Raw genomic sequence first — 57,671 nt, forward strand, 5'->3', positions numbered from 1 at the left:
CGCTCACTGGTTCTTGTCCCTGCAAGATGCTTGCGAAAAGTTGGAGGACTGGCGTAGATACTACAACGAGGAAAGACCTCACAGCGCAATCGGGAATATCCCACCGATTATGTTGGCAATCTCAGCCGGTGACACCAGCCCACCGGACACGAGCAAGGCCAAAGACTCTAGGCCAAAGCGGCCCAACGATGGGTAGCAGTGCACTCGTTCGAGGACTCTGCAAACTTATGGCCGGATTTTAAGGGGCTGGGTCACCCCCAACCGCTATTCCACACGACACCCCTTGCAATCGAAGCCGACTTCGTGTTTGTGCGCGCTGGGCCACCCGCTCCCACCGGCGGGCGCTCATCTGAAAGGATGGGAGTAACATGAACGCAAATACCCAAAAGCCGCATATGCGGCCCGCTGACCCACGGTTTTCTTCGGGTCCCACCAAAAAACGCCCTAATTGGAACCTTGATGCATTGTCAGGGGCTGTCCTTGGGCGTTCTCACCGCTCCAAACCCGGCAAAGCGCGCCTGAAACTGGCGATTGATCTCACCCGTGAGGTGCTCCAAGTCCCCGATGGCTATCGCATTGGCATCGTCGCAGGCTCTGACACCGGGGCAGTTGAAATGGCTATGTGGTCGATGCTAGGGCCAAAGCCCGTGGCGACCTTGGCGTGGGAAAGCTTTGGTGAGGATTGGGTCACCGATGCGGTCAAGCAATTAAAGCTCGCCCCAAAAGTTTTCAAAGCCGATTATGGCCATCTGCCAGATCTCGCCGCTGTCCCCACCAAAACCCATGATGTAATTTTTACGTGGAATGGCACAACATCAGGCACGCGCGTGCCCAATGCCGATTGGATCGCATCGGACCGTGAAGGCATCACCATTTGTGATGCAACTTCTGCCGCCTTTGCCCAAGCTCTTGATTGGGACAAGCTTGATGTCGTCACCTTCTCTTGGCAAAAAGTGCTGGGCGGGGAGGGGGCGCATGGCATGTTGATCCTTGGCCCCCGCGCCATTGAACGCCTGGAGAGCTATAGCCCGCCTTGGCCCATGCCCAAATTGTTCCGAATGACCAAGGGCGGCAAAGTGGTGGAAGGTATCTTTGAAGGCGAAACCATCAATACGCCATCCATGCTCGCCACGGAAGATTATATCGACGCGCTCACTTGGGCCAAAACCGTCGGCGGGCTCGCGGGCCTGCACGGCCGTTCTGACGCTAATTTGGCGGCAATTGCTGATTGGGTTCAAAAGACCAAATGGGTGGACTTTTTGGCGACCACGCCAGAGAGCCGGTCGAACACTTCGGTATGCTTAAAGGTCGTTGATCCCCGGGTGACGGGCTTGTCTGCCGACGGCCAAGCGGAGTTTGCCAAAAAGCTTGCGGGCCTCTTGGACAAAGAAGGCGTTGCCCTTGATGCGGCTGCATACCGCGCCGCGCCTCCGGGCCTGCGGCTGTGGTGTGGAGCAACCATCGATACAGACGATGTGATCGCGTTAACACCCTGGCTCGACTGGGCGTTTGAGACCTTGGTCTCAGAGCTGTAGGCGAGGGCTCGCCGACATGGCCATTAACCTGCGGCCTGCAACATCTGCCGACATCGCGCTGCTTGAAGCATGGGATGAGGATTCGGTCGTTGCAGCTTCCGACCCCAATGACGATTGGGATTGGACGACTGAGGTACTCGGACTTGACGGGCTAGAGCAGCTGATAGCTGAACTGGACGGCCAGCCCATCGGTTTCGTTCAAATCACCGATCCGCTAAACGATGCTACCCGCTACTGGGGTGACCCACAAAGCGGGTTCAAGGCCGTCGACATCTGGATTGGCGTGCCTGAAGCGCGAGGAAAAGGGTATGGGCGGGCCATGATGAAGCTCGCACTGGCACGTTGCTTCGCTGATCCCACAATAGACTTTGTACTGATCGACCCATTGATCACTAACACCCAAGCCATATCCTTCTATCGCAGGCTTGGTTTCACCTTTCTCGAAAAACGCTGGTTTGGCGCTGACCATTGCGCCGTTCATCAGATCACACGTGCTACATTTGAACAAGGACACCTAAATGAAAACACCCAAAGTTTTGATCTCTGATAAGATCAGCCAAGCCGCCATTGATATCTTTAAGAACCGCCATGTTGCCGTGGACTACAAACCTGGCATGACCAAGGCTGAGTTGATTTCCTGCATTGGCGAATATGATGGTTTGGCCATTCGTTCAGCCACCAAAGTTGACGCCGACGTTTTGGCTGCCGCAACTAAGCTGAAAGTGATTGGCCGGGCTGGTATCGGGGTTGATAATGTCGATATTCCCGCAGCGACCGCGCGCGGCGTCATCGTGATGAACACGCCCTTTGGCAATGCGATCACCACGGCAGAGCATGCCATTGCCATGCTGTTTGCGGCCTCCCGCCAGATCGGGGCAGCGGATGCTTCCACCCAAGCGGGCAAGTGGGACAAGAACCGCTTCAATGGGGTGGAGCTTTATGCAAAGATTTTAGGGGTCATTGGTTGTGGTAATATCGGTTCCATTGTCGCGGATCGCGCTTTAGGGCTACGCATGAAAGTGATCGCGTTTGACCCGTTTTTAAGCCCAGAGCGGGCCATTGAAATTGGGGTGGAGAAGGTCGAGCTGGATGAGCTTTTGGCCCGTGCGGACGCCATTACCCTGCATGTGCCCTTAACGCCCGCGACCCGCAATATCTTGTCGGCGGAGAATTTGGCCAAAACCAAAAAGGGCGTGATTATCGTCAATTGCGCACGTGGCGGACTGGTGGATGAAGCGGCTTTGGCCGAGCATTTAAAAACCGGGCGCGTGGGTGCGGCAGCGTTTGATGTGTTTGCCGAAGAACCCGCGACCAGCAATGTCCTTTTTGGTTGCCCCAACTTCACCGCGACACCGCATTTAGGCGCGGCCACGACTGAGGCCCAAGAAAACGTAGCTTTACAAGTTGCTGAACAAATTGCGGACTATGTGTTGACTGGGGCCGTCACCAATGCGCTCAACACTGCGTCTGTTAGCGCCGAAGAAGCGCCGAAATTAAAGCCATTGATCGCTTTATGTGAAAAGCTTGGCACCTTTGCCGGCCAGATTGTTGATGACGGCTTGGAGGCTATTGAGATTGAATATGAGGGCGAGGTCACAGGCCTCAACACCAAGCCATTGACTGCTTCTTTGCTGGCTGGAATCTTGAAGCCCCTGCTAGCCGACATCAATATGATCAGTGCACCGTCGATCTTAAAGGAAAGAGGTACCCCATTCAGCGAAGCCAAGCGCGACCTCTCACCCACTTATGACAGCTTGATCCGTGTTAAGGTTCAAACCGGTGGCAAGTGGCGCACACTTGCCGGGGCTGTGATCGGCGGTAAACCCCGCATTACTGAAGTGAAGGGCATGGCACTGGAGGCGGCTTTTCATCCTCGCATGCTCTTCATCAACAATTCTGACACGCCAGGCTTTATTGGGGCGTTAGGCACCAAGCTTGGCACGGCTGGCATCAATATCGCCACCTTTAACTTAGGCCGTGTCGCCGAAGGCGAGGATGCGATTGCGCTGGTTGGCATCGATCAGGCTGTCCCAGCGAGCCTTCTGGCGGACCTAAAGGCCTTGCCCCAGGTGCGCTATGTCAAAGAATTGGAATTTGTATGATTGAAGTAGCCCTGCATGACCTCGCAAGGGGGGCTCCGCTGCCATCATCGTTAACGATTTATGAATCAAAAGCTTAGTTCAGGTGCAAAATCGCTTTTTGAAGATGAAATTGTCGCTCGATCGTCATGATACAGACATGTTAGTGTCGCCAAATCGCTTTAGGCCCCGGTTCATCGCAACCGGGGTGTTGGCAAATGATCAAAGCTAGAGCATGGAAGCGGTCTTTGGAGGTTCCTATGGCCCTTACACGTCGTGCCGCACTCACATCTGGTGCTTTTGTTGCCGCTGCTTGTACCGCTTCGGCTGCTGCTGCCGAACAGGCGCTGTTTTCTCATGGTGTCGCTAGTGGCGATCCCCTACCCACCCAAGTCATCATCTGGACGCGTGTCACCCCGCGCTTGCCAGGCGGTGATGTGACCGTCACTTGGAAAGTTGCCACCGATTCAAACCTAACCCAGATCGTCAAACGCGGCAGTGTCAAGACACAAGCTAGCCGCGATCACACTGTCAAGGTTGATGTATCAGGCTTAAAGCCCGGCCAAGTCTATTATTTTGGTTTTGCCGTGGGCAACGAGATTTCCACGATTGGGCGTACACAGACGGCACCACAAAGCGGTGGCGATCAGCTCAAAATCGCTTTGGTCAGCTGCTCCAATTTCCCTGCTGGTTGGTTTAACGCCTATCAGGCGATAGCGCGTCGCGGCGACGTTGATCTCGTGCTCCATGTCGGCGATTACATTTATGAATATGGCCCCGGCGAATATGCAACCGAATGGGGCAAAACCGTCGGCCGGGTCCCTGATCCGCCCAAGGAATGTACCACGCTTTCTGACTATCGCTTGCGCTACGCCCAGTATCGCAGTGACCCTGACTTACAGGCCGCTCACGCCTGTGCGCCTTGGCTCGTCACATGGGATGATCATGAAACCTCCAATGATGCGTATAAGGATGGGGCAGAAAACCATAATCCAGCCAAGGAAGGCCCTTGGTCTTTGCGCAAGGCAGCGGCCTTGCAAGCCTATTACGAATGGCTACCTTTACGCGATCCCGCACCGGGCAAAAGCTTTGAAGCGATCAACCGTTCGTTTGATTGGGGCGATCTGGCAACCATCGCGATGTTGGAGACCCGCGTGATCGCACGCTCCTTCCAGCTCGATTATGCCACCGATCTTGACCCGGCCTTGTTTGATGTCACCTCGGGCAAGCCTGTCAAAATCACTGACGCGGCGCGGTTAGCAACACTTGATCCCAAGGCACTTCCCCAAGGCGTGATGGCCTTGCCTGATTTGGACGCATTCAAAGCCAACAAACTCAATGATCCAAGCCGGGAAATGTTGGGCGCAAATCAGCAAGCATGGCTGGCGGAGGTTCTAAAGACGTCTGTGGCGAAGGGTAAGCGCTGGCAAATTCTGGGCAATCAAGTCATCATGGGGCGTGTTACTTCGCCAGACTTCAAAGCCGGTCTGCCTAAGGAAGTGCGTGATGCCATCGCCAAAGTGCGACCTGAAACCTTGGCATTTTTTGAGCTGTCGCAATTCAACGTACCCTTTAATCTCGATGCGTGGGATGGTTATCCCGCGGCGCGGGAGCGTTTGTATGACATCGCCAAACAAGCTGGTGCCCGTTTAGTTGTCTGCACTGGGGACACACATGCGGCATGGGCCAATAATTTATTCGATGCCAAAGGTGAATTGCGTGGGGTTGAGTTTGGCGGAACCTCCGTCACAAGTCCAAGCCTCGCAGATTCTTTTGCTAATTTCGGTATCACTGGCAGTGACCTCAACACTTTGATCAATCAGGCCAATGAAGAAGTGGTTTGGCATGATGAAACCCAACGTGGCTATACGATGGTAACGGTGACCAAAGACGCCGTATGTGGTGAGTTTATGGCGGTTGATACCGTCAAATCCAAAACTTTCTTGGTAACAACGGCTGCACGCTATCAAACCAGATTTGGGCCCAAGCCAGAAGAACTCGTTATTGTTTGAGACTTGTCAATCGGTTCAAACTAGCCCAATGTGGAGGTATGCGTTTTGAAAGGATGTCCGCCACTGTAGTGCAACGCACCCAGAAGATCTGGTTTGAACGACACGAGTTTGACGCGATTCTTCAGCTTTATGGCCGCGGGCAACTGGCGGGTGAATGGCGCGATTATGCCATTGATGATGGCCCTGATGTGGTTATCTTTTCGATCTTTCGCCGCGCCAGCGAAAATCCACTGTACAGAATTGAAAAGCGTCCGGCCTTGAACTCTAAACAAGGTCAATGGGCGGTAATGGGTACGGCCGGCCAAGTCCTCAAACGCGGGCATGAATTGGCCCAGACATTGGACGTGTTGGAGCGGAAATTGATTAAACTAGCAACGCGCTAGCACCAAATGTGTGGCTGATACCCAATCGGATGTACTTATGTTGACAGGCCGCTAGCTCCAATTTTTCTAGCGAAACGCTTCCTGCTTTAGAGGCTGGCGTCCATAAAGTGTGCCAGTTCAACATCTAATTGTGTGATACCAGACACATCGTGGGTCGCTAAAATGACGACCACTTTGGCGTAAACATTGAACCATTCGGGATGATGATCCATCTGCTCGGCCTTAAGGGCCACACGGGTCATCCAGCTAAATGCCTGTTTAAAATCAGCGAATTCAAAGGTTTTTTCAATCGCCTCGCGCCCTGCCACTTCTTTCCAACCATCCAAGGAAGCAATGGCTTCTTTGGGCGTTATCTTGGTCTTATCATGTGCCATACTGCCTCCAAGTCATCATCCGATCTAGGCGGGTGAAGGTTCAGGCCCAGTTGAAGTTGTGCTGCCTGTCTTTTTGCCAATGATTGGCAAAGCAGAAGATGGACCAGCTGGTGGTCTGGTGGTGCTGTCTTCGCGCACGATGGTGCCACCGCTGAGTAGGGTACGGATTTCATCCCCTGTCAAAGTCTCATATTCCAAGAGTCCCTGCGCCAAAACTTCCAAATCTTGACGCCTTTCTGTGAGAATACGCGTGGCTTCGGCATTGCCCCATTCCACCAAGCGACGGACTTCCTTGTCTATCGTCTGGGCTGTTGCTTCAGACACATTTTGTGTGCGTGATACAGAATGGCCTAAGAATACTTCTTCTTGGTTTTCACCATAAGCCACAGTTCCTAATTCATCGGAAAAGCCCCACCTGGTAACCATGGACCGGGCCAAGCGTGTGGCTTGTTCGATATCCGATGACGCCCCTGATGTAATGGCGTCTTTTCCAAACACCAATTCCTCCGCTACCCGACCGCCCATCATAACAGCCAAACGGCTCATCATCTGGCGATAGCTGAAAGATAACTTATCGCGTTCAGGCAATTGCATTACCATGCCAAGCGCACGACCCCGTGGAATGATGGTTGCCTTATGCACAGGGTCGGTATGGGGTACGGTCAAAGCCACCAAAGCATGACCGCCTTCATGATAGGCGGTCAGACGTTTTTCTTCTAGTGTCATGGCCATGGTTTTACGCTCAACTCCCATCAGAATCTTATCCTTGGCATCTTCAAATTCTTGCATGGTGACCAAACGACGCCCACGCCGGGCTGCCAAAAGGGCGGCTTCATTGACCAGATTCATCAAATCGGCACCCGAAAAGCCAGGGCACCCGCGCGCAATGGTTCTGGCATCAACATCTGACGACAATGGCACATTGCGCATGTGGACTTTTAGCACTTTTTCGCGACCCAAAATGTCGGGCAGGCCTACGGTCACTTGGCGATCAAACCGACCCGGACGCAACAAAGCAGGGTCAAGCACATCGGGCCTGTTGGTGGCAGCGATGATAATGATGCCTTCATTGGCTTCAAAACCGTCCATCTCAACCAGCAATTGGTTCAAGGTTTGCTCGCGCTCATCATTGCCCCCGCCAAGGCCAGCACCTCGGTGGCGACCAACGGCATCGATTTCGTCAATAAAGATGATACAAGGTGCATTCTTTTTGGCTTGCTCAAACATGTCGCGCACACGGCTGGCACCGACGCCCACAAACATTTCCACAAAGTCAGAGCCGGAGATCGTGAAGAAGGGAACATTGGCTTCGCCCGCAACAGCACGCGCGGTCAATGTTTTACCGGTTCCTGGTGGTCCAACCAGCAAAGCCCCTTTGGGAATTTTGCCGCCCAAGCGCTGAAATTTCGATGGGTCTTTTAAGAAATCAACGACTTCTTGTAATTCTTCGCGGGCCTCATCGATGCCAGCTACATCTTCAAATGTGACTTTGTTCTTATTTTCAGTCAGAAGTTTTGCCTTGGACTTGCCAAAGCCCATAGCCCCGCCTTTCCCTCCGCCGCCCGACATTTGGCGCATCAAGAAAAACCATAAGCCTACCATGATCAAAAGTGGCAACAAATTGGCGATCAATGCACCCAGGATCGGTGCTCTAGGTGGGTCTTCAGCGCGAAATTCAACTTTGGCTTTTTCTAGCCTTGCTACAAAATCATTTGGTTGAGTGGGGATGGTTGACTGGAAAGTCTTATCATCTTGCAACCGTCCGCTTGCAATATTGCCCACGATTTTCACTTCTTTGACCTGACCATTATCCACTTCGTTTAACAAAGCTGAATATGGCATTTGAGACGAGGAAGCCGATTGGGACGGCCGGTTCATTAAGGAAAACACCGTCACCAGTGCCAAAGCCAAAAATCCCCAGATTGCAAGATCACGCATTTTCATAGGTATCTCTTTCTGACATCGCCGTCTCACAAACAGCGAAAACGACCATCACTCCCACGCCTTATCATGGCGTATACATGTTACATAGTCGTTCACAGGCATGATGTAAGCCCATCACCTGCGCGAATTGCCCCGCCTGTGGTGACAAAAGCGTGTGATTGACGTGAAATCGCGAGAATCCGTCTTTGTGCTTCCCATTTCGAGATAACAAATTGTTGCCCTTGCCCGCGTCGTGGTCTTGCTGGATTGAACACCAAAAGCATATTTGTACGCTCAATGCTGAGGCCAGCTAAAGTTCTACCCCGGAAAGTTGGATCCATCAGGCTATGATGCAAGGACATGAGTTTTGCGCTAGGTACCATGTGTTTGGCTTCACTTAAGCCATAGATGATCCACCCAAGCCCCCGCGTAACCTCATTGCTATGCCCATTTAAGAATGGGCTAGCTTCTAGGCTTGCTCCTGTCTCGGTCAAAACGAAATTGGCGCGCCGCAATAAAGCCCAACAAGCTTGTTCTTGAGCCAGACGAAGTTGATTAGCCAAAGCAGCAATCGTGATGATGCGCTCAAAACTGACGCCTAAAGCAGAAAGCTCAGCCAGCCGATTTCTGATTTTAACACGTGAAAATTGGTGATTATGATTGCTGTCATCTTCCAGCCAAGTTTGACCTTGAGCTTGTAAGTAGCGTCGTAAGTCTTCGCGCTTAGCCCCCAGCATCGGCCGTGCAAGCAGGCATGGGTGGAAGCGGTATGAGCCTGGACATGGGGCGAGTGCTTGCATGCCGGCCAAGCCATCAAGCCCGGTATTGCGGACTAAGCGCCAGATCAGGGTCTCAATCTGATCGTCTAGAGTATGGCCGACCAGAATGATAGGCGCGCCAATCTTATGAGCCGACCGCGCCAAGGCTTGATAGCGGCTTTCCCGCGCCCAAGCCTGCACACCGCCGTTTTTTGGCTTTGTGGGCAGTGTGATAACCTCCCCACTTAGCCCAAATTCCCGCGCCCATGCGATTGCTTGGCTGGCTTCAACACCACTGTTGGGTCTAAGGCCATGATTCACGCATACGGCGTGTAACACGATCCCGCGTGGTTTGGCCCAAACTGCGGCTAATTTCGCCAAAGCGACACTATCGCCCCCACCCGACAGCGCAACCACCATTGGGCCACCAAATTGGCTAGCTATTTCGTCTAGCTGGTCCGTGATCAAGAGCAAAACTTCAAGTTGCGGGGCATGGCTTGCGGGCAATTTCAGCGTCAGCACGGGCTTTGAGTGTAGCGTCTGGTTTAGTGGTTTGGCGCTGATATTGCGCCAAAGCCTGGCAGCGCATTTTCTCATTTCCCAATTGGCCAAATGCCCCAGCCAAGCGGATAAAGGCTTCAGAGGCACGCTGCCCTTGTGGCGCAGCTTTTAAATAAGCCAGATAAGCTTCTACTGCAGGACCCCATGCCGATTGCACAAACAGTACTTCGCCCAAAAGCCAGCGCGCTTCAACGGCTTGTGGGTCTTCGGGAAACCGCAATAGCAGGCTGGTTAGTTTTGTTTCTGCGTTCCCATAATCCCCTCGGGTAAGCTCTTGTTGGGCAGCTTTGAACAGAAAATCGGCCGTTTCTTCCATTTCAGGAGCAGTTTGGGGCGCGATGGTGGTTTTGTCTTGCTCGGCAGGATCGCTGGTAGATGAAGCTTGTGGATGGTCAGCCAAATCCTGGTGGGCACGTTTAGTTTCTTCGTCAAGCTGCTTTTGGGCTTGGATGGCCTTTTGATTAGCTAACTCAGCCTCAAGCAGTTCGATCCGTCCTGTGAGTTCTGTGACTTGGCGCTCCAGTTGATCTAAGCGGATGATGAGCCGCGTTGTAGCAGGCTCGTCGGAATTGAGGACTGGCGAATGTAGGACGGGCGTGCTCGACAGGGATCTCTGTGAGGGTTCAAGAGGTCGAGCCTCGGCCGAATTGGGCGCAGCGACTATGGCCAGCGCCCAAATACCGATTAGAGTAACTGCATAAGCCCGCACAACATACAAAACGCGAGAAGGGGCAGAAGAGATCATTTAGTCCAGCAATGTCGTTTGTGCATTGCGGTTAATAGCCCAGCCATCCGGGTTTGATCTCTCGTCAATCGGGCGCTCTTTGCCATAAGATACAGTCTCAATTCGTGATGGTGCCACGCCAAGGCTGATTAAAAAGTCACGCGCTGCATTAGCACGACGGGCACCTAAGCCCAGATTATACTCACGCGTGCCGCGTTCATCACAATTACCAGCGATGAGGATACGCTTGGTGGAATTGGCTTGCAGCCAGGCCGCCTGCCTTGTTAAGATTGCGCGCGCCTCATCGGTGAGGTCAAAGCGGTCGGTAGGAAATAAAATCAAGTCCCCTGCTTCTGAAAGGCTGGCATAAATCGATGATCCGGCACCCTTACCAGCACCCAATTGCCCACTTGGCGGGGTCAATGGTGCACGTTGCACGTTAGTCTGGGGGATAGGCGTTGCGCTTTCTGTGGTAGTAGCTTCGCCATTATTGGCAAGCGGTGTTGGGGGGGTGGAGTTGGTTGGCGGTGTCGCGGTCTTGGTGCTGGCGCAAGCTGCCAAGGCTAGGCTTGACATTAAGATCAAGGCCACAGAACCAACCCATGGTTTGATAAGTGCTGATTTGGTCATTTGAACGGCTCCTTGGTGTGCACCAATGCGGTTAATGGAAAAAAGAGATGGCTTATCTAACCCAATCATTATGGCAAAGTCGAGGACCAACCCGGATCAGAGCCCGATGCCTTCCAAGGTGATTGACGCAGATTAGTTCCTGATACATCAACGGTCCAGAGTGTGGGTGGGTCGCCTGGGCCGGCTTCGCGCTGAAACATAATCACCCGCCCATTGGGTGACCACGTTGGTCCTTCAACCAAATATGCTTGCGCTAAAATGCGTAAACCTGATCCATCCTTAGCCATCACACCAATCTGAAATTGACCCTCCGCCTGGCGGGTGAAGGCAATTAAATCGCCATTAGGTGACCATACAGCAGTAGAATAGCGCCCTTCGCCAAAGGTAAGGCGACGAACGTTTGACCCATCGCCGTTCATAACATAGATTTGCGAACTGCCACCGCGATCTGACGTAAACACGATTTGATTGCCATCGGGCGACATATCGGGTGATGTGTCTATGTTAGGATTGTTGGTCAATTGTGTCACCACACCAGTGCGCAAGCTTTTAATATAGATGTCGACATCGCCGTCTCTATCAGCACTGAAAACAATCGATTGACCATCAGGGGTAAAGCGTGGGGCAAAGGCCATACTACCAGCAACAGAGACAATTTCCTTTCGCCCGCTATCCATGTCCACAATCCAGATTTTGACGCCACGGTCGCTCATAGCCGAATAGACGATCTGTTGGCCTTGCACATTAAACCTAGGGTTAAGAATCTGCTCCGTGCCATCGGTGAGATAGCTGGGATTAGCGCCGTCTTGATCCATCACTGCTAAGCGCTTGACCCGCTTTTTCTTGCCGCCACTCTCAGCGACAAACACCACGCGACTATCAAAATAACCAACTTCACCAGTTAAACGACGATAAATTGCATCTGAGACCTTATGGGCAATACGGCGCCAATTTTCTTCGGATGAGGAAAATTCTAAGCCAATCAATTGGCTCTCACCATAAACATCCCAAAGACGAAATTCGACTTTTAACCGCCCATTTGCAACCATACCACGGCCAATGACCAAGGCTTCGGTTTTGATGATCCGCCAGTCTGCAAATCGTGGGGCAAGATTGACATCGATATCACGTTGTAAAAAAACCTCAGGATTTTGGACTTGAAACAGGCCCGAGCGATCAAGATTGTCGCGGACAGTTGCTGCGATAGCACTACCGTGAGGTCCATTAAAATCCACAATCGCTAGGGGCATAGGCCGCTTATGCCCTTCAGTAACACTGACACTAATTTGGGCCATAGCTGGTCCAAACAAAGCCACACAAGTCAAAAGTGCGAGCGTCACAAGTTGATAACTAGATTTTATCGATAAGAATTTGTAGAATGACACATTCATGGCTGATCTATGGCTTAAGAAGATGAAGTTTTTAGGGCAGTATCGCGTTCTTGCACCCTGATAGGTCAATAGGCAATTGATCAAGCAGAGCGTCTGTGTTCCAGAAAGCACCGGGGTGCGTCTATGTGTTCACTGCTTGAGCAGGTGTCGGTTAGGAGGTGATTGATTGAGATGCCAAGATGTTCACTCATCACCAGCAGGTAGTTAATGCAATCAAAACGGCGACCCCAAAGGATCGCCGCCGTTAGAAATTGAAATTCAAATTGCCTTAGTCGCGGCGACGACGGGGACGTGCTGAGCGTTCGCTGCGTTCACGTGCGTGTTCGACCTCTTCAGGCTCACCACGTTCTGCACGTTCAGCTTTGAGTTTTTCTTCAATGTCTTCTCCGGTGGCTTGATCAACGACTTTCATGGACAGTCGTGTCTTGCCGCGATCATCAAAACCCATAAGCTTCACCCAAACACTATCGCCTTCTTTGACGATCTCGCCAACAGTTGCAACCTTGCGGTTGGCCAATTGGGAAATATGAACCAGGCCGTCCTTGGCCCCGAAGAAGTTCACAAAGGCACCAAACTCCATGACTTTAACGACCTTGCCTTCATAAACCTTCCCGACCTCGGCTTCATCCGTGATGCTTTTCACCCACTTGACGGCTGCATCGATCTTTTCTTGATCGGAGGCGGCAACCTTGACGCTGCCATCGTCTTCTATGGAGATTTTGGCACCGGTTTTTTCCACGATTTCACGAATGACCTTACCGCCGGTACCGATCACTTCACGGATCTTGTCGGTTGGGATCATGAAGGACACGATTTTAGGGGCAAAGGCATTGAGCTCTCCGCGGGCACCGGTCAAAGATTTCGCCATCTCATTTAAAATGTGCATACGACCAGCGTGGGCACGGGTGAGGGCAACTTTCATGATCTCTTCAGTGATGCCTGCGACCTTAATGTCCATTTGAAGAGATGTGATGCCATTTTGGGTACCGGCTACTTTAAAGTCCATATCGCCTAGATGATCCTCATCACCCAGAATATCGGTTAGAACCTCAAAGCTACCATCGTCTTGAAGGACCAAGCCCATGGCAACGCCAGCAACCGGGGAAGTGATGGGGGCGCCTGCGTCCATCAAAGCCAATGAAGCGCCACATACTGAAGCCATGGATGAAGAACCGTTAGACTCGGTGATTTCCGAGACCAAGCGGATGGTGTAAGGAAAATCTTCCTGACTGGGCAAGACAGCCTGCATCGCCCGCCAAGCAAGCTTGCCATGACCAATTTCGCGGCGCCCTGCCCCCCCCATACGACCGACTTCACCCACCGAGAATGGGGGGAAGTTATAATGCAGCATAAAGCGCTCTTTATAAGTGCCTTCTAAACTATCTATAAATTGCTCATCATCGGCGGTGCCTAAGGTTGCGACCACCAAGGCTTGGGTTTCTCCCCGGGTGAACAATGCAGAGCCATGCGCACGCGGCAAAACGCCTGCTTCAGACACAATCGTGCGCACTTTATCAACCGGGCGACCATCGATGCGACGGCCCTCCTTCACGATAGCACTGCGCACGATATCACTTTCAACTTCTTTACAAACCGTCTTGAACACCGCTCCGTCCATGCCGTCTGGCTTGGATTCAGAAGCAACCAAAGCCTCTTCAGCGCGCTTTTTGGCGGCACCAACAGCGTCTTGGCGGGCACCCTTGTCGGCGATACGATAGGCGGCATCGATTTCTGCCCCAATCATGTCTTTAACGAGCTTATAGTCTATTGAATGATCTTCGCCATGGAATTCCCAAGGATCTTTGGCTGCCTGTTCGGCCAGAGAGATGATGAGATCGATCACGGGCTGCATCTGCTTATGGGCAAAGGAGACCCCGCCCAAAACAACTTCTTCAGATAACTCATAAATCTCGGATTCAACCATCATAACGGCATCAGCGGTACCAGCTACAACAAGGTCCATCTCGCTATCTTTAAGTTGATCGAGGGTTGGATTTAGAATATATTCGCCATCCATATAGCCTACGCGCGCGGCCGAGATTGGACCCATGAAAGGCAAGCCCGACAGTACCAAAGCGGCCGAAGAAGCCACCAGCGCCACAATATCGGGATCATTTTCTTGATCATGCGACAGCGTGGTGACGACGACTTGGGTTTCGTTTTTGAAACCTTTGGCAAAGAGCGGGCGGATCGGGCGGTCAATTAGGCGAGAAACCAGCGTTTCTTTTTCGGTTGGGCGACCTTCGCGCTTAAAATAGCCACCTGGGATGCGCCCGGCGGCATAGAATTTTTCTTGATAATTCACGGTGAGTGGGAAAAAATCGATCCCAGGCTTTTCAGAGCGCGCACCAACTGCGGTGGCGAGAACTTGGGTATTCCCATAAGTGGCTAAAACAGCGCCATCGGCCTGACGGGCCATGCGGCCGGTTTCCAAGGTTAAAGTGCGGCCACCCCATTCGAGCGAAACAGTCTTAATGTCAAACATCTTCTTTCCTTCTGGCAGATCATGAGGCCTTCCCCATGCTGCCGCGTACAAACTTGGAACAGGCCTTCCTGAACCAAGGGGTCCGGCGTCCTTGCCGGAGATGGCCCCGCCCTATGCGAGAACCGTCTTTGGTCTTTCGCTATTCGCTGTGTTGCGGACTGGCGCAAATAGCAAAAAGGGCGGCGCTTACCGCACCGCCCTGATGGATCGAGTAGTCCTGCCCTAACGACGCAGACCGTGCTTAGCAATAAGGGCCTGATAGCGTGCGTTATCGCGTGACTTTACATAGTCCAACAAACGGCGGCGCAACGATACCATGGCCAACAAGCCGCGGCGGGAATGATTATCCTTTTTGTGCAGTTTAAAATGCTCAGTCAGGTTCGCAATACGCTCGGTGAGGATCGCGATTTGGACTTCTGGGCTGCCCGTATCATTGGGGGCGAGGCCATGTTCTTTCATAATTTCGAGCTTGCGCTCTGGTGCTATCGACATCGAGGTTCCCTTGGGTTGGCGGCGGGTTCAATCGCGCGCACTGAGTTGAAACACGCGGATCGGTTTAAACCGTCCCGCGCGTGCATCGCCTATGGCAACGGCTTGACCTTGGAGTGTCGCCAATGCTGCCCGGCTCATGTCTTCGCCAGATACAACACGGAGTTTGCGCTTGGAGCGCAACTCTTCAACCTGGTGGGGGAGAAGAACAATTCCGCGGCCTTGCCGCAGCCTGTGAGCCTCTTCCGCAGTTACGGCCAGCGCCGGGATGTCGTCCAGCGCGGTCTCAACTGGCAAAAGGCTGTCGGACGCGGATGCGTTATCGCACACTTCTTGGAGTTTTTCCAGTGTGATTGCTGCGCTCTCATGAAATGGGCCAACCCCGGTTCGTCGTAACGCGCTAACATGGCCTTCAGCACCCAGTGCCATAGCCAAATCGCGGGCAAGTGCCCGAACATAAAAGCCCTTGCCGCATTGGCATTCAATGGTCGCATGGTCAGCGTCTGGCACGTCAACCAAACGGGCTTCAATCAAATGAACCGGTCGGGCTTTAAGCTCAGGAACCTCGCCGTCGCGGGCAAGATCATAAGAGCGCTCACCGTCCACTTTTATGGCACTATAAATGGGTGGGACTTGTTCGATCTCGCCAATAAACGTCGCCAGCGCCGCTTCAATCGCTTGCCGGGTCGGGCGGAGGTCTGAGGTTGAGACGATTTTGCCTTCACGGTCTTGGGTATTGGTGGACACGCCCCACTCCACAGTAAAACGATAGGATTTATTGGCCTCGATCAGCCAAGCCACCGTCTTGGTCGCCTCACCCAAGGCAATCGGCAAAATGCCAGTCGCCAAAGGATCCAAGGTGCCCGCATGGCCTGCTTTCTTCGCGTCAAACAGGCGACGGACACGTGAAACCGCGTCAGTAGAGGTTAGATGAAGCCCTTTATCAAGGACGATCCAGCCATCCACGTCTTGACCCTTTTTGCGCCGCGCCATCAATCCTCATCCTTGGGTTTAATGAGGTCGGCACGCACTTTTGGATGATTAAAAAGCTCATTCATTTTGAACGCGGAGTCATAGGATGTATCGGCTAAAAACTTGAGGTCGGGGGTAAATTTGCTCTCGAGTACGCGCCCACATACACCGCGCAAAAAGCGCGACGCCCGGTTAAGCGCTGCTGCAATCTCATGGGCGTCCTCGAGCCCAAGAGCTGCCACAAAGACATTGGCGTGCTTGAGATCAGGGCTCATGCGCACTTCGCCCACCGTGATGCTTTTATCGACCAAGGCCGGGTCACGAACATCGCCGCGGCGCAAAATTTCCACCAGCACATGGCGTATGTTTTCGCCGGCCCGCAATTGGCGCTGGGTCGGGCCTGTTGAATGATCGAAGCGTTTTGCCATGATTTAACTTTCAAAGCCCGTGCTGGGATCGACCAGTCAGGAGCGGTTTATGTCAATTGCCCGCACTTCCAAAACAGGGCGGGTCGCTGCAGTAGCGGCTTGGCGTGCGCGAGGCAAGGGAAAGGCTGAGCGAGCGGGGCTAGTGACCCTATATGAACATATCCCCGGGCCCCTTTACGTCGCCAGGGAGCAATCTGTAAGTCTTGCCACCATCTTCCTTGCTCCAGCCAATGAACAAAGCCTCTGTCAATCTAATGGCCCAGCCCACAAGCGCAAACGTGTTTTGCGCGGATATAAAGGTGCGATGCTCGCCATCGGGTAACTCGATGATCACTTCGCCAGTCTCTTCGATGATTGTGACGCCTTCAGAAATGCTGGTCTCCCGTGGACCAAGGAAGTTGAAGCGAACGGGCGTTTCCTCGATTGCGCCATCGGGAAATTGATGCCGAACGATGTGTGGGCCTAAGCTTTGCATGTTAGCCTCTTATCGAACACGCGAATGGGTTCACCGAAACATATCGGTCGGCACCTTTATATCACCTGGAATATGCCGATAAACAGTCAAATTTTGAACGTCGCATTGCCTCATGATATAGCTTTCAGCAAACATCATTAAAGTGCCGACTAGTTGAATATTGTTTTCGCATGATACCTTCATGCGCCGCTCATGTTGCGCGAAAGTCAACATAACTTCGCCATAATAGGCCAAGCCATCTTCGTGATCGGGAGTGCCTTCTTCTTTAGGTGGATGCACGAAAATGGAGACTTCAAACGCTTCTGACTGGCCGTCGGTGGTTTGAAAGTGCAGCGTCTGAGGTCCTAGTTCGATCATTGCTTTTTTCCTTCGCCTCAACTCGATTGAGAATCGTCAACGAAACATTCGCCCTGCGCCTTCACAGTCTCCAACCAAATGGCGGTAAACGCTGCCTCCTTCGCGCAAGCAAACCCCACGGATATAGGCCTCACCGATCATGATGCCAACTCCAACAAGGGCAAGCGTGTTGTCCGCCGATATAGGGAGACGCCGTTCACCATCCTCAAACTGGACAACGACCTCGCCAACCTCACTGGCATAGTTGACCCCTTCGCCAAGATCGCGAGGTACCTGCCCTAAGAAATTGAGGGTTACGTGAATTTCTTGTTCTTCACCGTCATCGGAAACATACGTAATTGTGTGTGGGCCTAAGGACTCCATTCTCAACCTCCTCGATGATAGCGGCCGTTATATAGCGGCGTTCTGATTGCATGAATGCCGCCTCCATTTAAGCACTCTGAATAGCGATCCATGGCGGTAGCTTCGCATATCTTGAATATTTTCGACTCTTCGCCATTTCGACGCCCAAATTGCTTCGCTGTCCGAGAACAAGTTTTCAAGTCATTGTTCAGGTTAATGTCGCACTGGCGATTTACCCCGTCACTCTCACTCGCTCTTAAATTCACAGAAGGACTTGACCGGCGCCGCGTAACCGCCCCGCCTCTGCGCGCTGGCAGCGAACCAACCGTCGGCTTTTGGTACGGAATGTGCAAAAAGGGCGTCTTGGATTGGCCTGATACTTCTGCCGCATAGGTTCCTGCGGCGCGCTGTATCCCAACGGCTCCAGCAATCAACGGCAATGAAACGCGCGACGCGGCACGCGGTATATTCCCCAAAGTTTGGGGCGGTCGCGCTTTTGGCGGCGGCGGCGCAGGTGGCGGTGGCGGCTTTCGAGCGCGGGCGCTTTGGCCAGACCCGCCGCCCGTATTCGTCCATTGACCCCCGGTTGGTGTGCCTTGAGGCGCACGGGGTTGGTTGGGGTCAAACTTGACCTCGGTTGCGCTTAGGCGTTGCCTAAGCGCCATCTTAACCTCGGCGATGGCGCAGCGAGCGTCCTGCAAATCGTCGCGCATTTGTTTTAGTTTGTCGAAAGTCATGTCCACTGGCCTCTCAAGCCCGCTTTGGCGGTTGAGAAGCTAGGTTAAGCGTGAATGAAAGAGCCGAGGATAATGCGAGGCTTATTCACACTCTCAATCAAGCCCTTGCTGCTAGGCGGGGCTTACCGAAATGACATGAGGTCTAGGTATCCTGTTCTACGACAACAGGAAAGCGACCCTATAAACTGCGTTTGATAATCTGGACGTCAAAGCACTCAATCAAATCGCCTTCGCGCAGATCTTGATAGCCTTCAAACGCCATACCGCACTCTTGGCCTGCCGTCACTTCGGCGACTTCGTCTTTAAAGCGCTTCAGGGTTGAGAGCTTGCCTTCGTGAATGACCACATCATCGCGCAACAAGCGCACGCCACAGCCGCGCTTGATATTGCCTTCATTGATCTTACAGCCTGCTATCTTGCCGACTTTGGTGATGTTGAACACTTGTAGGATCTGGGCATAGCCCAAGAAGGATTCCTTGCGCTCTGGTTCCAACATGCCCGATAGAATGTCTTTCACATCATCGAGCAAATTATAGATGATCGAATAATAGCGGATTTCAACGCCTTCATGCTCAGCCAAATCGCGCACTTGCTTGGGCGCACGTGTGTTAAAGGCCAAAATTGGCGCACCAGAGGATTTTGCCAATAGAACGTCACTTTCGGTGATCCCGCCAACGGCTTGATGGATCACTTTGGCGCGCACTTCATCGGTGGCTAGTCTCTCAAGCGCCGCGGTAATGGCTTCTGCAGAGCCGCCAACATCGGCTTTAACGATCAGTGGGAATTCCTTGACTTCGGCGTCTTTAATCCGCGCCAACATGGCTTCAAGGCCAGAGCGCGCGGTTTGGCGCACGACGATTTTTTCCCGCTTCATACGAATGCGGTAATCGGTCACTTCTCGCGCGCGCGCTTCGTTTTCAACCACAACCATAATGTCGCCAGGCTCAGGCGTGCCGTCGAGACCTAAAATCTCAACCGGCTGGCTTGGGCCTGCTGATTGCAGCGATTGCCCGCGTTCATCGGTCAAGGCGCGTACACGACCCCATTGCGAGCCCGCAACCACTAAATCGCCGCGCTTTAACGTGCCGCGCTGAACCAGAACGGTGGCGACGGAGCCACGACCCCTGTCCAATTTAGCTTCAATCACAGTACCTTCGGCGGCACGGTCAGGATTGGCGCGCAGGTCCAACACTTCTGATTGCAGCAAAATGCTTTCCAGCAGAGTATTCAAATTTGTACCCTCTTTTGCCGAAACAGGCACCCATAAAGTGTCGCCACCGACCGCTTCGGTCAGAACTTCATATTGGAGGAGCTCATTGAGCACTTTTTGTGGATTGGCTTCAGGCTTATCAATTTTATTGACCGCCACGATGAGGGGAACTCCCGCCGCCTTGGCGTGGCTGATGGCTTCCACCGTTTGGGGCATAACCCCGTCATCTGCGGCGACTACAAGCACAACAACATCGGTAATGCCAGCGCCTCGAGCCCGCATGCTGGAGAAAGCGGCGTGGCCTGGAGTATCCAAGAAGGTCACACGGTCGCCGCCCTCAAGACGCACTTGATAAGCACCAATATGCTGCGTGATGCCCCCGGCTTCACCCTTGACGGTATCGGCCGAACGAATGGCGTCCAAAAGTGAGGTTTTTCCATGGTCAACGTGGCCCATAATGGTGACAACCGGTGGACGTGGTACTTGGTTGGTATCGGTATCGGCTTCGCCTTCGAGGCCAATTTCAACGTCCGATTCTGCTACCCGCTTCACGGTATGGCCAAAGTCGGTGACAATCAATTCAGCCGTATCGGCGTCAAGATTATCAGCGCCCTTCATCATCTGACCTTGTTTCATCAGATATTTAATGACGTCTGTCAGGCGCTCTGCCATCCGGTTGGCCAATTCCGCCACGGTGATAACTTCAGGAACAATTACTTCGCGCACTTGCTTGGTTTGTTCTTGGCCTTTAAGCATCCTTAACCGGCGATCACGTTCTTTTTCGCGGGCACGACGCACGGAAGCCAAAGATCTTTGGCGGTCAGAATCATCTCCTAAAGCCGAAGTGATGGTCAATTTACCCGACCGGCGTTGCTGGGCCCCTTTGGCCCTTGATACCGGAGCCGGACGAACCACCGCCACTTTTTGCCGTTTTACCCGCCCACCAAGCTCAGACAATAGATCACCGTCTTCACCCTCTTCGCCTGGTGCGGTTTCGCCATCCCCAACTTCAACAACATCAGATCTCAAAGAGATTCGTTCATCAGGTTCAAAATCAGGAGCGTTATCGCCAAGAGATTCCACCGTTTCACCAAGGGCTTGGGATCTGCTAGCGCTGACTTCTTGTTGCTCTTGCTCGATTAGGCGTTTGCGTTGGGCTTCGGCTTCTGCCGCTAGGCGCTCTTCCTCTAAACGACGTCGATCGCCCTCTTCACGGCGCTTGCGCGCTTCGGTTTCGGCCAATTGTTGTTGGCGACGCGCTTGTTCTTGCTCACGGGCACGCTCCAAAGCAGCTAAGCGAGCTTTCATCTCACTCTCAGACAAACCAAGCGTTTTGGTTGAACGAGTGGAAGCCTCACGCGGCTCGACTAAATCGCCTTGGGTCACGGCACGGGCTGGATCATCACTCGAAGACGGGGCCGTTGGTCGTATCGGGGGGGCATAAGCAGGTTTACGGGCAGTACTTGCCCCAGCCGATACAAGCGCTTCACCTGCACCGATTGTGCGTTTTTTCTTGACTTCAACCACCACTTGATTGGTGCGCCCATGCGAAAAGCTCTGGCGAACCGTGCCAGCGCCCACATTGCGGGAAAGTGTTAAAGGCTTACGCCCGCCTGAATTGTCGTTGTCTTTACCGTCGCTCATGCTCATCCTTGCGCACGCAGTGGCGCGTCGTAAAAAAATTCAACCGTCCTTAGGTCCGAAACTTGGACCTTTAATCACAAAATCCGCCGAGCGGGCGGGGTTACCGCCCGGGCGTTCTGTGCCGGTTAGGATCGGCTTTGTCCAAGTCCAAACGTACATGCACCCAACATTTAGGGGCAGTCTTTTGGCCAATCATCGGGTACTAATGGAACAAATCCCGCTAGCCTCCTGATGTCTGCCGTCCAGCTATCGGCTAAACGACCTGGCAACAAAACAGCATGTACCACAACATCGCGCCCTAACGCCATGCCCATTTCCACCCCAGTGAAACAGCCTACAGTTGGCACCCCACCCCAAGCTAAACAAAGGCCGTCCAATTTCTTGCGCCCGTCGGCTGCACCATCGCTGGCTTCGAGGCGCCAAGCAGGTTTTTGGGTCACTAAACTAGCACGCACCATGTCATTGCCCAAGACTATGGAGCCAGCCTTGCGCGCAAACGACAAATGATCAAGACAGCGCCTACGTAGGCCAAGGACGATTGTTTCAATCAAATCCTCAGCGATTTTAACCTCACGCTTAAAGCCGCGAGCAAATGCTTTTTTCTTTATCGCCTGCTCAACCGCAGCCAAAGAAGCGCCAACCCAAACGCCACGCCCGGGTGCCTTCGCAGCTGGATCGGGCAAGACCCAGCCACCAGGACAGGCAACAAATCGCAACAGCTCTATCTCTGGCAGTGTTTGCCCGCTTGCTATACAGCGCCGGACACGTCCAGCGCCTTCACGACGCTCACTCTTGTCCATCGGCGGCTACTTCCGCCTCTTCTAGAACGTCAGCCACGGGTGGCGCTTCAACCCATCCCATTTTGACACGAGCCGCCATAACCAAAGCGTCAGCATCTTCGACACTCATGCTCATGCCTTCTAAAAGGCCAGGAAAGCGGACCTTCTCGCCGTTTTTGACTTCAAACCATCCGCGTAGATCGTCTGAAACCAGACCTGCGACATCTTCAACAGTCTTGACCCCGCCTTCACCCAGCTTGATTGCGATTTCTAAAGTTACACCAGGCAAATCCAAGACCGCATCTTCCACGCCTAAATCAGCGCGCTTTGTGTTCAGCTCAGTTTGAGCACGTTCAATATAATCGCGCGCACGAGCCTGCAACTCGGCCGACACATCTTCATCAAAGCCTTCAATTTGCAGGAGTTCACCAAGCTCAACATAAGCAAGCTCTTCAATAGTTTCAAATCCTTCTGAGACTAAAAGGCGTGCCATCATCTCATCGACGTCAATCGCACCCATGAATAAATCAGTGCGGCTATTGGCTTCTTTTTCGCGGCGCGAACGCTCTTCTTCCTCGGTCAAAATATCAATCGACCAACCGGTGAGCTGGCTGGCCAGACGAACATTTTGCCCGCGCCGACCAATGGCCAAGCTCAATTGCTCATCTGGCACCACAACTTCAACCCGGTTTTCATCTTCATCGAGCACAACCTTGGTGACTTCGGCAGGTTGGAGTGCATTCACAATGAAAGTCGCGGGATCAGGTGACCATGGGATAATGTCGATTTTTTCGCCGCCCAATTCGTTAACGACTGCTTGAACGCGTGATCCGCGCATCCCAACACACGCCCCCACTGGATCTATGGAATTATCGTGGCTTAAAACCGCGATTTTAGCCCGCGACGATGGGTCACGCGCCACTGCTTTGATCTCAATCACGCCGTCATATACTTCAGGAACTTCAGCCTCAAACAGCTTCGCCATAAAGCCTGGATGGGCGCGCGATAGAAAGATTTGCGGGCCTTTGGGCTCGCGACGTACGTCATAAATATAGCAACGTACCCTGTCACCCATGTTGAGATTTTCGCGTGGCAAGGTTTGATCGCGACGGATAACGCCTTCGCCCCGACCAAGATCGACGATGACATTGCCGTATTCGACGCGCTTTACGATGCCATTGATGATATCACCAACACGGTCCTTATATTCTTCAAATTGCTTATCACGCTCGGCTTCGCGTACACGCTGGGTGATCACCTGTTTGCCGGTCAAGGACATGACCCGGCCAAAGTCAAACAGGGGCAAATCCTCTTCAAATACGTGGCCAACCTTAACACTGGGGTCGATGCGTATGGCGACAGAGAGGGGAATTTGCTGATTAGGATTTTCCACCTCATCTTGGGTCGCAACCACACGCTGCTTGCGTTTTAACGTCAGTTCACCGGATTTGAGATTGATGCGCGCATCAATTTGATGGTCAGCGCCATATCGCGCGCGCGCAGCCTTGCTGATGGCCTCTTCAATTGCCTCAACGACAATGGATTCTTCGATATTTTTTTCGTAGGCAACTGACCGGGCGATGGTCAAAAGTTCAAGCCGGTTGGCAGAGATGGCCATGGGTATGTTCCTTCTGAAGCGAATAAATCACTTTTATGTTTGATCAGGGTAGGGTTGATCTGGGTCGACATCGGGTAAAGCGTTTAAGGAGACAAATTCCACCTGATCATCGTCTAAAGCCTTTTCGAGTTGTTCAAGTTCTCTCTCATCTGCCCCGCGGCGGCTTAGCGATTCACGGATTAGATCATCTGTCAGCACCAAACGGGCGCTTGCTATCCAATCAAATGGTATCAAAGCAGTATCTTCTTCGCCCTCCAGATTGATGCATACATTGGCGTCTTCAATGCCGGCGAGTTCGCCTGAAAAGCGCTTGCGCCCATCAATATCGCGATCAAGCTCTAGCTTGGCTTCCCAACCAACCCAACGTTCAAAATCAAGAAACCGCGTCAAAGGCCGGTCAATACCAGGAGAGGATACTTCGAGTGTATATTCCCCATCTATTGGATCTTCAGCGTCTAGAAGCGGACTCAATCCACGTGACAATTTCTCACAATCCCGCGAGGACATCCGCCCGTCGGGGCGTTCAGCCATGATTTGAAATGTTTTGCGCCGCGCACCCATCAAACGAATGCGCACGATTTCATAACCCAAATCATGGGCAGCAGGCTCAATCAGGGCCAACAGCTTATCTTCATGCGGCGAAGTCGTTCGCACAATCACCTCTTTAAGTTATGCCGAGCCAAGTTATGCCGAGCCAAGCCAAGGTCCGGGAGGATTTTAGACAAACAAAAAGCGGCCCCGGGAACCCGGAGCCGCTTTGACTGCAACTGCAATCAAAGTCGATCTAATCAGCTTTATAAGCCCTCGAAGACCGTTTGTCATTAGCGAATGCTGCGCTATTTCGCACCTGGTCCGCTGACGATTTTTTCGAGGCGCATGCGGAAAATCAATAAGGAATTGGGAGGGATAGGGCCACCACCTTGCGCACCATAACCAATCGCGGGTGGAACCCAAATAGTCCATTCATCACCCGGCCGCATCATTTGCAGGGCTTCAACCCAAGCTGGAATCAATTGACCCACTGGAAATTCTGCCGCTTCACCGCGTTTAAATGAACTGTCAAACACTTCCCCATTCAAAAGCGTACCTTCATAATTGACTTGAACAATGGAGTCTGCGGTCGGTTTGAGGCCGGTTGCGGGCCCCGAGGCTATCACCGCATATTGAAGGCCTGAAGCGGTGGTTATCACCCCAGGTACCAATTTATTCTTGGCCAAAAAAGCCTCAGCGGCAAACGCATTGGCGTCTTGTAGGGCGCTAGAAGAGTCTTGCGATGGCAGCCCCACCATGACGGATTTTTCCTTCGCGGTATCGGCCGGTTTGCATCCAATGATTGCCAAGGATGAGAGAACCGCAAGGGTTAACTGGAACTTTTTCAACATGGTAGGGGTTTCCTTAGGTTGAGGCTTGTCTCAAAGAAATGGGGCTAACACACACAAAACTTATGGCCAAGCCCCTGGTTGATAGGCCGCGCTTGATAAGTTGATGATTGGATAGAAACCACCAAAATCAGGTAGCTTATGATCGTGAGTAACTGCCCGAACAACATTGGATCAATCCATGACTGGCCAGTTGATCCACAAAACCTCTATGGGCTGCAAGCGCGGCCCATACGATGCGCCACGATAGTCATTTCGTCATGGGCTGGTTTTATCCTCACAGCCCTCATGAGCCTAAAAAAATCATTATCCCCAAATTGAAGGCATTTTTCACCCCTAACTATTCCCAATCCCTATCTGCGCATTTTAGCATGTACCGCTTAGGCGGTGCTGGGACTTTGACGAAGATGGCAGGCTGCCACTGAATTCTGCCAAGCGTGACTGGGCGTTTTGTATCGTCAAGTCCAGCTTTCCTTTGGACAGCTGCCGCCCTAGGTCCACTTCATTTTTACCTAAAAGACGCGGACTTAATTTCTTGATTTGAACGCACAACTTGGTTCTAAAGAACCAAACGTGCGTCAATGGCTCGAAACGGACATGACCCTTAAAAATCGCGCAACAATAATGAATTGAGGCCTTTGGGGTAGGGAGGGTCTGCACCACAAGCCGTCCCAGACCTATTCATCTTTAGGTGGAGCCATCCCCGGGCAATCATCGGGCGCGCCCCCTAACCCTCATCCAACGGAACCCCATAAAGCTCAAGGCGATGATCGACGAGGCGATAACCCAATCGGCGCGCGATTTCTTGTTGCAGACGCTCGATTTGTGGATCGACAAATTCTAAAACTTGACCGGTCTTCATATCGATCAAGTGGTCATGGTGATCGGCACCCGCCTCTTCATAGCGCGAGCGCCCATCGCGGAAGTCATGGCGCTCTAAAATGCCGCTCTCTTCAAACAAGCGCACGGTTCTGTATACGGTTGCAATCGATATGCCCTTATCGACCGCGGCAGCGCGGCGATGTAATTCTTCGACATCTGGATGATCTTTAGCCTCGGACAAGGTGCGCGCAATAATCCGGCGCTGCTCTGTCATTCTCAGACCTTTTTCCACGCACAGGGCTTCAATGCGATCTGCCATTTTGCTTCCATCCGTCATATTGAATTCTATGCGAGTTATGATCGCTTTCGTCTAGCTTTTTCACATCATTTGTATCGTCCAATACATATGACAGGATTTTAGCATCCATCGCGTGGCCATTTGGCCGGATATAATATTCCTGTCGCACCCCTACCTGTAGAAACCCGATTTTGCTATAAAGGGCACAGGCTGCATGATTATCACAAGCGACCTCTAAGAATATACGCCGAACAGAGTGTTGCGCTAAGGCTGCTAAGATGTGGGCCAATAAGCGGGTGGCAAGACCATGGCGCTGCCATTGTTGAGCAACGGCCAGCGTCAAAATTTCTGCTTCATCCACACTGGTGCGCACCATAATGAAGGCTTGTATCGGCTTACCTAGAACGAAGGCCTGTTCGGTGGCAAGAAAGGTCGTAAATGTATCCACCGACCAAGGCACATCAAAACAGCTTCGATGCAATTCAGCCATGGCTGGCGCATCACTTAAGGTGGCAGCGCGCAGCTCCATTAGTCTAACCCCCTTGCGATCAAGCCTGATGGCACTTTTGTGTCATGTCCGCGCAGATAAAGCGGTAAGGGGGGATAATCTTGTGGCGCAGCAGCTGATGCCAGACGCGCCAACACCACAGGATCACACAAATCTTGGTCTTCTATAGCCGATTTGGGCATCAAGGGAAGCAAACCAGACGCACCAGGCCCGGTAATGGTCCAACTTTCGTCCAGAGCCGTCAACATGGTGTCAGGGCCATAGCGAATTGGCGGCAGTTCGCAGCGTCCATCAGCCCAAGCCCCGATAAAAAGGCTTCCAGCAACCTCAATCGCCGCCACCACTTTGGGCTGGTCCACCCTCTTGGCCAATATTTCCAGCGTCGAAAGGCCAACACAGGGTTTGCCTAAAGCAATCGCCAAACCACGGCCAAAAGCAAGACCAATACGTACACCTGTGAATGTCCCCGGACCGCGCGTAACAGCAATGCGGTCCAGATCGGCCATATCATAGCCTGCTTGGGTCATGGCCTCATCAACCATGTAGGGCAGACGTTCGGCCTGGCCTTTAGCCATCGGTTCAACCATCGAAATCCGTGTCGCCCCATCGGCTACGAGAGCCACAGAGCAGGCGTTCAAGGCCGTATCAATGGCAAGGATTAACATAGGTTTCAGGTCGCGGGTTTGAGTAAAAAGTTAAATCAGACAATCGTTAATAGTGCAGAATTTGGCCGGCCCAGCACCGCCTTATGGCCATTGATTCCAATTGGCCGTTGGATCAGCTTAGGATTTTTAACCATAGCCGCAAAAACCACTTCATCCGCAGCGTCGGCTGGCAGACCACAATCAGCGGCATCTTTTTCACGCAAAAAGGCACGTGGCGACACGCCACCCATTTTGGCCGCAATATCTTTAAGTTCGTCCACACTTAACCGGTGCGCAACCAGCATATAGAGGCGGATTTGCGGATCGATCCCCGCCTGCTGTAAGATTTCTAACCCCTTTTTTGACGAACCACACCCGGGGTTATGTATAAGAATATAGCTCATGGGTGGCTCCACAAAGAAGGACGGCAACAATAGGATGCCAGATGATGGGGTTTGAAACAGCAGTCATCTGTCGCAAAGGGGGGACTTTCAGATCCATTTGCCCTACATAGACCATCGTGATCGCACCTTCAATTATTTCTGTCCCTTGGATCGAGCCCTTGCGTGTTTTGGCGCGGATCGGTGAAGAAGTGGGTTGTTTAGCTTTTATCGGCGGGGGTGACCATCCTTTAGCCCGCTGGTCTTACATTCTGCGCGAGCCGGTGGTGACAAAGATAGGTCATAACCATGACCAAACAGACCCATTCGCGGGCTTGCAGGCCCAACTAGATCGATATCCCTTCGCTTTGGACCCTAATCTTGGACCCTTTCAAGGTGGCTGGGCTGGGCTTTTGAGTTATGATTTGGGACGAGCCTTTGAAGTCTTGCCTGTGCCATCGGATATAGATGCAAATAATCCAGCCTTTAACTGGCCATCACTATGGCTTGGCCTCTATGACAGTTTAGCCATTTTTGACGGACAATCGTGTCAGGCTTGGGCGCTCTCTTGGGGTCTAACCAAAGACGGCCAGCACAATCCACTTCTTGCCCAAGCCAAAGCGCAGGTTGTAGCGTCCGCTATGCGAGCACACTCCCCTGCAACCCCAGAGTTCAGCACCTCCAACCGCTCGAAATCCAATGGCCTCGTCGCAAAAATGGCGCGTCCGCTGGTGGAAGATCAATTTGAGCGCGCCATAAGCTATATCAAAGCGGGGGATATATTTCAGGCCAATATATCGGCGCGTTTTTCAGGTGTCTTGGGGCAAGGTGACACGCCCTTAAATGTGTTCTTACGCCTTATGGCGCGCCATCCTTCACCTTTTGCGGCCTACTTAAGGCTCAAAGATCGGGCGGTTGTGTCGCATTCACCAGAGCGCTTTTTGTCCCGCAGATTTGATGGCCAACTTGAGACCAGACCCATTAAAGGTACAGCCGCCCGGCATGAGGATGTTGATCTTGACCATAAAAGCGCTGAGACCTTGCTGAAAAGTGCCAAGGACCGGGCGGAGAATTTGATGATTGTGGACTTGATGCGTAATGACATGGCTAGGGTCTGCTTGCCTGGTAGCATCAAAGTACCCAGATTATGTACTCTAGAGAGTTTTTCGACGGTACATCACCTCGTTTCTGAAATCGTCGGCCAACAAAAACCAGGTCTAGGCTTTTTTGATGCCCTAAAAAGCTGTTTTCCGCCCGGTTCTATCACTGGCGCTCCGAAAATCCGGGCGATGGAAATTATTTGTGAACTTGAGAACGAGCTGCGCGGGCCGTGGTGTGGTTCTATGATCTGGGTTGGATTTGATGGGGGCGCTGATTCGAACGTGTTGATCCGAACCGCCGCCTGTCATCTCAATCATGGTCACTGGCAGATCGATGCGCGAGCGGGTGCAGGGATCGTTGCAGACAGCACCCCCAGAAAAGAATATGAAGAAATCTTGATGAAGGTGCGCGCTGTGCGGGTTGCTACACAGGATGGGCTAACATTTTGACCATGCCAAGCCCTATAACAAACTGTTGGTGGAACGGTCAGATTGTTGCAATTGACGAGGTGAGGATTCCGCTTAATGATCGGGGGTTCACTTTAGGTGATGGTCTGTTTGAAACCTTGTTATGGACAGGGGCGTCTATTCGGTTTTTTGAAGATCATATGGCTCGCTTAAGTCATGGTGCGCAAGCTCTTGGTATCGTAATACCATTTGATGTCGCGACGATTGAGTCGGGATTGTTAGAACTTGCGAAACAATCAATGGGGGTAGCAGGTGCCATGCGGTTGACTTTGACCCGGGGGGTTGGTGCGCGCGGATTGCAAATGCCCATAGACGCTTCACCTTTTATGCTGGCGACCTTAAGTCCAGTTGAAAGCGAATATCCGGCTATAAGCCTATCGTGTGTAGACGTCGTACGCCCATGGGGTGCACCTTCTTCACGTTTTAAGACCCTGTCCTATGTTGATCATGTCGTTGCTTTGTCGAGGGCGCAGGCTTTAGGTGCCGAGGATGGACTGATGCGGGGGCAGGGCAATCGCATTGCCTGCGCAACCCGCGCTAATGTGATCGTGCGCTATCAGGATCGTTTTTTGACTCCACCAGTCAGTGATGGCGCATTACCGGGAATTATTCGGGGGCGCCTATTGGGTGCAGGTTTAATCGAGGAGGCAGAAATTGATGATCAAACCTTGGCACACTGCACATCCGCATGTTTGACCAATTCTTTGATAGGTGTGCGACGCGTGTATCGCCTCGATGAACGCTCACTAGATGGCGATGAAGACTGGATTACACATCTTGCTGGCTTTATCGAAACTTTGGAGGGGCCAGAAGGAGAAAAGGCAAGGCATGTAGGTGATTAAAGGAAGCCAAAACGAAAGTGCATGCCAAGCCACTCAATTCTTAAAGCTAACCCTGTTGAGTGATAATCTTCGACTAAAAAATGGCGCACCCGACAGGATTCGAACCTGTGACCTTTGCCTTCGGAGGGCAACACTCTATCCAGCTGAGCTACGGGTGCACAACCCTTTGATGGGTAGCTTAAGTGTAGAGCTGTTTCAACATCGCTTGGGCAGTCCGATTCGGATTAAAATGCCTTTGAAGTTGTAGCTTTGGCGGTGGATTAATTGCGACCTTACCCATGTCAAGCCAAGCTTGAGCCACTTATACCTTGCACCCTTTCAGCCTAACATAGAGCATTGATTTGGGACCTCATGTGTTAAAGAGCCATAATTCAAAATCCAAAATTCATCGTCCAAATCGCATTTTTGATGAAAATCTCTTGGTAGTAAAGACGACTGATTGAATAGAGGTTGAATGATCCGTATCCTGATTATAAGCCCTTTCAACTCTAAGACGTGCCAACGATTTTATTGATAAGTATTATTACATTGGATTGGAGGTGTCCATGATCCAAGAGCCTTCAGCGTGTGGTGAGGTCAAGGGTATAAGGTCTTATTGAACCGACCAACCAAGCATTTGTGGGAGCTTCCCTTTTTTGACTTTAAAGCCACACATACCTAGGCTTGCAGCGATTCTCTAGGAGCTTAGTCGATGTCGCTTAAAACAGCTGTGGTGTCACGAATAGTTGAATACATCACCAGTGCAAAACGACAAGATCAGCTCAGAAAAAAATTTGAAGAGTTGCGTAAACGGAGCAGCGCACGCCATACACTTGATTATTTTCACCAAGTTGATGATCCCTACAGCCATTTGGCCCTGCAAGCCTTAAACATGATGCAAAATCGCTATGAGGTTGATGTTAGGCTTTGGGTGGTAGAGCCGCCAGAAGATTGGACTCTACCAGAACGCAAGCACTGGCTCGACTATGCCCGGGCAGATTGTCAGAGATTGGCACAACGTACGGGCTTAACTTTCACAGATTATGGTAGCCAACCCGATGCGGATCTGGTCCAATCGGCTCAACATGACATTGGCAAGTGTCTATGGCGTTCGGACGCAGTGGCCAAAGCCTTGGTTATTAGTTTTGCTTTTTGGGCCAAAACTTTACCAAAACCTATAGTTCCCTTTGACTTCACACCTTTAGCTAAGGGTACCCAAAAGCGGGCTCAGCTTGGTCATTATATGGGGGCGATGATCTATTATGGTGGGGAATGGTATTGGGGGGTTGATCGTCTTCATTATCTTGAAGCGCGTTTAAAAGAAGTTGGTGCCCAAAAAATGGGGCATGACTTTGGTTATATTGTCCCCCCTCCAGCACTGAGGCTACGACCACATGCAAAGAGAAACGTAACACCCCTCATTTTGGATTGGTATTTATCCTTTAGCAGTCCCTATTCGTATCTTGCGTGTGCAAGGGTCAAGCAATTGATCGAAACCTATGGAATTGAGGTAAGGTTACGTTTTGTTGTGCCAATGTCTATGCGTGGCTTACCGAATTTGAAGATCAAAAGTCAATATATCACCTTGGATTGTGCCCGTGAGGCGAGGCGGCTCAGCGTCCCGTTCGGCCGAATTGCGGATCCTGTCGGAAGGCCTGTTGAGCGTGGCTATGCCATTTTAGCTTGGGCAATTGAAATAGGTCGGGGTTTTGAATTTTGTGAAGCCTTTCTTCAGGCAGTTTGGTCGCAAGGTTTAGATGCTGGTTCAGACCGGGATTTGCGGCGTATCGTCGAAACGGCAGGACTTGATTGGAACCGAGCCCGCGATCGGTTGAATGGAGATGCTTGGCGGGCACAAGCAGAAGACAATCGCTTGGACTTACAGCAATTGGGTCATTGGGGCGTGCCATGTTTTGTTGTCAAGGATCTGTGCGTTTGGGGTCAAGATCGGCTCTGGGTTGTCGCCGACGCACTCGCGAATTGGTCCCATTAAGTGGGGTTAATGTGCGTCACATCCTCTGGGGCGGATAATTCTGGAGCGGATATTTCAGCCACCGTGCGCCCAATTCTGTAAAAGCGCTCTGCCCGATGTGCCCGCACTGCTTGGCTGTTGAGCCCATCAAGTTGATACAGTGATTTTTCAATCATATTACCAACCGAATTTATAGCTGTGGCGCGTGCCCGATGGGCACCCCCTAAGGGCTCTGGAATGATCGCATCAATCACGCCAAAGCCCAATAGATCAGCTGCAGTGATTTTCATCGCTGTTGCTGCATCCTTGGCCCGGTCAGAGGAGCGATAGAGGATTGATGCGGCCCCTTCGGGTGAAATCACTGAATAAATAGAGTTTTCTAACATCAGAACACAATTGGCCGCAGCAATTGCCACCGCTCCGCCAGAGCCACCTTCCCCTGTAATCACCGACACCATCGGTACCCCAAGGGTCAAGCAACGCTCCGTCGCGCGGGCAATGGCTTCGGCTTGGCCACGCGCTTCTGCATCAAGGCCAGGATAGGCCCCAGCGGTATCGACAAATGTAATCACGCTTAGGCCAAACTTCTCAGCTATATCCATCAGCCGCACCGCTTTGCGGTAACCTTCAGGGCGCGCCATGCCGAAATTGTGCTTTAAGCGTTGGGGTGTCGTGCGGCCTTTTTCATGACCCAGCACAACCACGCGCCGCCCACGAAAGCGGCCAAGGCCGCCCAAAATTGCGGCATCCTCCCCAAACTTACGATCGCCTGCGAGTTCAACATAATCGGTGATTAACTCTTCCACATAGTCTTTAAAGTGGGGTCGGTCCGGGTGGCGGGCCACTTGGGTACGTCGCCACGGATCCAAATTCTGGTAAAGGTCAGCCAGCGCTTGATTGGCTTTTTGCCGCAGCTTGGCCACTTCGGTGCGCACACTTTTTGCCCCACTTTTTTCAGCTGTTATGGTGAGTTCATCGATCTTTTTTTCAAGATCGGCAATGGGTTTCTCAAAATCGAGAAAGGCTGGACGTTCAGACATGGCGCCTTGATTAAGCCTCTCTTTTGGTTACGGCAACCCTATGCGCCAGTTGGGAAAAGGTTTTGAGTGTTCTTAAAAGCTGAACTGAACCCGCGCCGTCACAACGCGCGTCTTGCCTTTACCATCAAATCCTCGGGCTTGACCATCATAGCGGGTTTGGGCACCACCTAAGCGAAACATCACATATTCAACGGGTAGCCATACCAGGCCTACCGAAACCGCTTCGGCCCTACCTTGGCTGATACCTGCTGGATTAGGCTGAGCCAAACTGACGGGTCGCGATGACTGACCGAGGTCTAAAAATTCAATCCTTGATACAATAGCGATACCACCCACGCCCCCCTTTAAGAGCGATTTCTTTGGCGTTACAGTTGTAAAATTACCAACCTCATAACTGTAGTTACGCCTTTCACCTGTTAACCAATAGCTGGCTTCCAGATACCCCCCGGACAGAGGCTTTACAGTGTGGTTTTGATCAGACCAAACATGTTGAGCTTCCGCCGATAGGCTGAGTTGTCCTTTGATCCATATGGTTTCAAGGCCAAGATTGGCATCACCAGAAGCGATGGCACCGCTATCTATCGTGCGTGGACTATGCGCCGTGCCCGCTGGGCGGGCGCGATAGCTAATTCTGGGACCGTCTTGGGTTTCGCGCGACCTTGCGTTGATGCCAAAATGGAGTACATTTCCGGCTTGATTGATGGGCGCATAACTGACACGCGCTTGAACTTTTTTGATTACATCGTCACCAAAAATATCCCCGGCATTGATATTACCACCGCTAGCCGCCATGATTGCCTGCCATTTGTTTCCGCGCCAGCGGGCACTCAAGCCAAAGGCGCGCATGCGCATCGACAAGGCGTTGGTCATAAGACTTGCCTCAGGCAATAGGAAAACTAGGTTGGGCATGGAGCCTTCAAGGCTAGAAGCTTGAAATTGTTGCCCTAAGGTCAGATCGTGATTCTTACCACGGTAAGTCACGAAGACATCATTCCAATTGGTTTGCTCATTGATAAAATCAACTTCAGCACGAAACGCGAATTGAGAGGAGACGCTCCCATCTAGGCCGATACGCAGTCCGCGCAGATTCTCACTCGAATAATCCTTATCGCGCATTGGATCGCCAAAATCGCTCTTGATGGAAAAATAATCTTGCTGCCAACGACCCCGCATCCGCACTGCGACTTGGCCATCATCGGATTTCCATTGCGGTACAACAAAGCTTGGTGTCTGAGCAGCCGCTGTGGCAAAGGATGGGCTGAAGGCGCTGCCCCATAGAACAATAAAGATGAGAAACGACATAATAGGGCGTGGTTGCACTGAAAAATCTCCTGAAATTGGTTTACCCCCTGGAAAATCAGGGGCTGGAAAATGACACTACAATGTGGATTTGCAGCTTAGCCCTAAAGGACGCACAGCCCCATCTATTTGGTTAAACTTGCTTCAAGTTGCGATAGGGCATTATGATTATAAATGCTCAAACAATGCCATTATCACAATCATTTGATGATGAGAGCTTTGTTAAAGTCACGACATTCGCATGCTTGGAGCCCACACGGATTGAATTAAAGCTCTCACCATCCTAGGGTCATAGAGCCAAATACCTAGGGCGGGTTTGCCTTTTTGCGTTTGTCAAAGCTAAAATTGACCAGCCGCCATTGGCTATAGCGATCTTGGGGCAAATCAAATGGCGCGCATTGGCGTACGGCCCGCAGCGCATTATCGATCGCAACCAAAAGCGCGCCATCAGCTCCAGAGCGTGAACTGGGTCGGACAAGCTTGGGTTCACGGACCAGCTGGCCGTCCATGCCCAATTCGATTTGCACCTCAACAACCAAACGATCCAGTCCACTGGTTTGGGCAGGTTCTAGCCAGCACCCATAAATTTGTCGGCGTAAAGTCGCCTCCAGATCACCGGTCAATTGGGTTCCCCCACCTGCGCGCCCTTGCAGGGCGGCCTGGCCACTGGCGGTCAGTTTTGGAGTCCGCCTTCCTCCTGAATCAGCACCACTGGCGGCTGCACTGGCAGCAGCAAAGTCAAATTGGGGCGACGGAGGAGTTTGAACTTGAGGTTTGTTGGGGGTTTTTGCCGGAGCTGCTGCAGGCGCTGGCGTTTGAGATTTTGGGGGGGCCGCTTTTGACGTGGGCTTTGGCACTTTTGGCTGCTCTGGCGCATTTTGCGGTGCTGGTTGCTCTTGGCTGGCCTCTGGCACTGCATCAGAAACGAGGTCTGGGGCCTGTGTCGCTTCACTGGTTTCTTCGCCGGGACTTTCCGTCTCTGCCGCCGTTTTTGGGCCAATGACGCTGGCTTCATCGGCGACCAAATCAACTCCAATCACCGCTTCTGGTGTAAAGCGCGGTGCCTTCTGCCATGAGATCAGACCAATGGCCAGAAATCCGATATGCGCCAACAAAGACGCAGGTAATCCGAAGCTCAACGAGGCGTTCTTACCACCTGCAGCAAGAGTGCGATTGGGGGCAGTGGTGCGCGGGCGCACAGGTTCGATCCTACTGCTCAACCGTATCGGTGACTAATCCAAGGTTTTTGTACCCAGCTGTGTTGATCCGCGCCATCACCTGCATCACGATACCGTAAGGGGCTTTCTCAGCAGCACGGATGAAAATGCGCCGATCATAGCCTTGCCCAGCAAGGGCGGTCAGTTTGGGCATTAATTGATCATAAGCGATCATCTCGTCTTGCAGATAAACCTGACCATTCGCCAAAATCGTCACCGAAAGGGGCTCTGTCTCTGTAGGCAGATTCTTAGCTTCTGTTTTAGGCAAATCGACTGGCACCCCGACAGTCAAGAGAGGGGCTGCGATCATAAAGATGATCAACAAAACCAGCATCACATCCACAAAGGGCGTGACATTGATTTCACCCATCAAACGTCTAGGTCGGCGGCCATGTCTGGATAAGCCGCGACGTGATGTCATGCTATACGCCATTTTAGCTTGGGTCCTGTAAGCGGCGTGATGCGCGAGCGATCACATCATCACTCAATGCATCCAAACGCACAGCAAATCGATCGAGGCTGCCTGAAAGCCAGTTGTAGAAAATGACAGCAGGTATTGCTGCCAACAGGCCCAGTGCTGTGGCGAACAAAGCTTCAGCAATACCAGGTGCTACGACCGCCAAATTCGTATCTCGCGATTGGGCGATACCGCGAAATGCATTCATGATTCCCCAGACTGTGCCAAATAGACCAATGAAAGGTGCAGAAGAGCCAATCGTGGCTAAAACAGCTATGCCGCGTTCAGCCTTTGCCAGTTCGCGAGCCGTCGCCGCTTGCATCACCCGCTCCATACGTTCTATGGCACGTTCTAGGCCCGCTTCGGTTTGATTGGGGGTGCGCTTTGCTAACCGCGCTTCAGCCATGCCAACCCCAACAACCCGTGCCGTAGCATCTCCCGGCTTGGCGCTATCTTCGATCGCTTCAATGCCACGTCCTTCGGCCAGTGCCGCTTCAACCAAGCGGGCACCAGCCTCTAAACGGCGCATTTGCAACCATTTATCAATGGCAACAGCCCAAGACCAAACCGAGGCTAAGGCTAGGCCGATCATGACGGCTTTGACGATCCAATCCGCTTTAAGAAATAAGTCTAAGAAGGAAAAACCGGTTGCTGAAAATACCGCGTCCATAAACGCCTCACTAATAGGTTAAAGGGCTACTGTTTGCCAATAGCCAATAAATACGGCTTCTCTGCGGCGATAAGGTTAATAACTGATGAGAATGCGGTGAATGACATGCCAGTATTACCCATATGCCGTGCACAAGGATCAAGCCCACGATACCGCCCGATTTGGCAGTCTGACAACACCCCTTGACTTGACTTTGTGCTCTTAAACCCGTATCCGCGCCCCTCTTCTGGCTAGTCTTTAAAGTAAAAGCCCACCACTTAGTGGCCCAAGACCATGGGTTGGCTGGAAATCACAAATGCGCCGATATGCACTCCATCTGAGAGTGACAAGGCTTTAGCAAGAGAGAAATCGCTATGTCGCGCCGTTGCGAATTGACCGGAACCGGTCCTATGGTTGGCAATATTGTTAGCCACTCCAACACCAAGACCAAGCGTCGTTATTTGCCGAATTTGCAAGAGGTCACCTTGGCCTCTGAGGCTTTGGGTCGTGCATTCAAGTTGCGCATCACCATGGCTGCTTTGCGCTCAGTTGATCATAATGGAGGTTTGGACGGGTTTATTGTCAAGATGGATGAGACTAAAATGTCTGATCGCGCGCGCAAAATTCGTCGCGATATTAAAGCGAAGCTGGCTGAAGCCGCAGCTGCTTGAGGCTTTTTGATCGGCATTTGCGACCAAGGGCTCTTGAGTGAACTGTTGGTAGATTGCTTTACCATTGAGCCTTGCAGATTACGCTGCGACGAACTGATAAATGCTGTGCTCATTGCCGAGGGTTTATGCGCCTATCCCAAGATCGCCTCCTTCGTGTTCTCGACCGCTTTGACGAGATTGATGCGCGTTTGTCGGTCTCAAGCGATGGCACAGAAATCATCAAACTGTCGAAAGAACGCGCACACTTAGCACCCGTCGCTGACGCTATCCGCGAGCTTGAGCGCGCGCGTAACGAAACCGCTGAGCTGGAGCAGATGATCCTCGATCTGCCAGCTGGCGATGAGATGGCCCAAATGGCGGCCTCTGAACTAGAAAGCCTGCGCGAAACCATCCCGGCGATGGAACAGGCGCTACAGATTTTGCTGCTACCGCGCGATGTCGATGATGAGGCCGATGTCATTTTAGAAGTTCGCGCTGGCACAGGTGGCGATGAGGCCGCGCTTTTTGCCGGAGATCTCTTTCGGATGTACCAGCGCTATGCCGCGGGCATTGGCTGGAAAGTCGATGTCGAGAGCGTGTCTGAAGGCGAAATGGGAGGTTATAAGGAAATTATTGCCTCTATTTCTGGCGAAGGGGCTTTTGGGCGCTTGAAGTTTGAAAGCGGCGTACACCGCGTTCAGCGCGTGCCTACCACCGAAGCCAGCGGGCGCATTCATACCTCCGCCGCTACTGTGGCCGTTTTGCCCGCGCGTGAGGACGTCGAGATTGAAATTCACGACAAGGATATTCGCATCGATACCTACCGCTCTTCTGGTGCGGGAGGTCAGCACGTCAATAAGACCGATTCGGCCGTCCGCCTCACCCATATTCCAAGCGGTATCGTGGTCACCTCATCGGAAAAATCCCAGCACCAAAACCGCGCGATTGCGATGCGCACCCTTAAAGCCCGCCTTTATGAGCAAGAGCGCTTGGCCTTAGCAGCAGAACGTTCAGCCAATAGGCAATCCCAAGTGGGCTCTGGTGATCGCTCTGAACGGATCCGCACCTATAATTTTCCCCAAGGCCGAGTGACCGATCACCGCATCAATCTGACACTCTATAAGCTTGATGCGTTCTTGGAAGGCGGTGGCTTAGACGAAATGGTTGAAGCTTTGATAGCAGACGATACTGCTCGGCGCCTTGCAGAAGCCGAAAACTAAGGATTTGGGCTATTCTCCTTAGGTCCATGATCACTTTGCGATTTCATAGGAGCAGTGGCCCGACACCGCCCATCAGCTACCCCCAAAAGCCCCATATGGCCGATCAGCATGACAAGATGATTGATGGGTAAAAATTTTAAAGCAAACAATTGAGGGCTTTGGTGCGATGGGGCCTGCTCACCAAGATTTTAGGATCGATTGAAGCTTTGGGATGGCAAATGGTGTGATGAAGGACAAAGCGCCTCAACGACCCCGCACTGGAAAGGTTTCTCTGAAAAATCGCGCAGAAAATTTCTCTTTGGGAAATGGGTTTCCCTCATCGGCGTGTCAGTCTAAGTTTCTTCGGATGAAACCAATATCTCCAAGCATTGTCGTAGCCTTTGTGGGCCTATTGTGTGCGGTATCAGTGCCAGTCGTAGCGCAACCACGACAAAACACTTCTTTAGTTAATGCGCCATTTGGAAACGATCGAGGATTCGCGGAAATCTCGGCGCGATTGTTACCCGCAGTGGTCGGGATTAAGGCAACCCGTGCATTGTCTGGGGCTCCTCGTGATGATGTACATGCCGGTGCCGGTGGTAGCACAACTGGATCGGGTTTTGTGGTAGATTCCCGTGGGGTGGTCGTGACTAATAATCATGTGATTGAAGGCAATGATGAGTTTGAAGTGGTTTTGGGTGACGGTACCAGTTTAAAAGCCACATTGATTGGACGAGACAGCGAAACAGATCTTGCTGTGCTGCGTGTGCTTGGGGCCAAGAATTTGGCGACCGTAGCTTGGGGAAATAGCGATCAGGTCCAAGTGGGGGAATGGGCCATTGCGATTGGTAGCCCATTTGGCCTTGGAAATTCAGTTTCTGTGGGGGTGATTTCGGCGCGCAATCGCGATGTGCAAGCCGGCCTTTATGATGATTTTCTCCAAACCGATGCCGCCATTAATCGGGGCAATTCTGGTGGGCCATTGTTCAATGCACGTGGCCAAGTCGTTGGCGTCAATACGGCCATTGTATCGCCAAATGGGACCCAAGGTGGATCTGTTGGGGTTGGCTTTGCTGTTCCTGCCAATCTCGCGCGCTCGATCGTTGCTGATATCGTGCGCACAGGCGCGGTCCAGCGTGGTTGGATTGGTGCGCGGGTGCGTCTTTTGTCTCTTGAAGAGCGTGGAGTAGGACCTAAAGGGGTGTTGATTAGTGATATTGCCCGTAATTCTCCAGCTGCGTTGGCAGGGCTGAGGGTTGGTGATCGATTGTTGAGTTGGGCTGGGCAAGAAGTAGTCGATCCGCGCACTTTGGCGCGTTTAGTCGCTTCTGCACGTCCTCAAAGCAGGGTTGCAGTAGAAGCGTTGCGTGGATCACAACCTATCAGGGTGCAAATGACGATAGCGCGCTTACCCGCTGAACTCAGCCCACCGAGAGGTCAAGCCATGCCTGTTGTCACAGTCTTGGGCATGGTTTTACGCATGGCCACACCAGCTGATCGACCCCGTTTACCCGCACAGGTTCGCGTGATTATCACAGCGCTTGATCCCTTTGGGCCGGGCAAAGATCAGGTCACAGTTGGCGATGGCTTATTGGAAGTGCAGGGCAGGTCGGTTGCCAGCCCACAAGAAGCCCGCGCTGCGCTGTTGGAGGCGGCACGTCATCGTGATGGTGTCGTAATCCGCCTTTACCGTAATGGCCAATCAATCTATCGTGCGATACGGCCGAGCCGTCGATAGCCCACGTTCCAAGCGACTCAAGCTCTTGCTGATAGAAGCTGCCAAAACACAAAATTACGAAAAGAATTTAGACTTGTTTTTTGAATCCAGCTTTTTGGGCGGCTAACAACTCATCATCTGTTAAATCGCCCTCCCATTTAGCAACCACGGCAGTAGCAATCGAATTGCCAATCACATTGGTTGCTGAACGGCCCATATCTAAGAAGTGGTCAACAGCCAAGATGAGCAAAATGCCAGATTCGGGGATTTTGAAAAAGGACAAGGTTGCAGCTATCACCACCAAGGATGCGCGCGGTACACCCGCCATACCTTTAGAGGTCACCATCAAGAGTAACAACATGGTAGCAATCTGAGCAATGGTTAAGTGAATGCCATATGCTTGCGCGATAAACAAAGTGGCAAATGTACAATACATCATCGAACCATCGAGGTTGAATGAATAGCCCAGCGGCAGCACAAAACTGGCGATCCGGCGAGAAACACCAAATTTCTCTAATTGCTCCATGGTCTTCGGATACGCCGCCTCTGAAGAAGCGGTAGAAAAGGCCAGTAAAGCAGGCTCCCTTATGCGGGTGATTAGGTTCCCGATCGCGGGCCCGATCATGACAAAACCAGCTGAGATAAGGAGACCCCATAATAGGATCAGTGCTAGATAAAAGCCACTTATAAAGGATGCATAAGTGCCAAGCACAGCAAGCCCCTTAGTTGCAATCACCGCCGCCACAGCCGCAAAGACAGCAACTGGGGCCAGCGACATCACATAGCCCGTCAGTTTCAGCATCGCATGAGATATTTTGTCCGCCAATTCGGCCAAAGGCTTGCCTTCTTCGCCCATTGCCGTCACTGCGACGCCAAAGAAGATCGAAAACACCACAATCTGGAGAATCTCATTATTTGCCATGGCTTCCACGATGGATTTGGGCACCAAATGAAGGATGAATTCCTTAAGCGTTAATGCCGTTGGCTTGATATCACTTGTCGCATCAGTTGGGGGAATTGGCAGATTAAGGCCGATACCTGGATGCAACACAGTTGCGATGATAGCCCCCAGACCAAGAGAAACCAAAGATGCCGTTAAAAACCATGCCATGGTTTTAAGTCCGACCCGGCCTAAAGTGGTGGTGTCACCAATATGGGCTATACCAGCAACAAGGGTAGCAAAAACCAAGGGGGCGATGATCATTTTGATCAGGCGCAAAAAAATGTCGGTAACGATCTTAAAATTTTCAGCCCATATCGCCTGACCGTTGGGGGACACAAATTGAAAGATTGCTGCCCCTACCGCAATACCTAAGACCATCGCTGTAAGGATAAAGAGCGTAAAATTCTTATTCATAAATGGATTTGCCTTGGCTTTGCAGGTGAAAAGGGGTCGTTTTAAGCAGCGATATGCAATGATGGCCAGATGATGGGTGCCAGCCCCTCAATTCCGCCCGTGACACGCTTATGCACCAACCAGGTCGAAGGGAAGAACCAAATGCCAGTAATCGGGCTTGCTTGCAGTAAAATAGCCTCAGCTTTAAGTGTTTTCGCCCTACGAGCTTCGGGATGGCTTTGCGCACGCGCAGCCGACAGTGCTTGGTCAAAAGCCCAGTCTTTCCATTGGTGGGAATAGGCGGTGCCACCTGCCCCCCAAGAGGCCATCAAATCAATCGGATCTGATTTCATACCTTTATCAAGGCGTACAACCGCTGCATCAAAATCAAAGCCATTGAGACGCGAAACAATGGCGTTGCTATCGGCGGCATACAAAGACGCCTCAACTCCAATTTGCCGCCACATATCGGCGATTTGAATAGCGGCACGCTCACGATCGTCTTTGGCGACCAGTAGCTCAAAGCGCAATGGGTTTGCCGGTGTAATTCCTTTGGCTGTCAAAATCGCTTGTGCTTGGTTTGGGTCAAAGGCCGGTTGTTTCAAACCGTGGATAAAGCGACCAGCCGGTTCAACTGAACCCCGCATGATGGTGTTGGCGATGATTGTGCGATCAAATCCCATGGCTAAGGCACGACGAATGTTAGGATCCTTGAGTTGGGGTTTTTTGGTATTGAAACTGATATAGACAAAGCGGGGGGCCGGAAAAACTTGATATTGGGTGCCAAATTCCTCGCTAAGGTTTTTAGCGCGCAGCAAAGGTGGGTCTTGGGCTAAGTCCAGATCGCCCGATTGAAACATCCGCAGCCTCGTTGATGCGTCTTCAATAGCTTCCACGCTGATTTTCTTCGGCATATTCGCTTTCCAACCCCCGAGTGGATTATGGTCAAACAAGAGGCGGGTTTGTGTGCGCTCAATTGGCTTATAGGGCCCAGACACCACGATTTTGTCGAGTTCTGTCCATTTATCCCCATAGATTTTCCGAACATGAAGGGGGATGGGGTAAAATTCTTGCATCCGGCTCCAGAATTGGGCGTCTGGCGCATTAAGCTCAATGATGAGTGTGGTTGGATCTGGTGCGCGCACGCCAATGGTGGCCGAGTCTTTCCCATCGACAACGCAGTCGCGATAGCCTTTGATCATAAAAAGCTCAGATGCGTCAGCATAGGCGGTCTTTTGGTCTGCCCCTAACCGCAGGCTGTCTTGAACATCTTTTGACGTGATGGGTTTACCATCTGACCATGTGCGGCCCGGAGCAATTTTAAATGTCCAGACTTGGTTGGTATTGCTTGGCGTCCAACTGTTGGCAAGGGCCGGTGCTGGCCCACCGTTTGGGCCATAACCGATGAGGGGCAAGAAAAACTGGCGAAACAACAAAGCCGCCGCCGCAAACTCTGCCTTGAGTGGATCAAGTGAATCTGGTCCGCCCACAAGCCCAACCCGCAAAGTATCGGGCGGCGCTGGCGCTTTGCTACACGCGGGCAGGCTGGCGAACGGAGCTGCAGAAAGCGTGGAAACAAGATATCTTCGATCAATGTCAACCATCGCCCAACAATGCCGCCCAAAAGCGCCACGTCAAGGGGTGCTGGGCTTCACCCACCCTGTTTGCTTGAAGACATCGCGTCTATAAAACGCTGAAACACATAGTAACTATCTTTTGGGCCGGGGCTAGCTTCAGGATGATATTGCACTGAAAAAACCGGCTTATCCTTTAAGGCAATGCCACAGTTTGAACCGTCAAATAAAGAGACATGAGTCTCAATGACGCCTTCGGGCAAGCTATCTTTATCAAGCGCAAACCCATGATTCATCGACACAATCTCAACCTTCTTGGTCGATAAGTCTTGCACCGGGTGATTGGCACCATGGTGGCCTTGCGCCATTTTGATGGTTTTGGCACCAAGCGCCAGTCCAAGCAATTGATGGCCAAGGCAAATACCCAAAAGGGGGATGCCAGCGGCGATGATAGCTTGAATGGTCGATGTTGCGTATAGTCCGGTGGCAGCGGGGTCACCTGGACCGTTGGACAATAAGACGCCATCGGGGTTTTTCGCCAAAATAGCCTCAGCACTGGTTTGCGCCGGCACGACGTGAACCTGAACCCCACTGGAGCCTAAACAGCGTAAAATGTTTTCCTTGACACCAAAATCAATCACAACGACCTTTAACTCGGGGGTGACGACGACATCTTCGCCCTTAAAGTCATATGCTTGTTGACAACTCACCTCTTTGGCGAGGTCGAGGCCTATAAGGCCAGACCAAGTATTGGCTTTAGCCACTAAAGCATCCAGATCAAAATGCCCGTTTGGGCTATGGGCGATGACACCTTGGGGCATTCCGTTTTCACGAATGCTTTTAGTTAAAGCCCTTGTATCGATACCACTTAGCCCCACAATGTTTTTTTGCTTGAGCCATGCGTCAAAAGAAAGTGTTGAACGCCAGTTTGAAGGCCGGGTGGGAGGTGACCGCATGATAGCTCCGCGTGCGCCTTGGACTGCGGGCGGGCTCGAACCTTCTTCATCTTGTTTGTTGGTGCCCGTATTGCCGATATGGGGTGCGGTGAATGAAACGATTTGGCCGGCATAGGAAGGGTCAGTCAGGATTTCTTGATAACCCGTCATGGATGTATTGAAGCAAATTTCACCAACCGCTTCGCCAATTGCACCACAGCCCGCTCCCCAAAACAAGGTACCATCGGCCAGAGCAAGGACGGCTGTTTTCTGGCGCGCGAACGCGGGCGCTTGGTGTGGCGCTTGTGTCAAGGTGGTGCTCCGTGGATTAGTTTGCTGTTAAGCCTGCTTGTCGGTGTCGTCAAATCAGGATTTCAGCGCAAGAGCAAAATTGTGTGACCGCCTGAAGCGATCGCGTGGTTGTGATCTACAGTAAACGCTAGGTCATTAAGCAGATAAGCCAATAGGGCTTAAATGCGCTTGGATGCCTGTTTTGATCCCCAAACCGCATAAAATTTAAGGGCTCATCATTGTGTTAAATCGCCTAAAGACAATTGAGCTCTGTATCAGCAAGCTTGCTCCAAAGCACTCCTAGACAATCGCATCCTAAGCAGAGAAATGCTTATTTGCTTAGGATTGGCCTAATCAAAGCGAAACTGGTCATGACAGTCTTGCAGGATCATCATATTGACATCATCGACGGCCTTGCGACGAATTTTAATAAGGTCTAACACCCGTTCATCGGATAAGAAACGCCATAAAATGCGGGGATTGGGATACCAAAAGGCCCCAACATAATCCCATTGCCCGCGTGGGCCAATCAGTTGCAGCGCGATGGGGGATTGGGTGATACGCTTAGCCCCAAACTCTTGCAGTATCGGCAAAATCCCCCCTTGATACAATCGCCAAGCAGCATCTGCGCGCCCATCCGCCAAATCAAGACGTAACCGCATCAGTGACAGGACAATGATCGGTTGATCCGACGGCAAGGTTTTAATCGCCTGGAACGCCTCTAAAGTTGGCTCGATTTCATCATATAGCCCCATGGGGCTAGGGAACAGCCTCAATCAAAATTACGCAAGCTATAGTCGCAGTAGTTTACTGCGACTATGTGCGGCCTCGTTTAGTGGCTGCGAGAGCTCTAGGACCCCCTAAGGGCCATGGGGGGAATTTGGAAAAAATTGCAGGTTAAAAATTTGATCTTAAGGCCCCTTTTATGGCACGTTTGGAAAGTCTGGGAGATGTGTTCATGAGCAGTATTGCGCCGTACTCTTGCGCGCGCGACAAACCACACATTATCGATGTTTTGATTAAGGAGCGTGCGCCGCGCCTGGCCAGCCTGGCCAGTTGGCCCATTTTGCGCGCGGTGTTGTATCGCCTCATGGATTATGATCAAGCGGTGGCGATGGCGGACAAGATCACCGATTTGGTAGGGGTAGCCGCTTTGGATGCGGTGTCAGATTTGTTATCGGTGAGGGTGGAAGCTCACGGTTTTGAGCATATTCCAAAGCTCGGTCGCTGCGTTTTGGTAGCCAATCATCCAAGTGGCATTGCCGATGGGATTGCGGCCTGGGACGCCATTAAGCCAATCCGCCCGGATTTGATCTTTTATGCCAATGCCGACGCGCTCAGGGTCTCGCAGGGACTGTTGGATGTTCTCATTCCCGTTGAATGGGAGGAGCATAAGCGCACGCGCGAAAAAACGCGCGAAACCTTGCTTTTAACTCATCAGGCTTTTGAGGCAGAGCGCGCATTATGTATCTTTCCAGCTGGCCGTTTGGCGCGATACCGTAATGGGGAATTGCGTGATCCTGCCTGGATGAGCTCCGCCGTTACCTTAGCACGCAAGAATAAAGCTCCGATTATCCCGGTCCATATGACGGCACCTTGGAGCTTCTGGTTTCACTTTTTTGACCGCTTTTCCAAAGAGCTGCGTGACATTACTTTGTTCAAGGAATTGCTGAATAAAAAGGGGCAACTCTTTACCCTAACCGCAGGGCCACCGATCCCGCCGGAGTGCCTGATTGGTGACGCAAGTGCGCTCACGGCCAAGCTTAAAGCCCATGTAGAGATGGTTATGCCGCATGAGCCGGGGGCAGTTTTTGGGCCTGAACCAGCAAAAGGTGGCCACGCATAAGCAGGATAAAGCCCACCTTGCTTTCCTTCGCCCGCGTTTCACGCTAGTTTGACCTGGTTATGAAATTCTTAGATCAAGCAAAAATTTTTATCCGTTCTGGCGACGGCGGTAACGGCTCGTCTTCGTTCCGACGTGAGAAATACATTGAGTATGGCGGCCCAGACGGGGGTGATGGTGGCCGTGGCGGCGATGTGATTGTTGAAGCCGTTGATGGGCTCAACACGTTGATTGACTATCGTTATATGCAGCATTTTAAAGCTGATCGCGGTCAAAACGGCATGGGCAGGCAAAAACATGGGGCTTCAGCTGAGGATTTGGTGCTGAAGGTTCCAGCTGGCACCCAAATTCTTGAAGATGATCAAGAAACCCTGATCGCGGACCTGGCAAAAATCGGTGACCGCGTGGTTTTGGCCAAGGGCGGCAATGGCGGTTGGGGTAATTTGCACTATAAAAGTTCGATCAACCAATCCCCAGAGCGCGCGAATAAGGGCCTTGAAGGTCAAGAGAAATACATTTGGCTGCGCTTGAAACTGATTGCGGACGCAGGTTTGGTGGGTTTGCCCAATGCTGGGAAATCAACATTTCTGGCGGCGGTTTCTTCCGCCAATCCAAAGATCGCCGCCTATCCTTTCACCACTTTGCATCCGAATTTAGGGGTGGTAAGCTTAGGACCCGATACAAAGTTTGTTTTAGCAGATATTCCGGGCCTCATTGAGGGGGCAGCCGATGGTGCGGGCCTTGGTACACGCTTTTTGGGCCATGTTGAGCGATGCGCCGCATTGATCCATCTGGTTGATGGGACTGAAGCGGATGTGGGCCGCGCCTATCAGACCGTGCGCAGCGAGCTTGAAGCCTATGGCGGGGATCTGGCCGCCAAGCCTGAAATCGTCGCACTCAATAAAATCGATGCGCTAAGCGGGGAAGAAGTGGCGCTAAGGCGGGCGGAACTTGCCAAAGTCGTGGGTCGCACAGTGCTTGCGATATCAGGGGTTTCTAGCGCAGGGGTGCGCGGGGCTTTGGGTCTATTGTGGCGCGAAGTGGCTAAGGCACGCGGTATCATTGCGCCTGATCTCGATGACGTTGGCCTTTATGGGGAGCGCGACGGCGAGCCAAAACAGGGTGCTTGGATCCCATGATGCATGCGGCTATGGGTGGAGCCAAGCGCATCGTTTTGAAATTTGGTTCTTCTTTGATCATTGACGCTGAGACAGGTGTTGCACGCACAATTTGGCTCAACTCTGTTGCAGATGATGTTGCAGCCGCTTGCGAGGCTGGGCTTCAAATCGTGATCGTAACCTCAGGTGCAGTCGCGCTGGGGCGAGGCGCTTTGGGCCTATCGGCGGGGAGACTAAATCTTGACCAGAAACAGGCCGCTGCGGCAGCTGGTCAAGTCAAGCTCATGGCGGCTTGGGGGGAGGCTTTTGCCCGCCACGGGATCGTAGTGGCACAAGCACTTGTGACGCCAGATGATACGGAACGCCGTCGGCGCTGGCTCAATGCGCGCGCAACGTTAGATACTTTGTTGGTCTGTGGTGCTATCCCTATCGTGAACGAGAATGACACGGTAGCGACGGACGAGCTTCGCTATGGCGACAATGACCGTTTGGCGGCGCGCGTCAGTCAGATGATCGGTGCTGACGTCCTGATTTTGTTTTCCGACATTGATGGTCTTTATGATGCCGACCCTCGTCAAAATCCACAAGCCCGCCATATTGGAGAAGTGCGCGAGATCACCAGCGCCATTGAGGCCATGGCAGGGGGTAGTAATGTTCTGTCGGGCGTGGGAACTGGCGGTATGCGCACCAAAATTGAAGCCGCACGGATTGCAACGGCCGCTGGCTGTTGTGTGGCGATCAAGGACGGGTTTGACGCAAACCCACTGCATCGTCTGTTGCAGGGCGGGCAGTCAACTTGGTTCATTCCTACCAGCGATCGACAAAGTGCGCGACGCAGTTGGCTTGGTCATAATCTCAACCCAGCGGGTGCCTTTGTGGTTGACGCAGGCGCGGCCAAAGCGCTGAAATCCGGTGCCAGTCTTTTGTCCATAGGGGTCATATCCGTTGAAGGGCGTTTTGAACGCGGCGATACAATTGCGATCAAGGACCAACAGACCCGCGTGTTGGCTCATGGTATATCGGCCTATTCTTCCGCGGATGCGCAACAGATTTTAGGTCGCCATAGCGATGATATTGAAGACATATTGGGCTATGCCGGGCGCCCTGCACTGGTCCATCGCGACGATATGGTCATAACCTAAGTCATCCAACGCTTCTCTTTCAGCTCTAAATCAATGGCACGGGCAAAATCTTGTTTGGTCAGCGCCAAAGCTTGCCCAATTTCGCCTGATTTACCAACTTTGCGCGCCACATAACGGCGCAATCGGCGCATTGCTGTGATGCGGGTAATCTTCTTCAAATAGGCAATCTGTGCCATGGTGGGGGAGTTGTGAGCCCTAGCAATTGTCATAGCATTGCTAGAAATATCTAATTGTGGACTGTGCTTTGGGGGTAATAAAGCCGCATCAAGCGCCGATAAGAGGGACAATTGCACCGCCAGTTCCTTATGGTATGGGTAGGATCAAACAAGAACATTATAAGAACATATTGGTGAGTCGGCAAGAAGAATCCTGAACGCACGAAATTGGAAGCCCTGGCTTGTTTGGGATCCCCACTTGCGACTATGGTCATCGCTTCCAAGATCGGTAAGCGGCAGGGGCCTATGATGATTGAGCATAAAATAAGCGGCCAAGATGGCGTAAGGACCTATGTGGCTGACTTTGCAGCGCATGGAGCAGTGACGGGTCCGCCGGTCGTGTGTCTGCACGGCTTAACGCGCAATCATAAGGACTTTTTAGGTGTGATTGATCCGATTCGGATGTTGGGGCGGCGCGTCTTAGCACTGGACATACGCGGTCGCGGGCGTTCGGATTGGGACCCCAATCCAGCCAACTATAACCCTTTGATCTATACGCAGGACGTCCTTGGTATCCTCCACACCTTGGAGGTAAAGCGCGCGGTTTTTTTGGGGACGAGCATGGGCGGGATTATCACCATGCTGGTGGCGGCCTTCTCCCCCCAGACGATTGCCGGGGCTGTTCTCAATGATATCGGGCCAGAATTTGATCCTAACGGTATTAAGCGCATTCAAAGCTATGTTGGGAAAATCCGGACAGCAGCAAATTGGGATGAGGCAGCATCCATGATACGAACTATCGGTGGCGCGGCCTTCCCAGGCCGAGATGACGCCTTTTGGATGGAATTCGCCCGCAAAACCTGTATCGAGACCAAAGACGGTATCGTGTTCGATTATGATCCTGCGATTGCCAAAGTCGCAGCCTCGCCTCAAGACCAATCTCTGCCGACCCTTTGGGACCAGTTTAGCTGCCTTAAGCCGATCCCAACTGCCTTGATCCGCGGTGCCCTTTCGGACCTATTGTCGAACTTTATTGTTGAAAGAATGCAGGCCATCAAACCAGATATGATTTATGCAGAAGTGCCAAACGTTGGCCATGCGCCGACCTTAGAAGAACTTGAGGCATGGACGGTAATTGAGAATTTAATTAAACGAACAAACCTAATTTAAACTCAGGAATTCACCTTCCATTTCATTATTTGTATACTTTTAATTCATGTAAACACAAATGTAATGAATCATCGGATATTTAATCTGATACGGATCCATAAATCTGAATTCTAAAGATTAGCTCAATGTTTGATCTGACAGATTGAAGGCCGTGCATGTGAGGATGATTCCTGTGCTTAACATTGTGCATAACGCTGTTTCAGTTCTAAATAATGTTGCTCTCACTAAAAAGCTACCGATGATCATTACTGGCCTGGTGGCCTTATCAGCCATAGCAACCGGTGCAGCTGCTTTTTTAAATTCCTCCGACCACCTCATGACCAACACTGAAAAGATGTTAGCTCAAACGGCTATATCGCGGGCTGATGCAGCCAAATCCTTCTTTGACCTAGCCGGTGCTCAGGCAAAAGTGCTTGCTCATAGTGCCACAATTGCGACAGATTTGGATCGCTTTTCGAACGCTTATGCTCAGTTAGGTCCCAATGCAGAAGCCCAATTACAAGCCACCTATATTGATCAAAACCCCAATCCGATCGGACAAAAAGAAAAATGGGATGCCGCTGGCAATGGTACAGCCTATGATCTTGTACATGCGAAAGTCCATCCATGGATGCGGGATATTTTACATACCAATGACTTTTACGACATTTTTCTGTTCGATGCGGCTGGCCGCAACGTCTATACCGTGTTTAAGGAGCGCGATTTTGCAACCCAAATGGCAACTGGCCAGTGGAAAGATTCAGGGCTTGGCGTATTGGTTCGTGACGTTTTATCAGGACCAGCCGATGCAGAGCCTAAACTTGCCGATTTTAAGCCCTATGCGCCGTCTGCTCATGTACCTGCAGGATTTATAGCGGTCCCGATCCAAGACAGTGCTGGTAAAATGAAAGGTGTTTTTGCCATCCAATTATCGATCGATAAGCTGGATGCGGCAATGAAACCACAACCCGCCAATGGTATAAGCGGTGAGAACACATTGGTTGGCTCTGATTTATTGGTACGCAACAATTCGGTTCACACAAAAGAGCCCACGATACTTAAACTAAAAGTAGATAATATATATGTCCAAAAGGGATTAGCGGGGCAGACATCCCAAGTGGTTGCAAAGGATTTGTTGGGCAGACCAGCCATGATCGCTGTGGCACCTGTTACATCCATGGGGACCAAGTTTGCTGTGATATCAACGATAACCTCCTATGAAGCGACTGCACCCTTGCGTGCCTTAGCGCTCAATGTTGTGATCGTCACCATGATAGCTATTGGTGCTGCTGCAGGGGCGGGAATATGGTTTGCGCGCTCAATTTCAAAGCCTGTCGGAGACTTAACCGATGCCATGCGCAGTCTTGCAGCAGGAACCACCCAACTTATGGTGCCAGGACGTGAACGCAGGGATGAGCTAGGTGCTATGGCTGGGGCTTTAGAAACATTTCGGCAGAATGCAATCGAACGTATCACAATGGAAGCTGTATCCAGTCAAGAAAGCTTTGTGCAAATGAAGCGCGCTGAAGCCATTGCCCAAGCAACCCAAGCCTATGAGCAGGTGGCAAGTGAAATGCTGCGAACGGTTGCAGCGGCCTCCACACAACTCGAATCAACCGCCCAAGCCATGACAGCGGCAGCTGATCGCACCAATAAGATGGCTTCAAGCGTGGCCGCCGCCGCCGAAGAAAGCACGCTCAGCGCATCAACCGCAGCTGATTCTGCCGAAAGTCTCACCAGTTCCATCTCGACCATTCAGTCTAATGTCGGGGAAGCAAGCCAAGTTGCTATCGAGGCTGTACGGTTGAGTGGTGAGGCGCAAGGGGCCGTGGGTGAGTTGGCCAGCTCGGCCCGCCGCATAGGTGAAGTAGTTGAGCTCATCAAAGGGATTGCAGATCAGACCAATCTATTGGCACTTAATGCCACCATCGAAGCCGCGCGTGCTGGCGAAGCTGGACGCGGTTTTGCCATCGTGGCCCAAGAAGTAAAAAATCTTGCAACCCAAACCGGTACAGCAACCGAAGATATTGCGGCCCAAATCGGTGCCATTCAGGATGCAGTAGATGGGGCAGTGGGCGCCATGTCTAGGATTGAAGCGGTGATCACCAGTATTAATCAAAACGCAGGCATGATCGGCCAATCCGTTGACATGCAAGCTACGATAACAGCGGAGATTGCCAGCTCCATTTCCCAAGTTGCCACAGCATCGCAATCGGTTGCATCAGACGTCTCGCGCGTCACCGAAACCGCTGGAGAAACTGGGGCAGCTGCAGGGGAAGTCTTGGCCGCCAGCCGCGAATTATCCCTGCAAGCCGCCAAACTTGATCAAGAAACCCAAGAATTTCTGCAACGTGTCCGCGCAGCTTGACCCTAACAGATTGTCAATCGCGATCCATTCCTAGTGCGTGAAGCGGCCGTCTCATGACAAACTCAGAGTGTAACGGTTTGATTGTTCCAGCAAGGTGAGTGTCTCTATCCACCCCCCGGTGTGCCACTGCGGTTCTTGAAGAAGCGAAAGAAGTCACTGTCTGGGCTGGTGACAATGGTGGTACCTGTTGGGAGAGCGCGCTCATAAGCCTGCATTGAGCGATAAAAAGCAGCAAATCCGGGGTCTTGATTATAGCTATCGGCAATAATCTTGGCCCGTTCCCGATCAGCACCACCACGAATTTCTTGGGCTTGGCGGTCGCCAGCCGCGCGTACACTGGCGGCCGCTTGTTGGCGTTCAGAACGCATGCGCTCAAACACACGCTCTTGGTTGGCGGGGGGTAAATCGGCGGCGCGGATTTTTACATCGACCACTTCAATCCCAAAGGTGCGCGCTTCGCGGTTCATTTCTGAACGAATCGATGCCATCAGGGCAGATCTTCGCCCTGAAATGATATCGGTAGATTGTGCCGAACCTAATACGCGGCGTAATGAGGCTTCCAAAAGACCGGTTAAGCGGTCCCGTGCGCGATCCTCAGTCCGCACAGCTTGGTAAAAGCGCAGTGGATTGATGATGCGCCAGCGTGCAAAACTATCCACTTCAAGGCGTTCCTGGTCGGCTGTGACAACTTCGCTTTTGCCTGAAGGTGCTAAATCCAAAATCCGACGATCATAGATTTCGCGCTGCTGTACAAATGGGATCATAACTTTAAGGCCAGGATCCGTACCATCGGTATTGAAAAAGTTTTGAGGCTCCCCAAACTGGAAGGTAATTGCCTGCTGGGTCTCACTGACGGTAAAAAAGGAGGCATTGGCCATGATCAGGGCAGTTATGGCCATGCCACCGAACACAGTAAGGCTACGCGAGCTCATCGGATCACTCCTTGTGGATTAGCAGATTGGGCAGCAGGTGCAGGCGGTGTGACGGACCCGCCAGTCGCACCTTTAAGGAGATCAGGGGGGAGCACCACCATCGGGCTGGCACCCTTGCCAGGGTCGAGGACAACCTTATTTGCGCGCTCATAGACCCGTTCCATCGTTTCTAAATAGAGGCGTTGACGGGTCACGTCTGGGGCCAATTTATACTCTTGGTACAATTGGTTAAAGCGCGCTGCCTCCCCTTGGGCTTGAGGAACGACCGCATTTTGGTAAGAACGGGCTTGGTTGATTTTGGTCTCAGCCTCTTGGCTGGCGGCGGCAACTTCGCGAAAGGCATCAATAACAGCGGCGGGTGGTTCTGCCTTGCTTAAATTGACTTGGGTGATACGAATCCCAGTTTTATAGGCGTTCAAAGTTCGTTGAATCAGGTCACGGGTTTGAATTTCCACTTGCGCCCGCCCGGTAGACAGCACTTGCTCGCGCTGGGAGCGCCCGACCACTTCGCGAATAGCCGCTTCAGCAACAGCACGTACGGTTTCCTCTGCAGAGCCACGGCCATCGGGGCCATGGGCGACTTGAAACAAAAAGTCACGCGCATTTTCAACACGCCAGATGACTTGAAACCCAACATCGACTATATTTTCATCCCCAGTTAGCATCAAGCCATCATTTGGGCCAGCACCCGCTCCGCCACCCACGATCAAAGAGCGCGCATTTTGTACGTCAACAATCTTGCGGGTCTCAATCGGGGCAGGTAGATGGAATTGTAAACCGCGTTCCACTGTGCGCACATATTTACCAAAACGCTGGATAACCGCTTCTTGACCGGCATCTACCACATAAATGCCTGTAGCACCCCAGCCCAATAGGGCCACTAAAGCGACGGCACCTATGCTACGTCGATCAAAATGAATTGGCTTGCCGCCATCGCTTCCACGACCTTTATGCCCGCCGCCACCCAAGACGCTCTTTAAGCTGTCTTCAACTCGTTTGGCTAAATCGTCTAAATTGCTACCCTCTGAGCTGCCACCGGGTCGACGTCCAGGTTGGTTTCCGCCTCCCCAAGGGTTATGCGACGGATTGCGCGGGCCGGAGCCTCTGCCCTGTTGATTACCATTCGATCCACCATTGGGACCCCATGGGCCACCACCACCGCCAGTCGATTTGTCGTTCCAAGGCATAAAGATCTCTATCCATATAAATGCCGCGTTACGTTGGAATGGCACATGCCAGGCCCTTGCAAGCGGACGTTACACTCCCTTATGTGCGTGCTCAGCGATAGGGATCAAGCAGGTGTTTGGAATCAAACGATCACTCAAACGTGAGGATGTGTTGAGAATTCTCGATACAATCCGCGGGCCAAATAGCCAAAGTATTGTTCATGCAGGACTTATTGAGTATGTCAGGGTCACCAAGACCGGTGATATTCTTGTCACGATTGCTGTGCCAAAGGGTCAAGAAAGTGCAGCTGAGCGCTGGCAACAAGAAGCCGCAACGGCTGTTAAGCAGCTTTCAGGGGTGGGTAAGGTCACAATTGTACGCACCGCCCATCAAGATAATGCGAGCATTCCATCCCCCCCATCAAGCATTCAGCGCGTGCGCAAAGGTGTGCATCTGAATGAGGCCGCTTTAGACCAGACCCGCGCCGTTTCGGTCCCTATCAAAGCTGGTATCCCTGGCATTACACGGATTGTCGCTGTGGCATCTGCCAAGGGCGGGGTCGGTAAATCGACTGTTGCGGTCAATCTGGCTGCGGCCTTTCAAGTCTTGGGAATAAAAGTTGGGCTCTTGGACCTTGATATTTACGGTCCCTCTATCCCCACCATGTTGGGTACCCAATCCAGCGAGCCTGAGATTGGCGCAGATAAGAGACTGCTGCCTGTTATGGCGCATGGCCTTAAAACCATGTCGATCGGCTATTTGGTGGATGGCGATGCGCCTATGATCTGGCGTGGGCCCATTGTCACCAGCGCCATCAAGCAGTTATTGGAGGATGTTACTTGGGGCACGCTATTGGATCCGCTTGATCTTTTGCTCCTAGACACGCCACCTGGAACCGGTGATGCGCAGCTAGCTTTAGCTCAGCGCGTGCCACTTGATGGTGCGGTAATCGTGTCAACACCCCAAGAAGTGGCCTTGGCCGATGTACGTAGGGGGGCAGCAATGTTCGCAAAGACCCATGTACCTATTTTGGGTGTAATTGAGAATATGGCCTGGTTGATGCAGCAGGATGGCAGTAAATTACATCTATTTGGGGAAGGGGGCGCGAAACGTACGGCAGAGGCACTTGGACTACCTTTTTTAGGTGAAATCGCGCTGGAGCAAGGTCTAAGAGAGAGTGGTGATGTGGGGGTAGCTTATGTGCATCATGCACCGGCAAGCCCAACGAGTTCCGCCTTTCTATCCATTGCTGCCCATATATATGACGGCTTGGTCAACCAAAAGCTGAAACCCGGTCCAAAAATATCATTTGTAGACTAAGCTTATGATGTTCAGGGCATGCCAAGCCAAAGGTCCTGCCAAACACAAAGGGCGCACTCACAAATCTGGGAATGATTTAAGGTCTTCAACAAGCCGTAAAGCTACATGGCAAATAAATACACAGCTTGATTGGTGGGTTTTAGCCACAAGAATGCGGAGCAAAAGCACAGCGCACCGGATACCCAAACAAGCAATCCGACCATCATCGCTCAATGACCTCACCTTGAGGCTACTGGAAAATGTATTCAAGCTTTTTGAATTTTAGGTTCTTTTGCCATGCGGAGCCATGCAGGGCTGTGCTAAATCTAACTATCTCAATTGGTTGATGATCAGATATCGTTCCGCGACATGGACTTGCGGCTTTGGCCAGTCTTGAATGGTGTCGAATTGCATTGTAATCAGTGTTCTGTCCGTTTGTGGCCATCGCGCAACAGTTTTCTAGCAAGAAAGCCAAGAAAAGCGACTTTGGTCTCAGGAGGCTTTACTCCCCCTTGCCGATCGGCGATTAACCACAACCTCATATCATGAAATCTCCCTATGAATTACGACAATGTATTACGACAATATGGCGGGCGTGATTACGGATTATGCACAATCACGTCGGGTTCAATCAACCCAAGCCCAATCAAAACCAATATGTCTCTAACATGTGAGCCAACACATTTGCTATCCACTTTATCCTTCATGCTAGGCCGCTAACTTGCCTTGCTCGAATTTGTTCATCACCCCGCACACCAAATCTTACCTATTTTTTTGTGCGGCTGATTAAAGCATTCTGTGACCTATGTCTGACTTTTTTGATGACGACAATGCCTCAACGCGTCAGCAAAAGGCCCATATCGGCCAAATGATGCTTTATCTATGGCGGCATTGGATCAGTCAACCCGGCAAATGTCTTACCATATTCGCGCTGATGATTCTCGCCACGGCGTGCGAACTTGCGCTTCCTGTGATTTCAGGCCGCATTGTCGAGATCTTGACGGAAGGCCCCAAAGCAGCACCCATCGCATTTGAATTCTTTGGTTTGTTTGCGGTGCTCGCTGCGGGCATCTTCATTCTGCGCAACATTTTGGTGCGGGTTTGGACTCTGTTTGCCGCACGCAATATGGCCAATATCACGCAGGCCAGCTTTAAGGATGTGCAGCGCTTTTCGAGCCAATGGCACAGTGACAATTTTGCTGGGGCGACCGTACGACGCGTCAGCCGAGCCATGTGGGCTTATGACACTTTGTCCGACAATTTTCTATGGTACATTCTCCCGGCCACCATTGTTCTGATAGGTTTGACAGGGATCATGCTGACGCATTGGCCCGTGGTAGGCCTCTATGTAGGGGCAACCATCCTTTTCTATATCGTCGCTAGCATTTTGATGGCGCACTTTTACATTCAAGCCGCCAATGAAAAGTCGAATTCAGCCGATACCGCTATTGGTGCTTCTTTAGCCGATGCCGTGTCAGCCAATGCGACCGTTAAAGCCTTTGGTGCGGAGGTTCGCGAGGAGGCGCGCTTTAGAGAAGTTGTTGAAACATGGCGCAAACTCGTCACCATCACCTGGTTGCGTTATGTTGACGGCTGGGCATTATCCAATGCAATCTTATGGGCTTTGCAAGTTGGTCTATTAGGTTTGGTTTTGATGGAATGGCACGATGGCCGGGCCAGTGCAGGTGATGCCACCTTTGCATTGACAAGTTATTTTTTGATCGCAAGCTATCTTCGCGATTTGGGCGAAACCGTTCAGCAAATACAACGCGGCTTTGCCGACATAGAAGATGCAGTGGCCTATAGTCTAGAAGTCGAAGATGTTGCCGATGCACCC

The 57,671-nt window shown here is 52.0% G+C and carries 54 protein-coding genes and 1 tRNA gene (1 of these 55 running past the window's edge); 19 read left to right on the plus strand and 36 right to left on the minus strand.

Going from position 1 to position 57,671, the window contains the following annotated elements; translation table 11 throughout:
• From PsB1_RS05825 to PsB1_RS05850, 6 genes are all read left to right on the plus strand, one after another.
• Positions 1-196, plus strand: a 196-nt coding sequence (locus PsB1_RS05825; RefSeq protein WP_284359701.1) for an integrase core domain-containing protein, incomplete at its 5' end; no start/stop codon positions are given.
• Positions 197-368: 172 nt separating this feature from the next.
• Positions 369-1,535 (plus strand): phosphoserine transaminase, encoded by a 1,167-nt coding sequence (locus tag PsB1_RS05830; RefSeq protein ID WP_284359703.1) that lies wholly within the window; start codon positions 369-371, stop codon positions 1,533-1,535.
• 16 nt (positions 1,536-1,551) lie between these two features.
• Entirely contained in the window at positions 1,552-2,082 is a 531-nt protein-coding gene (locus PsB1_RS05835; RefSeq protein WP_284359704.1) for a GNAT family N-acetyltransferase, read from the plus strand.
• Positions 2,054-3,637 carry a phosphoglycerate dehydrogenase gene (gene serA / locus PsB1_RS05840; protein ID WP_284359705.1) on the plus strand — a complete coding sequence of 528 codons (1,584 nt, stop codon included), beginning with the start codon at positions 2,054-2,056 and terminating at the stop codon, positions 3,635-3,637. The genes PsB1_RS05835 and serA overlap by 29 nt, the downstream gene beginning before the upstream one ends.
• Positions 3,638-3,873: 236 nt before the next feature.
• Positions 3,874-5,625 (plus strand): alkaline phosphatase D family protein, encoded by a 1,752-nt coding sequence (locus PsB1_RS05845; RefSeq protein ID WP_284359706.1) that lies wholly within the window; start codon positions 3,874-3,876, stop codon positions 5,623-5,625.
• Between the two features lie 38 nt (positions 5,626-5,663).
• On the plus strand, positions 5,664-6,008 hold the full coding sequence (locus PsB1_RS05850; RefSeq protein WP_284359708.1) for a DUF2794 domain-containing protein: 345 nt from the start codon (positions 5,664-5,666) through the stop codon (positions 6,006-6,008).
• Between the two features lie 86 nt (positions 6,009-6,094).
• On the opposite strand, the gene PsB1_RS05855 is transcribed toward PsB1_RS05850, so the two are convergent.
• The 23 genes from PsB1_RS05855 to PsB1_RS05965 form a co-directional block, all read right to left on the minus strand.
• The gene (locus PsB1_RS05855; RefSeq protein WP_284359709.1) at positions 6,095-6,382 is read right to left on the minus strand and encodes a 4a-hydroxytetrahydrobiopterin dehydratase; all 288 of its coding nucleotides are present in this window, start codon (positions 6,380-6,382) and stop codon (positions 6,095-6,097) included.
• A gap of 24 nt (positions 6,383-6,406) precedes the next feature.
• A complete protein-coding gene (ftsH, locus tag PsB1_RS05860) occupies positions 6,407-8,326 on the minus strand; it encodes an ATP-dependent zinc metalloprotease FtsH (RefSeq protein ID WP_284359710.1) in 1,920 nt (639 codons plus the stop codon).
• Between the two features lie 92 nt (positions 8,327-8,418).
• Positions 8,419-9,585, minus strand: a complete 1,167-nt coding sequence (tilS, locus tag PsB1_RS05865; protein WP_284359711.1) for a tRNA lysidine(34) synthetase TilS — start codon at positions 9,583-9,585, stop codon at positions 8,419-8,421.
• Positions 9,542-10,369 carry a tetratricopeptide repeat protein gene (locus PsB1_RS05870; RefSeq protein WP_284359712.1) on the minus strand — a complete coding sequence of 276 codons (828 nt, stop codon included), beginning with the start codon at positions 10,367-10,369 and terminating at the stop codon, positions 9,542-9,544. Before PsB1_RS05870 ends, tilS begins: the two co-directional genes overlap by 44 nt.
• Positions 10,370-10,978: an OmpA family protein gene (locus PsB1_RS05875; protein WP_284359714.1), complete on the minus strand. Its 609-nt coding sequence runs from the start codon at positions 10,976-10,978 to the stop codon at positions 10,370-10,372.
• 68 nt (positions 10,979-11,046) lie between these two features.
• Positions 11,047-12,369, minus strand: a complete 1,323-nt coding sequence (tolB, locus tag PsB1_RS05880; protein WP_284359716.1) for a Tol-Pal system beta propeller repeat protein TolB — start codon at positions 12,367-12,369, stop codon at positions 11,047-11,049.
• A 268-nt stretch (positions 12,370-12,637) separates the two neighbouring features.
• Complete coding sequence (pnp, locus tag PsB1_RS05885; protein WP_284359717.1) at positions 12,638-14,854, minus strand: polyribonucleotide nucleotidyltransferase; 2,217 nt, start codon at positions 14,852-14,854, stop codon at positions 12,638-12,640.
• 222 nt (positions 14,855-15,076) lie between these two features.
• Complete coding sequence (gene rpsO, locus PsB1_RS05890; RefSeq protein ID WP_284359718.1) at positions 15,077-15,346, minus strand: 30S ribosomal protein S15; 270 nt, start codon at positions 15,344-15,346, stop codon at positions 15,077-15,079.
• Between the two features lie 27 nt (positions 15,347-15,373).
• A complete protein-coding gene (truB, locus tag PsB1_RS05895; protein ID WP_284359719.1) occupies positions 15,374-16,336 on the minus strand; it encodes a tRNA pseudouridine(55) synthase TruB in 963 nt (320 codons plus the stop codon).
• A complete protein-coding gene (gene rbfA / locus PsB1_RS05900; protein WP_284359721.1) occupies positions 16,336-16,743 on the minus strand; it encodes a 30S ribosome-binding factor RbfA in 408 nt (135 codons plus the stop codon). Before rbfA ends, truB begins: the two co-directional genes overlap by 1 nt.
• A 148-nt stretch (positions 16,744-16,891) precedes the next feature.
• Positions 16,892-17,218 carry a hypothetical protein gene (locus PsB1_RS05905; RefSeq protein ID WP_284359722.1) on the minus strand — a complete coding sequence of 109 codons (327 nt, stop codon included), beginning with the start codon at positions 17,216-17,218 and terminating at the stop codon, positions 16,892-16,894.
• Positions 17,219-17,248: 30 nt separating this feature from the next.
• On the minus strand, positions 17,249-17,575 hold the full coding sequence (locus PsB1_RS05910) for a hypothetical protein (RefSeq protein WP_284359723.1): 327 nt from the start codon (positions 17,573-17,575) through the stop codon (positions 17,249-17,251).
• A gap of 36 nt (positions 17,576-17,611) precedes the next feature.
• Entirely contained in the window at positions 17,612-17,938 is a 327-nt protein-coding gene (locus tag PsB1_RS05915) for a hypothetical protein (protein WP_284359724.1), read from the minus strand.
• Positions 17,939-17,940: 2 nt separating this feature from the next.
• Positions 17,941-18,654: a hypothetical protein gene (locus PsB1_RS05920; protein ID WP_284359725.1), complete on the minus strand. Its 714-nt coding sequence runs from the start codon at positions 18,652-18,654 to the stop codon at positions 17,941-17,943.
• Positions 18,655-18,832: 178 nt separating this feature from the next.
• Positions 18,833-21,508, minus strand: a complete 2,676-nt coding sequence (gene infB, locus PsB1_RS05925) for a translation initiation factor IF-2 (protein ID WP_284359727.1) — start codon at positions 21,506-21,508, stop codon at positions 18,833-18,835.
• A 170-nt stretch (positions 21,509-21,678) separates the two neighbouring features.
• Positions 21,679-22,308: an RNA-binding protein gene (locus tag PsB1_RS05930; RefSeq protein WP_284359728.1), complete on the minus strand. Its 630-nt coding sequence runs from the start codon at positions 22,306-22,308 to the stop codon at positions 21,679-21,681.
• Complete coding sequence (gene nusA, locus PsB1_RS05935) at positions 22,295-23,905, minus strand: transcription termination factor NusA (protein WP_420887884.1); 1,611 nt, start codon at positions 23,903-23,905, stop codon at positions 22,295-22,297. The genes PsB1_RS05930 and nusA overlap by 14 nt, the downstream gene beginning before the upstream one ends.
• A gap of 33 nt (positions 23,906-23,938) precedes the next feature.
• Positions 23,939-24,559, minus strand: a complete 621-nt coding sequence (gene rimP, locus PsB1_RS05940; RefSeq protein WP_284359729.1) for a ribosome maturation factor RimP — start codon at positions 24,557-24,559, stop codon at positions 23,939-23,941.
• Between the two features lie 182 nt (positions 24,560-24,741).
• Positions 24,742-25,287, minus strand: coding sequence for an FKBP-type peptidyl-prolyl cis-trans isomerase (locus PsB1_RS05945; protein WP_284359730.1), 546 nt, complete (start codon positions 25,285-25,287; stop codon positions 24,742-24,744).
• Positions 25,288-26,011: 724 nt separating this feature from the next.
• On the minus strand, positions 26,012-26,425 hold the full coding sequence (locus tag PsB1_RS05950) for a Fur family transcriptional regulator (protein ID WP_284359731.1): 414 nt from the start codon (positions 26,423-26,425) through the stop codon (positions 26,012-26,014).
• A complete protein-coding gene (gene rimI, locus PsB1_RS05955) occupies positions 26,409-26,933 on the minus strand; it encodes a ribosomal protein S18-alanine N-acetyltransferase (protein ID WP_284359732.1) in 525 nt (174 codons plus the stop codon). Before rimI ends, PsB1_RS05950 begins: the two co-directional genes overlap by 17 nt.
• Entirely contained in the window at positions 26,933-27,577 is a 645-nt protein-coding gene (gene tsaB / locus PsB1_RS05960; RefSeq protein ID WP_284359733.1) for a tRNA (adenosine(37)-N6)-threonylcarbamoyltransferase complex dimerization subunit type 1 TsaB, read from the minus strand. The genes rimI and tsaB overlap by 1 nt, the downstream gene beginning before the upstream one ends.
• Before the next feature lie 35 nt (positions 27,578-27,612).
• A complete protein-coding gene (locus PsB1_RS05965) occupies positions 27,613-27,960 on the minus strand; it encodes an ArsC/Spx/MgsR family protein (RefSeq protein WP_284359734.1) in 348 nt (115 codons plus the stop codon).
• A gap of 116 nt (positions 27,961-28,076) precedes the next feature.
• Here PsB1_RS05965 and PsB1_RS05970 point away from each other — a divergent pair, with 116 nt between their 5' ends.
• Together PsB1_RS05970 and PsB1_RS05975 are read left to right on the plus strand one after the other, a co-directional pair.
• On the plus strand, positions 28,077-29,486 hold the full coding sequence (locus PsB1_RS05970) for an anthranilate synthase component I family protein (protein ID WP_284359735.1): 1,410 nt from the start codon (positions 28,077-28,079) through the stop codon (positions 29,484-29,486).
• 2 nt (positions 29,487-29,488) lie between these two features.
• Positions 29,489-30,346: an aminotransferase class IV gene (locus PsB1_RS05975; protein ID WP_284359736.1), complete on the plus strand. Its 858-nt coding sequence runs from the start codon at positions 29,489-29,491 to the stop codon at positions 30,344-30,346.
• A gap of 81 nt (positions 30,347-30,427) precedes the next feature.
• Here PsB1_RS05975 and PsB1_RS05980 read toward each other — a convergent pair.
• A tRNA-Arg gene (locus tag PsB1_RS05980) sits at positions 30,428-30,504 on the minus strand.
• Between the two features lie 533 nt (positions 30,505-31,037).
• Here PsB1_RS05980 and PsB1_RS05985 point away from each other — a divergent pair.
• On the plus strand, positions 31,038-32,318 hold the full coding sequence (locus tag PsB1_RS05985) for a DsbA family protein (RefSeq protein WP_284359737.1): 1,281 nt from the start codon (positions 31,038-31,040) through the stop codon (positions 32,316-32,318).
• On the opposite strand, the gene PsB1_RS05990 is transcribed toward PsB1_RS05985, so the two are convergent.
• The 5 genes from PsB1_RS05990 to PsB1_RS06010 form a co-directional block, all read right to left on the minus strand.
• The gene (locus PsB1_RS05990) at positions 32,315-33,337 is read right to left on the minus strand and encodes an acetyl-CoA carboxylase carboxyltransferase subunit alpha (protein ID WP_284359739.1); all 1,023 of its coding nucleotides are present in this window, start codon (positions 33,335-33,337) and stop codon (positions 32,315-32,317) included. The two genes, PsB1_RS05985 and PsB1_RS05990, sit on opposite strands and share 4 nt — an antisense overlap.
• A 72-nt stretch (positions 33,338-33,409) precedes the next feature.
• Complete coding sequence (locus PsB1_RS05995; RefSeq protein ID WP_284359741.1) at positions 33,410-34,657, minus strand: OprO/OprP family phosphate-selective porin; 1,248 nt, start codon at positions 34,655-34,657, stop codon at positions 33,410-33,412.
• Positions 34,658-34,941: 284 nt separating this feature from the next.
• Positions 34,942-35,835 carry a cell envelope integrity protein TolA gene (gene tolA, locus PsB1_RS06000; RefSeq protein ID WP_284359742.1) on the minus strand — a complete coding sequence of 298 codons (894 nt, stop codon included), beginning with the start codon at positions 35,833-35,835 and terminating at the stop codon, positions 34,942-34,944.
• A gap of 10 nt (positions 35,836-35,845) precedes the next feature.
• Positions 35,846-36,274, minus strand: coding sequence for an ExbD/TolR family protein (locus tag PsB1_RS06005; protein ID WP_284359745.1), 429 nt, complete (start codon positions 36,272-36,274; stop codon positions 35,846-35,848).
• Between the two features lie 13 nt (positions 36,275-36,287).
• The gene (locus PsB1_RS06010) at positions 36,288-36,980 is read right to left on the minus strand and encodes a MotA/TolQ/ExbB proton channel family protein (protein WP_284359747.1); all 693 of its coding nucleotides are present in this window, start codon (positions 36,978-36,980) and stop codon (positions 36,288-36,290) included.
• A gap of 353 nt (positions 36,981-37,333) precedes the next feature.
• Between PsB1_RS06010 and rpmB the strand changes: the two genes are divergently transcribed.
• The 3 genes from rpmB (at position 37,334) to PsB1_RS06025 (ending at position 40,546) form a co-directional block, all read left to right on the plus strand.
• A complete protein-coding gene (gene rpmB, locus PsB1_RS06015) occupies positions 37,334-37,630 on the plus strand; it encodes a 50S ribosomal protein L28 (RefSeq protein WP_284359748.1) in 297 nt (98 codons plus the stop codon).
• 125 nt (positions 37,631-37,755) lie between these two features.
• Positions 37,756-38,829, plus strand: coding sequence for a peptide chain release factor 1 (gene prfA / locus PsB1_RS06020; protein WP_284359749.1), 1,074 nt, complete (start codon positions 37,756-37,758; stop codon positions 38,827-38,829).
• Between the two features lie 346 nt (positions 38,830-39,175).
• Complete coding sequence (locus PsB1_RS06025) at positions 39,176-40,546, plus strand: S1C family serine protease (RefSeq protein ID WP_284359750.1); 1,371 nt, start codon at positions 39,176-39,178, stop codon at positions 40,544-40,546.
• Positions 40,547-40,613: 67 nt separating this feature from the next.
• On the opposite strand, the gene PsB1_RS06030 is transcribed toward PsB1_RS06025, so the two are convergent.
• The 4 genes from PsB1_RS06030 to PsB1_RS06045 all read right to left on the minus strand — a co-directional run bounded on the left by PsB1_RS06030 (position 40,614) and on the right by PsB1_RS06045 (position 45,416).
• The gene (locus PsB1_RS06030) at positions 40,614-41,882 is read right to left on the minus strand and encodes a dicarboxylate/amino acid:cation symporter (protein WP_284359751.1); all 1,269 of its coding nucleotides are present in this window, start codon (positions 41,880-41,882) and stop codon (positions 40,614-40,616) included.
• 41 nt (positions 41,883-41,923) lie between these two features.
• Complete coding sequence (locus PsB1_RS06035) at positions 41,924-43,465, minus strand: peptide ABC transporter substrate-binding protein (RefSeq protein WP_284359752.1); 1,542 nt, start codon at positions 43,463-43,465, stop codon at positions 41,924-41,926.
• A gap of 47 nt (positions 43,466-43,512) precedes the next feature.
• Positions 43,513-44,682, minus strand: a complete 1,170-nt coding sequence (carA, locus tag PsB1_RS06040; RefSeq protein ID WP_284359754.1) for a glutamine-hydrolyzing carbamoyl-phosphate synthase small subunit — start codon at positions 44,680-44,682, stop codon at positions 43,513-43,515.
• Between the two features lie 329 nt (positions 44,683-45,011).
• The gene (locus tag PsB1_RS06045; protein WP_284359756.1) at positions 45,012-45,416 is read right to left on the minus strand and encodes a hypothetical protein; all 405 of its coding nucleotides are present in this window, start codon (positions 45,414-45,416) and stop codon (positions 45,012-45,014) included.
• 203 nt (positions 45,417-45,619) lie between these two features.
• Here PsB1_RS06045 and PsB1_RS06050 point away from each other — a divergent pair, with 203 nt between their 5' ends.
• Genes PsB1_RS06050 through proB form a run of 3 tightly spaced genes read left to right on the plus strand, consistent with a single transcriptional unit; the run spans position 45,620 to position 48,764 of the window.
• Positions 45,620-46,507 (plus strand): 1-acyl-sn-glycerol-3-phosphate acyltransferase, encoded by an 888-nt coding sequence (locus PsB1_RS06050; RefSeq protein ID WP_284359758.1) that lies wholly within the window; start codon positions 45,620-45,622, stop codon positions 46,505-46,507.
• Positions 46,508-46,566: 59 nt separating this feature from the next.
• Complete coding sequence (obgE, locus tag PsB1_RS06055) at positions 46,567-47,643, plus strand: GTPase ObgE (RefSeq protein WP_284359759.1); 1,077 nt, start codon at positions 46,567-46,569, stop codon at positions 47,641-47,643.
• On the plus strand, positions 47,640-48,764 hold the full coding sequence (gene proB / locus PsB1_RS06060) for a glutamate 5-kinase (RefSeq protein WP_284359761.1): 1,125 nt from the start codon (positions 47,640-47,642) through the stop codon (positions 48,762-48,764). Before obgE ends, proB begins: the two co-directional genes overlap by 4 nt.
• Here proB and PsB1_RS06065 read toward each other — a convergent pair.
• Positions 48,761-49,057 carry a hypothetical protein gene (locus tag PsB1_RS06065; RefSeq protein ID WP_284359762.1) on the minus strand — a complete coding sequence of 99 codons (297 nt, stop codon included), beginning with the start codon at positions 49,055-49,057 and terminating at the stop codon, positions 48,761-48,763. The genes proB and PsB1_RS06065 overlap by 4 nt on opposite strands.
• Before the next feature lie 129 nt (positions 49,058-49,186).
• Between PsB1_RS06065 and PsB1_RS06070 the strand changes: the two genes are divergently transcribed.
• Together PsB1_RS06070 and PsB1_RS06075 are read left to right on the plus strand one after the other, a co-directional pair.
• The gene (locus tag PsB1_RS06070) at positions 49,187-50,089 is read left to right on the plus strand and encodes an alpha/beta fold hydrolase (RefSeq protein WP_284359764.1); all 903 of its coding nucleotides are present in this window, start codon (positions 49,187-49,189) and stop codon (positions 50,087-50,089) included.
• 172 nt (positions 50,090-50,261) lie between these two features.
• Positions 50,262-52,436 (plus strand): methyl-accepting chemotaxis protein, encoded by a 2,175-nt coding sequence (locus tag PsB1_RS06075; RefSeq protein ID WP_284359765.1) that lies wholly within the window; start codon positions 50,262-50,264, stop codon positions 52,434-52,436.
• A gap of 104 nt (positions 52,437-52,540) precedes the next feature.
• Here PsB1_RS06075 and hflC read toward each other — a convergent pair whose 3' ends face one another.
• Positions 52,541-53,368: a protease modulator HflC gene (hflC, locus tag PsB1_RS06080; RefSeq protein ID WP_284359766.1), complete on the minus strand. Its 828-nt coding sequence runs from the start codon at positions 53,366-53,368 to the stop codon at positions 52,541-52,543.
• Positions 53,365-54,555, minus strand: a complete 1,191-nt coding sequence (gene hflK, locus PsB1_RS06085) for an FtsH protease activity modulator HflK (RefSeq protein ID WP_284359767.1) — start codon at positions 54,553-54,555, stop codon at positions 53,365-53,367. Before hflK ends, hflC begins: the two co-directional genes overlap by 4 nt.
• A 112-nt stretch (positions 54,556-54,667) precedes the next feature.
• On the opposite strand from hflK, the gene PsB1_RS06090 reads away from it, so the two are divergent.
• Together PsB1_RS06090 and PsB1_RS06095 are read left to right on the plus strand one after the other, a co-directional pair.
• Positions 54,668-55,855, plus strand: coding sequence for an Mrp/NBP35 family ATP-binding protein (locus PsB1_RS06090; RefSeq protein WP_284359768.1), 1,188 nt, complete (start codon positions 54,668-54,670; stop codon positions 55,853-55,855).
• Between the two features lie 784 nt (positions 55,856-56,639).
• Positions 56,640-57,671 carry the 5' portion of an ABC transporter ATP-binding protein gene (locus tag PsB1_RS06095; protein WP_284359769.1) on the plus strand. 813 nt of this gene lie beyond the right edge of the window, so 1,032 of the gene's 1,845 nt are visible here — the first part of the coding sequence; its start codon is at positions 56,640-56,642; the stop codon falls past the right edge of the window.

The sequence above is a fragment of the Candidatus Phycosocius spiralis genome, from assembly GCF_030158815.1.
Taxonomy (GTDB): domain Bacteria; phylum Pseudomonadota; class Alphaproteobacteria; order Caulobacterales; family Aquidulcibacteraceae; genus Aquidulcibacter; species Aquidulcibacter spiralis.

Bases quoted from the DNA above. Each gene is read 5' to 3' on its own strand.
- PsB1_RS05830 (WP_284359703.1), top strand. From the start codon at position 369: ATGAACGCAAATACCCAAAAGCCGCATATGCGGCCCGCTGACCCACGG.
- PsB1_RS05835 (WP_284359704.1), top strand. From the start codon at position 1,552: ATGGCCATTAACCTGCGGCCTGCAACATCTGCCGACATCGCGCTGCTT.
- serA (WP_284359705.1), top strand. From the start codon at position 2,054: ATGAAAACACCCAAAGTTTTGATCTCTGATAAGATCAGCCAAGCCGCC.
- PsB1_RS05845 (WP_284359706.1), top strand. From the start codon at position 3,874: ATGGCCCTTACACGTCGTGCCGCACTCACATCTGGTGCTTTTGTTGCC.
- PsB1_RS05850 (WP_284359708.1), top strand. From the start codon at position 5,664: ATGCGTTTTGAAAGGATGTCCGCCACTGTAGTGCAACGCACCCAGAAG.
- PsB1_RS05855 (WP_284359709.1), bottom strand. From the start codon at position 6,382: ATGGCACATGATAAGACCAAGATAACGCCCAAAGAAGCCATTGCTTCC.
- ftsH (WP_284359710.1), bottom strand. From the start codon at position 8,326: ATGAAAATGCGTGATCTTGCAATCTGGGGATTTTTGGCTTTGGCACTG.
- PsB1_RS05870 (WP_284359712.1), bottom strand. From the start codon at position 10,369: ATGATCTCTTCTGCCCCTTCTCGCGTTTTGTATGTTGTGCGGGCTTAT.
- PsB1_RS05875 (WP_284359714.1), bottom strand. From the start codon at position 10,978: ATGACCAAATCAGCACTTATCAAACCATGGGTTGGTTCTGTGGCCTTG.
- tolB (WP_284359716.1), bottom strand. From the start codon at position 12,369: ATGAATGTGTCATTCTACAAATTCTTATCGATAAAATCTAGTTATCAA.
- pnp (WP_284359717.1), bottom strand. From the start codon at position 14,854: ATGTTTGACATTAAGACTGTTTCGCTCGAATGGGGTGGCCGCACTTTA.
- rpsO (WP_284359718.1), bottom strand. From the start codon at position 15,346: ATGTCGATAGCACCAGAGCGCAAGCTCGAAATTATGAAAGAACATGGC.
- truB (WP_284359719.1), bottom strand. From the start codon at position 16,336: ATGGCGCGGCGCAAAAAGGGTCAAGACGTGGATGGCTGGATCGTCCTT.
- rbfA (WP_284359721.1), bottom strand. From the start codon at position 16,743: ATGGCAAAACGCTTCGATCATTCAACAGGCCCGACCCAGCGCCAATTG.
- PsB1_RS05905 (WP_284359722.1), bottom strand. From the start codon at position 17,218: ATGCAAAGCTTAGGCCCACACATCGTTCGGCATCAATTTCCCGATGGC.
- PsB1_RS05910 (WP_284359723.1), bottom strand. From the start codon at position 17,575: ATGATCGAACTAGGACCTCAGACGCTGCACTTTCAAACCACCGACGGC.
- PsB1_RS05915 (WP_284359724.1), bottom strand. From the start codon at position 17,938: ATGGAGTCCTTAGGCCCACACACAATTACGTATGTTTCCGATGACGGT.
- PsB1_RS05920 (WP_284359725.1), bottom strand. From the start codon at position 18,654: ATGACTTTCGACAAACTAAAACAAATGCGCGACGATTTGCAGGACGCT.
- infB (WP_284359727.1), bottom strand. From the start codon at position 21,508: ATGAGCGACGGTAAAGACAACGACAATTCAGGCGGGCGTAAGCCTTTA.
- PsB1_RS05930 (WP_284359728.1), bottom strand. From the start codon at position 22,308: ATGGACAAGAGTGAGCGTCGTGAAGGCGCTGGACGTGTCCGGCGCTGT.
- nusA (WP_420887884.1), bottom strand. From the start codon at position 23,905: ATGGCCATCTCTGCCAACCGGCTTGAACTTTTGACCATCGCCCGGTCA.
- PsB1_RS05945 (WP_284359730.1), bottom strand. From the start codon at position 25,287: ATGTTGAAAAAGTTCCAGTTAACCCTTGCGGTTCTCTCATCCTTGGCA.
- PsB1_RS05950 (WP_284359731.1), bottom strand. From the start codon at position 26,425: ATGGCAGATCGCATTGAAGCCCTGTGCGTGGAAAAAGGTCTGAGAATG.
- rimI (WP_284359732.1), bottom strand. From the start codon at position 26,933: ATGGAGCTGCGCGCTGCCACCTTAAGTGATGCGCCAGCCATGGCTGAA.
- tsaB (WP_284359733.1), bottom strand. From the start codon at position 27,577: ATGTTAATCCTTGCCATTGATACGGCCTTGAACGCCTGCTCTGTGGCT.
- PsB1_RS05965 (WP_284359734.1), bottom strand. From the start codon at position 27,960: ATGAGCTATATTCTTATACATAACCCCGGGTGTGGTTCGTCAAAAAAG.
- PsB1_RS05975 (WP_284359736.1), top strand. From the start codon at position 29,489: ATGCCAAGCCCTATAACAAACTGTTGGTGGAACGGTCAGATTGTTGCA.
- PsB1_RS05985 (WP_284359737.1), top strand. From the start codon at position 31,038: ATGTCGCTTAAAACAGCTGTGGTGTCACGAATAGTTGAATACATCACC.
- PsB1_RS05990 (WP_284359739.1), bottom strand. From the start codon at position 33,337: ATGTCTGAACGTCCAGCCTTTCTCGATTTTGAGAAACCCATTGCCGAT.
- PsB1_RS06005 (WP_284359745.1), bottom strand. From the start codon at position 36,274: ATGACATCACGTCGCGGCTTATCCAGACATGGCCGCCGACCTAGACGT.
- PsB1_RS06010 (WP_284359747.1), bottom strand. From the start codon at position 36,980: ATGGACGCGGTATTTTCAGCAACCGGTTTTTCCTTCTTAGACTTATTT.
- rpmB (WP_284359748.1), top strand. From the start codon at position 37,334: ATGTCGCGCCGTTGCGAATTGACCGGAACCGGTCCTATGGTTGGCAAT.
- prfA (WP_284359749.1), top strand. From the start codon at position 37,756: ATGCGCCTATCCCAAGATCGCCTCCTTCGTGTTCTCGACCGCTTTGAC.
- PsB1_RS06025 (WP_284359750.1), top strand. From the start codon at position 39,176: ATGAAACCAATATCTCCAAGCATTGTCGTAGCCTTTGTGGGCCTATTG.
- PsB1_RS06030 (WP_284359751.1), bottom strand. From the start codon at position 41,882: ATGAATAAGAATTTTACGCTCTTTATCCTTACAGCGATGGTCTTAGGT.
- PsB1_RS06035 (WP_284359752.1), bottom strand. From the start codon at position 43,465: ATGGTTGACATTGATCGAAGATATCTTGTTTCCACGCTTTCTGCAGCT.
- PsB1_RS06045 (WP_284359756.1), bottom strand. From the start codon at position 45,416: ATGGGGCTATATGATGAAATCGAGCCAACTTTAGAGGCGTTCCAGGCG.
- PsB1_RS06050 (WP_284359758.1), top strand. From the start codon at position 45,620: ATGAGCAGTATTGCGCCGTACTCTTGCGCGCGCGACAAACCACACATT.
- obgE (WP_284359759.1), top strand. From the start codon at position 46,567: ATGAAATTCTTAGATCAAGCAAAAATTTTTATCCGTTCTGGCGACGGC.
- proB (WP_284359761.1), top strand. From the start codon at position 47,640: ATGATGCATGCGGCTATGGGTGGAGCCAAGCGCATCGTTTTGAAATTT.
- PsB1_RS06070 (WP_284359764.1), top strand. From the start codon at position 49,187: ATGGTCATCGCTTCCAAGATCGGTAAGCGGCAGGGGCCTATGATGATT.
- hflC (WP_284359766.1), bottom strand. From the start codon at position 53,368: ATGAGCTCGCGTAGCCTTACTGTGTTCGGTGGCATGGCCATAACTGCC.
- hflK (WP_284359767.1), bottom strand. From the start codon at position 54,555: ATGCCTTGGAACGACAAATCGACTGGCGGTGGTGGTGGCCCATGGGGT.